Genomic DNA, 54,782 nt, shown 5'->3' with positions numbered 1-54,782 from the left:
GCCGGGCGACGGTTCAACTCGGGGGTGCGACCGGAGACCTCGTCTCGATTCAAGCGGGGGACGTCTTGATTTTACCGGCCGGGACGGGACATCGCCGTCTCGAGGCGAGTGAAGATTTCGCCATCGTCGGTGCGTATCCGGAAGGACGCGACTACGACACGTTGACGGGGAAACCGGAAGAGCGACCGGACAGTGTGCAACGGATCGAACGAGTCGACAAGCCGGCGACCGATCCCGTCTTCGGGACGACTGGACCGTTACACGAACAATGGACGAAGGAGGAAATGGCATGAACCGCATTCCACATACATTAATTTTGGCGGCATTGAAACAACACGTGGCTGAACTGCCAGACGGGCGTGAGATGAGGGCCCTCGGGCAAGGCACATGGCGCATGGGAGAAGACGAATCGAAACGGGAAGCCGAGATCGAGGCACTCCGGACGGGACTCGACTGCGGGTTGCACGTCATCGATACGGCGGAGATGTACGGGGAAGGGAAATCGGAGTCGCTCGTCGGTGAAGCGATTCGAGACCGGCGAGAAGGCGTGTTCCTCGTCTCGAAAGTGTATCCGCATAACGCCGGAGGCGACAAGCTCGTCCAAGCGTGTGACGCCACGCTCGAACGTCTTGGCACCGATTACCTCGACTTGTATCTGCTTCATTGGCGCGGGAACATCCCGCTCGAGGAGACTGTCGATGGGCTCGAACAGTTGAAGGCGGATGGCAAGATTCGGGCGTGGGGTGTCTCGAACTTTGATGTCGACGACATGAAAGAACTGCTCGCCTTGCCGAACGGGAAGCATTGTGCCGTCAACCAAGTGCTCTATCATCTCGGCAGCCGTGGTGTCGAGTACGACTTGTTGCCGTTCTTACAGGAACAGGGCATCCCGATGATGGCTTACGCCCCGCTCGCCGAAGGAAGCGACGTGAAGGCGGACATCTTCGAGAATGAAACGGTGAACCGGATCGCCGAGGCGTATAGCGCGACACCGGCCCAAATTTTGCTCGCGTGGACGGTGCGGAGCGGAAACGTCATCGCCATCCCGAAAGCAGGGCAGAAAGCGCACGTCGAAGAGAATGGCGCGGCGATGCTCCTCAACTTGACCGAGGACGACTATAACGCGCTCGACGAGGCGTTCCCGCCACCGAGTGGGAAAGAACCGTTGGATGTGATTTGACGAAAACAGGTGAGTCCCATTGAGGGGGCTCATCTGTTTTTGAGGTCAATTTCGGAGAAGATGAAATGTGTGACGGTCTGGGCGTAAGGGATAGTCGCATCGATGAACTGTTCGGCCTCAGCGAACGTCGTGAATTGCATCTTCAACATATAGCAGGCGCTCCCGGAGATGCGATAACAGAACGACACGTTCGACTGCTGACCCAAAAACTGAGTGAACGCCTCATAGTTTCCATTCTTCACGGTTGCCTCAATCAGACATTGAATCGGTTGTCCGAGCAATTCATGATCGACCTCGATCGTGTAACCATTGATGACGCCGAACGATTCGAGCCGTCGAACACGTTCGCCGACGGACGGGGCTGATAAGTTGATACGACGTCCGAGTTCGCTCATCGAGAGGCGGCTGTCCGCAGCCAGTTCGGCGAGAATGAGTCTGTCTGTATCATCGATTTTAAGCATGGAATGAAATCCTCCTCATCTCGTACGATATGGCATGTATTGTACCGTGATTCCGTTCAGAGTGAAATGGGAAATCGAAAAGACACCTTCTATACTGAAATCAGGAGGTATAACAATGACACGAATTCAACCATCGACAAAAGGAAAGACCCCATTTGAACGCTTGCTCGGCCACGATGAGGACGTGATGCGACAATGGTCCACGCTCGGAGACACATTAGCGGGCGATGGAAAGCTGTCCGCAAAGTTGAAAGAACAAGTACGACGGACGCTCGCCCAACAGAACGGCTGTGACTACTGCCAAGCGAAAGGAAAGCCTGAACCGCATATTTTCGACGAACGGACGGCACTCGCCGTCGGGTTCGCTGATGTGTTTTTACAACTGAAAGGCGACACGCCGGCCTCGTCAATCCGTGTGCTCCAAGACGTCTTCACGGATGCCGAAATCAGTGAACTTTGCGCCTTCATCGCCTTTATGACGGCCTCACAGTACGTCGGCGCCATGCTCGGGCTAGAACGCGAAAACCCACTCACGCTGACGTGAGTGGGTTCGTTTTAGTTCGCGAGTGGATGTTTCAACAAGTAGTCTTCAATCTGTCCGACCGTCTGTTTCAACACGCCGTCCTCGAACGGCGACTTGAGACCGGCCAATTCGACGAGCTCGAGGAACGAGCGGCTACCGCCGGCTTGGCAGAGCGTGAGGTAATCGCTCCACGCCGCCTCACGGTCCTCATGCATGCGCACCCAGAACTGGAAGGCACACACTTGCGCGAGCGTGTAGTCGATATAGTAGAACGGGCTCTGGAAGATGTGTCCTTGTTGGTGCCACCAAGCGCCCGACTCGAGATAGTCGTTCGTCTCATAGTCGCGGTGCGGGAGATATACCTTCTCAAGGTCGCGCCATGCCTGGCGACGTTCAGCGGCCGTCATATCCGGATTACGGTAGACGACGTGCTGGAACTCATCGACGAGGACACCGTACGGCAAGAACGTGATGCTTCCGGCCAAGTGATTGAACTTGTACTTGTCGACTTGATCGCCGAAGAACAGCTCCATCCATGGCCAGCAGAAGAACTCCATCGACATCGAGTGAATTTCACACGCCTCGTATGTCGGGAACGCATATTCCGGCGTCGTCAAATGACGGCTCTCGTACACTTGGAAGGCGTGACCGACCTCATGCGTGAGCACGTCGATATCGCCGGCCGTCCCGTTGAAGTTTGAGAAGATGAACGGGAGACCTTCAGACGGAAGGTACGTGCAATAGCCGCCTCCGGCCTTGCCCGGTTTCGCCGTCAAGTCGAGGGCGCCGCGCTGTTGCATGAATTGGAAGAACTCGTCCGTCTCTTTCGAGAGTTCACGGTACATCGTGTTCCCGCCTTCGATGATGAACGCCTCGTCGCCCTGTGGTGTCGCGTTGCCATCTGGGAAGACGAACGACTCGTCATAGTAATAGAGGGCGTCGACATCGATCCGTTTCGTCTGCTTCTCTTTTAACGTCGTTGCGAGCGGGACGATGACGTCGCGCACTTGCTTGCGGAAGTTGTCGACTTTTGATTCGTCATAGCCGACACGTTGCATCCGGGCGTAACCGAGCTCGACAAACGACGGGAAGCCGAGTGAATGAGCGATGTCGGTCCGGACGCGTACGAGTTCGCCGTAGATGCGGTCGAGTTCGTCCCCGTTGTCGGCGAGATATGTATAACGGGCCTCGGACGCCGCTTTTCGCACCGAACGGTCAGGGGATTGCAGATACGGGCCAAACTGGGACAAGTTGAGCGTCTTGCCGTCGAATTCGATTTGGGCCGCCGACATGACTTTCTGATAAGCGGTAGCCAATCGGTTCTCTTCCTGCAGTTTCGGGATGAGCGACTCTTCGAACGTCTTGAGGGCGCGCTCGGCAAGTTCGAACAACTGGCTGCCCCATTCCTGTTCGAGTTGGCTGCGAAGGTCGTGCTCGGTCAAAACGCGATAATACGCTTGCACTTCTTTCTCGTACACCGGCAAGGCATCGTCAAAGAACGTCTGCTCGCCCTCGTAGAATGCATCACGCGTGTCGATTGAGTGGCGGATCGAGACGAGCTGACTTTGCGTCTCGAATTCGTTCCGTTCCTGGTTGATTTGGCGAATCAGTTCGTTCGCTTCCTCGAGTGTGCTCGCTTGTTGCAATTCGACTGAATAGTCCGACAATCGGCTGTTTAGAGCGTCCAAGTCGGGCCGTTCATATGACAATTTTGTGAAAGTCGTCATTGTAAGCGCCTCCATCATGTGAAATTTTTATAAAGTGTAAAAAGGGCTTGCAAAAGCGATTGCACACTCGTATTCTTACGATGTGTAAACGAATTCGCACTACCTTATTACAACTATACCGTTTATAGGGTAGGGATTGAAGAGGAAGCTTTTCGGGTATAAAAGCTAAGACTTTGATTAACAGAACATGTTGGAGGGATTAAGCTATGGGATTCTTTAAAAAACTATTCGGTGGTAAAGAAGAACAACTTAACGCGGTTTCACCGCTTACAGGGAAGGTCATTGACATCACGAACGTTCCTGACCAAGTGTTCTCGCAAAAAATGATGGGTGACGGCATCGCCGTCGAACCGACAGACGGCAAAGTCGTCTCGCCGGTCAACGGTACAATCGCGACTGTCTTCCCGACAAAACACGCGATTGGGATCAACGCTGACAACGGTGCCGAGTACTTGATTCACATCGGTCTCGACACGGTCAACCTTAAAGGTGAAGGCTTCGAAACGCACGTGACAGAAGGTCAAGCAGTTAAAGCTGGCGACACGCTCGTCACATTCGACCTCGACTTCATCAAAGCGAACGCGCCGTCGACGATCACACCGGTGATCATCACGAACCATGACAGCTTCGGCGTGAACAAACTCGTTGCTGAAGGCGACACGGTCACAGCCGGTTCTACAGAAGTCGTCGAATTGACGAAAAAATAAGTTGAACATTTTACTCGGAGGCATACGCTTCCGAGTATTTTTTTATGGATTCGGGAACTATACTAAAAAGAGAGGGGGAGGAGACATATGGATGGAAAGAACGCACCGTATCGGGGTTATGGGGATCGGATTCGAATTTTACGTGAGCGGGCCGGCATCTCGGTCGAGGCGCTCGCCGATCGCATCGGCGTCGCTCCGTACTTTATTCGCCGGACCGAACTGAGTGAAGTCTACCCGACGATGCCTTACATAGAGGCGCTCGCCGAGGCGCTCAAGATTGACGCGAATTATTTGGCCCGCCATATTTGGACGGGTGAATCGCTTAAAGTGCTCATGAAAGGGACGGTCCCGGAGCTCGAACAGATGAAGCTCGCCTACGACGAGGCGATGCACGGCAAGTCGACTGAGGACATACAGCGGCAGCTCGAGGCGCGTATGCGCATCTTTGACCTGATGCATGAGGAAGAACTCCGTCGCATCTTCGCTGAAGACGAGGAACCGACGTCACATCATGCGCTCGAGGCGCTCGTCGATGCTGTGCTCGACCTGGGACGCTCGCACGAACCGACGCATCGGATTGTGCCGTTCGCTCGCTATATCGAGCAACTCGTACCGGACCAGTTCGTCGACAACTCGTTCCAATACACGGAGTTCGGGGTCGTCGACAAATCGTATAAATTGCAGTGAACAACACGGACTAAAAGTTCGTGTTTTTTTAATTTAGTTAGGGAGGAGGTACAGATATGGAGATGGTGGAAACAATGAAAAGCACTAGGGAGCAATTAGGTAAAAGTTATCGAAGTGCGGATCGTGAATTTAGAGATTTGATGTTTTATGGACAGAAATTAAGCAAACGAGAAAAAATGATGCTAACCCTTAAACTTGATGAACTACTTGATGCGTCGATGTTATATCATCAGCAAATTGGAAGGGAGCAGAGCAAAGGATGAATACAAAAGGAGCCAAGACAATGCGTCTAGGCTCCTTTTATTGATATTAACGCGCCATGCGCGCGTCGTAGCGTACTTTCGGTCGTGTCCCGGCAAGTAGGAAGCCGAGCACGATATTGAGGATCGTGAGCACCCAGCCGACGTAACCGAACGTATAGGCGAGGCTCGCGAGCATCGTCTGCCAGTCGAGTAAGGACGCGGCGTCACCACGAACGGTGAAGCGGATTGCGGTGAATCCGATGAGCGTCGTCGCTGTGATCAAGATGCCGATCCACGCGCCGCCGAACCGCGACGTCTCCGGACGTCGGCTGACCGGATACCAAAAAGCGAGCGTCCCGAGGAACGTGCTTCCTGCGTATGCGAGCAAGATTTGCCACAGCGCATCGGCGTCCAAGAAGACGGTATAACAGATGAACGTCGTGAGCGTCGTCATGAAAGTAAAGATTAAAGCTGCGAGTAATCGTGATCGCATAGTTCGTTTCCTCCTCATTTTGCACATTCTTTAGAGTATACGAAAACGAAAATGCTGTAAACGTTATTGTCGATTCTGTAATATTTGTCGCCATTGTTTAATCGCATTGTTGCCGTAGAACAAGACGCCGCCACGATAAAATTTCGAGCCGACCCACAAAATCACACCGATTGTGGCAATCATGATACCGATTGATAACGCGACTTCCCACACTGGGACATCGACGAGCATGACGCGAAGGAACATGAGCATCGGCGTGAAGAACGGCACGTACGACAGAATCGTGACAATCGGTGCCTCCGGATTGTTCAAACCGAACATGGCGGCGAGGAACCCGGCGACGAGGAGCATGATGACCGGCATCGTCATTTGTTGCGACTCCTCGACCCGGCTGACGAGCGAGCCGAGCACGGCGAACATGGCCGCATAGAGCAGATAGCCGAGCGTGAAGAACGTCAACAGATAGACGACGGCGCGGACGTTGCCGGCGTTGTCGATGACCGACTGTGCCATCTCGTTGCTGCGGGCGCTGAAGTAACCGAAGCCGAGGAAGATGGCGATTTGGAGCAGGGCGAGCGTCCCGATGGCCGAGATTTTAGCGAGCATGTGCGTCACCGGATGCGTCGTCGAGATGATGAGCTCCATGACGCGCGACGATTTCTCGGTCGTGACCTCGGTCGAAATCATCGACCCGTACGTGATAATCGAGACGTAGAGCAACATGAGCATGACGTAGACGAAGGCGAACGACGAGAACAGCTCGTCCGAGTTCTCTCCGCCGCGGCCGAGATACGATTCCTCGACCGTCACAGGCTCATTCAACGCCGCGAGGACGGTCGGATCGATGTTCGACGCCTCAATCAGTTCGGCGTTCCGGACTTCTCGTAGCGCCGTCTGTAACACCGTCGTGAAATCCGGTTCCGGCCGTTCCGATAAAACGCGTGCCGAATCCCCTTCGATGAAGGCGACAATCTCATAGTCGCCGTTATCGAGCCCGGCGCGCGCCTCGGACTCGGTGATGGCGGACGATTCGATGTCCTCATAACCGAGCGACTGCATGAGCGTCGTCAGTTCATTATTGTCGGTGACGAGGATGGCTTGCGCCTGGTCCGTGTCCTCGAAGTTCGCGAGCAATCGGTCGATGTTCGTGAAACCGAAGATGAACAGGATCGTCAACAGCGTCGAGATGAGGAACGCCTTCGAGCGCAATTTCGAGCGTAACGTGAACGAGTAGAGTGGTCCGAAGTTATGAAACATGTTGGCCGACCTCCTTGATGAAGATGTCGTTTAATGAGACGGGCTGGCGCATGAACGTCTTGATGGCGGCCCCGTTCGCCACGAGGGCACCGAGCACCGCATCGCTGTCGTCGAACGAGTCGAGCCGAACGAAGTGGCCATTCTTATGTGGTTCGACCGCCCGGACGACCGGGAGGGCTTGCAGCAGGTCCGGTCGATCGGTCTCGATGAAGAGCACCGGCTCCTCGTAACGAGTCTTGATCGTCGGGACGTCGCCGCTGACGACGGCACGGCCGCCTTTCAAGATGCCGATATGTTGGCACAGCTCTTCGACGTGTTCCATCCGGTGACTCGAGAAGACGATCGTCGTCCCGGCGTCACGGAGCGCGAGCACTTCACGTTTTAAAATCTCGACGTTGACCGGGTCGAGCCCGCTGAACGGTTCATCGAGAATAAGCAGTTCCGGGTTGTGGAGCAGGGCGGCCACGAGTTGAATCTTCTGTTGGTTTCCTTTTGACAGTTGTTCGACGCGCATCGTCTCATACTGAGGGATCTCGAGCCGTTCGAGCCACGTCTTGACGGCCCGCTTCGCCTCGGCTTGCCGCATGCCTTTCAGGCTAGCCAAGAAGACGAGCTGGTCACGGACGGGTGATTTCGGATAAAGGCCTCGTTCTTCCGGCAGATAGCCGACGATGCGATGATCGACGTTGCGGCCGTCCCACGTAATCGTCCCGGCACTCGGTTTGAGGATGTCGAGAATCATGCGGAACGTCGTCGTCTTACCGGCGCCGTTCGCCCCGAGCAGCCCGAACATCTCGCCTTTTGGGACATGAAAGCTCAAGTCGTCGACGGCCGTGAAGTCGCCGAACTGCTTCGAGACACGATCAATTTGTAACGTCATAGTATGTACCTCCTTATAGGTGTCTACTAGTAGCGTACGCCATGTTGAGCAAAAAGTTTCACATTTCTTCAAAAATGATTTATCTTGAAATCAAGATAATAAAAAGGAGGACATGACATGACGAAGCAATCAGCGGGTATCCATCACATTTCGGCGATGGTGAAAGACCCACAACGTACATTAGATTTTTATGGGAATGTCCTCGGACTTCGATTCGTCAAACAGACGGTCAACTTCGACGACCCGGGCACGTACCACCTCTATTTCGGGGACGAGCAAGGGTCACCGGGGACGGTCATCACGTTCTTCCCGATCCCTGGTATCGGCAAAGGTAGCGTCGGCAGCGGACAGGTCGGTGTCACGGCTTATCTCGTCCCGGAAGGCAGTCTGTTGTTCTGGGAGAAACGATTGAACGACCATGGCGTCGGTACGGTCGCGACCGAGCGCTTCGGCGAGCCGTCGCTCCTGTTTGAAGACCCGGACGGACTCGTCGTCGAGCTTGTCGCCCGGACCAGTACGAAACAGACAAGTTGGGTCGTGCCGGGCGTGACATCACGTGAGGCGATTGTTGGTTTTGCCGGGGCGACGTTGTTGTCGAAAGACCTGGAGGCGACGGTTCGCCTGTTGACGGGGCTGTTTGGCTTTGAGACGGTAGGGGAAGATTCAGAATGGATTCGCCTCGAGGCGACGGCCGACTACGGCAACGTCATCGACGTGAAAAAGACCATCCTACCGAACGGGGTTCCTGGTTCGGGGACGGTCCATCATATCGCCTGGCGCATCAATGATGGGGAAGACTATGCCTCATGGCAAGATGCCATCTTCGAGCTCGGGCTACGCCCGACCGAAGTGAAAGAGCGTCACTATTTCCGTTCGGTCTACTTCCATGACGGCGGCCGGATTCTTCACGAACTGGCGACCGACGCTCCTGGCTTTTTGATCGATGAGAGCTTGGAGGGCCTCGGCTCGACACTCAAACTCCCGGCTTGGTTCGAACAAGACCGGGAGGCGATCACTCGCACGTTACCGACGATTACAATCCCGAGAGGAGACATGACATGATTCATCAATTCATCAAAGGCACGACCGAGACGACACTCGTTTTATTGCACGGTACAGGAGGGACGGAACAGGACTTGATTCCGCTCGCTCGAATCCTCGCCCCCGAGGCGAACATTTTGACGCTGCGCGGGGACGTCCTCGAGAACGGCATGTCCCGCTTCTTCCGCCGTCACGCGGAAGGCGTCCTCGACCTCGAGGACTTGAAGAAACAGACGGAACGGTTCTTGACGTTTTTGGATGACGCCACGACAGAGTACGGCATCGACCGGGACAAGATGATTCCGCTCGGTTATTCGAACGGCGCCAACTTGATCGGCTCGGCGCTGTACCGACAAAACGCATTCCACGCGTCGCTCTTATTCCACCCGATGGTCCCGGACCGCTCGCTCACGTTACCGGACCTCGCTGGTGCGAACGTGTTTATCTCGGCCGGAGAACGTGACCCGATTTGCCCGAAAACAGAAACAGAAGAGCTCACGTCGACGCTACGGAGTGCCGGAGCGGACGTCGAACTCTTCTATCACGGAGGTGGGCACGAGCTGCGCATGGAAGAAGTCGAGGCAGCTCGGGCATGGCTAGAACCGTTCCTCGGTTAAGCCATCTTCTTCGGTTTCGGTGGTCTCGAATAGACGACGAGCACACCTCGATCAATCAAATAGGCGGCGAACAGACGTTTCGCCTCTTCAGAACGAACGGTTCGGTCGATTTGGATATACAATCGGCCGAGCTTTTTTTGTGACGTGCGGGTCAATAACCAGATGGAGTCAAGCGTGTACTGCCAACCGCGGAGCGTATCCGCGCCGATGTACATATACTGGTTCGATGTGCGCTCAAGCAGATAATTAAGCCACCAGACGTCCCGGGCGAGCTTCATGGCGACACCGATGAAGAACGAGATGAACACGAACGACAGGGCAGACAGAATCGGATGGATGGCGGTAAATCGTTCCCGGATGGGTTCGAAGGCGACGATGAGCAGTCCGACGGAAAAGGCGCCGGTGAACCACCAAAATCCGAAGTTAGAGAATGAACGTTTCGGGTCATGCACCATATGATGACGGTTACGGATGACGGAAGCCATTCTCCACACCTCCTTTTATTAGAATATTCTGATTATTTAGTAAGACTACTATACTATACTGTACCCACTCTCGTCTATTTGAATACGCGCGAAACGTGCTCTAGCTTGAAGATTTCTTGACGTTTCGGCTTGCGGAGGGCAAATCCGGGGAATGATGACAGTGAAGTCATCATTTTTTTGTGGAATCGTAATTTCATCAGCTCAAAAAATCGGCTATGATGGATGAGGCAAAAAAGAGAGAACATCAGAAAACTAATAAAGAACTAGAGGGAAAGACATGCGAAATCATTGGTACGATAATATTAAAGGCGTGCTCGTGTTGCTCGTCGTGTTCGGTCACTTGTTGACCGACGTACGCGGCGCGTATGACGACATCCTGCCGAAATGGGTCTATTTATTTTTATACACGTTCCACATGCCGTTGTTCATCATGTTGAGCGGTTACTTCTTCCGGGAGAACCGTTATTTGCGCGTCATCCAGTTGTTCGTCGTCTACGTCATCTGGCAAGTGATTCTCGGCTCGTGGTTCGCCTTCACCGAGGGCATCCCGCTCTTATCACTCGAGAACCCTGCACTGAACATCTTGACGCCGTATTGGGCGCTCTGGTATTTGATGGCGATTATCATCTGGTACGTCATCACCCCGTACGTGACACAATTGAAAGGATACGTGCTGTTCGCGCTCTTGTTCGCGCTCCTGTTCGGCTTCCAAGCTGAGTCGACCGGGTTCTTCGCGCTGCGAAAAGTCATCATGTTCTACCCGTTCTTCTTGATCGGGAACTGGATGAGCGAACGGAACACGTTGAACTTTTTCGAACTGCCGAAGCGGGCCGAACAGCGCAACCGTTACCGGATTGGCGGTTTTGCCGTCTTCACGACGCTCACGCTCGGGCTGCTCGCCTCGATGAGTTTCCAACAGGAGGGTACGTTCTATCATATCGGTAACTTGTTCAAATTCCGGTTCGCTTATGAGTCGGCGGTGCCGGAGGCGATTTGGAGCGGGCCGTTCGCTTTCTTGATCGTCTACACGGTGTCGATTCTTATGGCGATCAGCTTCGCCTTGACGATTCCAGGGCGTGAACTGCCGGTGTTCACCCGGGCCGGGAAGTATAGCCTCTACGTCTATTTGGTGCACGTCTTCCTCGTCGTCGCCTGGAAGGCGTTCATCCCAGCCGGTTTCATGCCGACGTCGTGGCTCCAATTGCTCGTCTTGTTCGGCGTCGCCTTCTTAATCGTCCTGGTGATTATCAGCCCGCCGGTCGTTAAGCTGTTGAAGCCGCTCGTCGAGATTGACGTTCGCCGTGCCCAAGATATGAAGGACGTGAAATCGTAAACCCTTTTCTAAATGGCGGTTTTCCGCTACACTTTAAGATGGGAAGCGAAACTAGAGTTAAGGAAGTGACACCATGCCATACGAAAATGGAATGCACAGCACTGAAGGAGACGTCAACGTCTCACGCCACGTCGTGGAAATGATCGCCGCTGTCGTGGTCAAAGAGACGAAATACGTGTCGTTCACACAAGAAGATACGAAATTGTCAGAGCGCGCGCTCATGAAGCACGTCAAAGTCGACGAGTCGTCAGAAGGCGTCACAATCAACTTGTCACTTTACATCGCGTACGGTCAATCGATCGTCAAGACGGTGACGGCCGTGCAAGAACGCATCACGCAAGACATGGACACGATGCTTGCCATGACACCGTTATCAGTGAACGTGAAAGTCGTCGGAATCCAATTATAAGTCGTGGGAGAAGCACCTGCTTCTCCTGCTTTTTTATTTTTTTGCGAAAGCGGTTGCATGATGATGGCTTTTTCATTTATAATAGAAATCGAACAAGTGCAACCGTTTGCATCAATGACCAATCGTGCAACGGGTACTTGTCAAGTTCCCTTAATGTAGTCTGACGACAGAAGCATAAGAAGGAAAGGCGGAAAGCATGTATGTCGACGATTGAAGCAGTCATTTTTGATTTGGACGGTGTCATCACTGACACCGCGGAGTACCATTACCTTGCTTGGAAACAACTTGGAGAAGAGCTCGATATTCCGTTTGACCGCGAGTTCAATGAGACGCTAAAAGGCGTGAGTCGGACGGACTCGCTGGAGCGCATCCTCGCGCTCGGTGGAAGACAGGACGATTTCACACCGGATGAAAAAGCGGAACTCGCACAGAAGAAGAACGAGCATTACGTTGAACTCATTCAACACATCTCTTCAGCCGACTTGTTGCCGGGCATCATTTCATTCCTTGATGAAATTAAAGAGGCTGGTCTCAAAATCGGAATGGCTTCGGCTTCTAAAAACGCATTCGCGGTCGTAGACGCACTTGGTGTCCGTCATTACTTCGATCACATTGTCGATGCAGCAACTGTCGCCGAATCAAAACCACATCCCGAAGTGTTTTTGAAGGCTGCCTCTGCCCTTGGCGTGAAACCCGAACATGCCATCGGCGTTGAAGACGCAGCTGCAGGCGTAACTGCAATCAAAGCGGCAAACATGTTTGCTGTCGCCGTCGGGGAAGAGTCGATGCTCGGTCATGCAGACCTCATCGTTTCTTCGACCGATGAACTCTCGCTCGCACGCATCCTCGAACGCGTCGGCGCGTAAAGACTACGATCATCTTCCGTGAGATGACGACTGCCCCGAACAGTCGTCATCTTTTTGTGTTGGTCCAAAAGACCTAAAATAGATAGAAATGCCTAAAAATAGATGACAAGTACATTACAAAACCGTTACACTTTTATATGGGAACAAGTAATAACTGGTAATAATTGATGAATTTGGGTGATGGGGAACATCAATTAGGTGTAGAGGAGGATTTGTGCATGGAATCTACAAACGTGAATGAAAATATTTATCGGGAACTGATGGAGATCGAAGAGTCGTATCGCCAGCTGCAACGCCGGGCCGAGTATTTGATTTCGGAACTGAACCGGAACAAGCGGGAAGAAGAATCGCTACTCGATCCGTCAAAACGAATGCGCCCACGTCGCGTCAATCAACGTTATCCGCTCGAGGTCTATGTCCATCAGGTAACAGACCTGTTGAAGGAACGGAAGACGATGAGCGTGCGGGACATTCAAATGGAGCTCGAGTTGCGTTATCGTCACCACATTAGCAATATTTACCAGTTAATGGTGAAAATCGAGTCCGTCAATCCTGACATCAAAAAAGTAGGACGCGGGTTATATACATACGAAGCCACGGATGACGTGACGACGCACCCGGCCCACGCCTGACCAGACCCGACGAGATTCACTCGTCGGGATTTTTTGTTGTAACATTTCTGATACGTCTCGCCTCACGGGAAATATGCTATAATTCGCCAGAGTCTATTTTTTTATGAGAGAGGAACGTTGGCCCATGCTATGGATTGCCATGTTGGTCAGTTTTGTGATGGCCATCTTGATCACGCCGCTCGTTCGCCGGTTTGCTTTTCTGATCGGAGCGGTCGATCACCCGAACGCCCGAAAAGTACATTTACGGACGATGCCACGGATCGGAGGCCTCGCCATCTTCATCGCTTTCTTTATCGGCTATGCGCTCCTATTGCCGACGAGCCGTTATAACGATGCCATCTTGATCGGGGCGGTCGTCATCTTGTTGACCGGCTTGATCGATGATCGCTTCCAACTGACGGCCCGTGTCAAACTGATGGGTCAGATGATCGCGACGGTCATTGTCTTGAATTCAGGCATGCGCATCGAATTGATTAACCTGCCGTTCGACCAACAGCTGTATCTCGGTTCGTGGAGCATCCCGGTGACGGTGCTCTGGCTGATCGGGATCACGAACGCCATCAACTTGATCGATGGTCTCGACGGTCTCGCCGCAGGGGTCTCGAGCATTGCCCTCGGAACGATCGCGCTGCTCGCAATCATCCAAGGGAACGTTTATTTGACGATGATGGCGCTGTTGCTCCTGGCGAGCACGCTCGGCTTTCTCGTCCATAACTTCTATCCAGCGAAGATATTCATGGGCGACACCGGGGCGCTCTTCCTCGGCTATATGCTCGCCGTCTTCTCCTTGATCGGATTCAAGAACGTGACGCTGTTCTCGCTCGTCGTCCCGGTCCTCTTGCTCGGTCTGCCGATCTCGGACACGATTTTTGCGATCGTCCGTCGGCTCGTGCAAGGGCGTCCGCCGATGTCGCCTGATAAGTCGCATATGCATCACCAGTTGATCGATATGGGCTTCACGACGCGGCAAGCCGTCCTGCTCATGTACGGGATGACGTTCTTTTTCGGCATCGCCTCGATTCTGTTCGCGAAGACGACGATGCTCGGAGCCATCATCACGTTCGTCATCGTCCTGATCGTCATCGAGCTGATCGTCGAGTCGACCGAGTTGATTCACCCAAACTATAAGCCGATTATCCAGACGTCCAGGCGTCTGCTCGGACGGCCGAAGACGTGAGTCATCAACAAAAGCCCAAGGACATCGTGTCCTTGGGCTTTTGTTGTGGTCAGTAGGTCGTCGTCTCGCTGAAACCGTCTTCCGTTTCATTCAAGCCGTCGCCCGTCCCGTTGTCACTGTCTTCCGCCGTGAGCGGGAGGCCGAGCTCGGTCTTTAAGAGTGAACGCTTCTCACTCAAGTCGGCCGGGTCGAGCTCGTAATAGTAGACGCCTCCGATCGTCAAATCGCCGCCTGCGAGCGTCTCTTGATTGAACGAGCGGAGCGACTTTGTGTACGGCTGTAGCTGTGACGCCTCGGAGAGGGACATGTTCGTTCGGATGTTATCGCCGACCGCATTCATGATCCGGTTTAGCTTCGTGAACGAATTGATCGTCGTCGCCTCGTTGATGATCGCCTCGAGCACTTGCTGTTGACGCTTCGCCCGTCCGACGTCGCCTTCAGGGTCATCTTTGCGCATGCGCGCATAGGCGAGCGCTTCCTTGCCGTCTAGCGTCTGGACGCCTGGTTCGAGTTCGACGTTGCCGGTCGCCCGTCCGGAGATCGGGACGAGCACATCGACCTCGACGCCGCCGACCGCATCGACGAGATCCTCGATGCCATCAAAGTTGATCGTCGCGTAATAGTCGATTGGGATGTCGAACAGCTTCTCGACCGTCGCGATCGTCGTGTCGATGCCGCCGTAGGCGTAGGCGTGATTGATTTTGTCCTTGAACTCCCCGTCGGTCGTGACGATATCGACGTACGAGTCGCGCGGGATGCTGACGAGCGTCACTTGGCGCGATTCCTTGTTGAACGTCGCCACCATGAGCGAGTCGGTCCGTCCTTCTTCCTCGAGCGAGGCACCGCCATCGACGCCGGCGAGTAAGACGGAGAAGTGATCTTTCGTCAAATCGACCGTCTCTTCACGGCGATCCGATTTGTCCCCGCGTGTCAGTTCGCTGTTCGCGTTCTCCGCCGTCTCGTTCGCCTTATAGACGAAGTAGCCGAAGGCCGACCCGCCGATCAGCAAGACGAGGCCGAACACGAGCAGTACGATTTTCCACACGGGACGTTTCTTGCGGGAGTCTTGTTCCATGTCGTCTCCTCATTTCATTCGTTTCCTTTAGTATACGTGACCTACCGCACAAAATCACGTTCGATGATACGTTGGTCCTGGGTCTCGAGTCCTCCTTGGCCGTTCGTCAAATCGACGAGCCAGGCGAGGGCGGCCTCGGTCTCTTCCACCGGCACCGAGATGTGGAACGTGACGGTGTCCGCGTAGACGATGTCGTCGAGGAGGTATGACGATTGGCGTAGCTCGTTCTCGACTTTGCCGATCCAGCCGTAATCGACCGTGAGCGTCAAGCGTTGCATCGGGATACGTTCGACGATGCCGACCGCGTCGAGCCCTTCGCTCACCGTGCCGCCGTAGGCACGGATGAGACCGCCGCCACCGAGTTTGATGCCGCCGAAGTAGCGGGTGACGACGACGACCGTGTCCTTCAAGTCGCGTTTGCGCAACACCTCGAGCATCGGCAACCCGGCCGTCCCGCTCGGCTCGCCGTCATCGTTCGCTTTTTGGAACTCGTTCCGTTCGCCGATGATATAGGCGGAACAATTATGGTTGGCGTTCCAGTGCGCCTTCTTGATGGCTTGGATGAACGCCTGCGCCTCGTCCTCGGACGTGACCCGTTTGAAGTGGGCGATAAATTTCGACTTTTGAATGACGACCTCGTATTCTCCGTCTTGTTTTATAGTATAATTCGGTTCAGTAGACATTTCTGAAAATTCTCCTTTCTATTTTTGAATATTTTTTTTAAAATTCAAGTAGGCGTCAACGCCAGTTGCGGCGAAATGGAAGGAGAGCCTCCAAGTTTTACTGGAAACGAACGTTCCGCAGACGATAATAGGAATAGATGAGGACTTACTACCGAATTATTAGGGGATGGCATCGTGAATCATATTACTGATCGTACAGCTTTAGAACATATCATAACAAATATGATTGATACGGTGACGGAAAGTAAAGAGGAGATCGTCCGGATTACCGAGAGTTCGGCCAACGAGTATTCGTTGATTCAGAACGAACTGAAAGAGTTGACGCAAAAGATTGAGTTTTATATCGAGGAGTCGGAACGGCTCGACCTGCTCGTGAAAGCGGCGAAGAACAAACTCGTCCAAGTGAGCAAGAAGTTTCATATACATAGCGAGCAAGAGATTCGGGAGGCGTACGAACGCGCCAACCAAATGCAGCTCGAGCGTTTTCTCATCCAAAAAGAAGAGATGGCCGGCCAACAGCGTCGCAACGACCTTGAACGCCGCCTGCTCATCCTCGAGGACACGATTGAGCGGGCCGACAGACTCGTCAGCCGCGTCTCTGTCGTATTGAACTTCCTGCGGGATGACCTACAGCAAGAGTACTCGGACATGATGAAGAAGCAAGAGATGGCAATCAGCGTCTTTGAGGCGGCCGAACGTGAACGGCGCCACCTCGCCCGTGAGATGCACGATGGACCAGCGCAATCGCTTGCTCACATCTTGATTCGGGCCGATTTGATTGAGAAGACGTTCGACAAGCGGGGGAAAGACGAGGCGTTCGCCGAACTGCACGAGCTGAAACGCCTCATCCGCGGCGCGCTCGTCGACGTCCGGCGTCTCATCTACGACCTTCGTCCGATGTCGCTTGACGACCTCGGTTTCTTGCCGACGCTCGAACGCTATCTCCATCAGACCGAGGAATATACGGCCATCAAGACCCGGCTCAACTACCGGGGATCACGGGCCCGCCTTCCCGAAAAATTGGAGATTAACGTGTTCCGACTCGTCCAAGAGGCCGTCCAAAACGCGATCAAACATTCGAAGACGGCGGAGATTATCGTCAACGTCGAGCAAGCGCATGATGCGATACATATTCATGTACGCGACCATGGGGTTGGATTCGTGCCGAGTTCGATTGGCGAAGAGTCATTCGGGATCGTTGGGATGCGAGAACGGATCGAGTTGGTGAACGGAAGCATGACCATTGATTCGGAAGTCGGCAAAGGGACGGTCGTCCGCATGTCGATTCCGATCACGTAAGACAAGAACAAGGGGGAGTATCCAGATGGAACAATTACAAACACGCATCGCGATTGTGGATGACCATGAGCTGTTTCGAGAAGGCTTGAAACGGATTTTTGATTTAGAGGACGAGTTCACGGTCGTCGCCGAAGGGCGCACCGGGATCGAGGCGATTCGCATCGCCGCGGACCACAAGCCGGAAATCTTGATTCTCGACATCAACATGCCTGAATTGAACGGGATTGAGGCGACGAAGCAGTTGTCCGTGCTCTCACCAGAGACGCGCGTCCTCATCTTGTCGATCCACGACGATGAGTCGTACATCACGCATGCACTCGAAGCCGGGGCATCTGGGTTCTTGCTCAAAGAAGTCGCATCGACCGAGCTGATCTCGGCCGTGCGCTCGGTTGCGAAGGACGGGGCGTACTTGCACCCGAAAGTGACGACGAACGTCTTGAAAGAGTACCGTCGCTTGCTCCAATTCAAAGGCGAACAGGCCGGCCGCAACGTCGAGAGCCGTACCGACGATCCCGTCTACCAATTGCTCTCACGCCGTGAAGTCGAAGTGCTCCACTTGCTCGCTGAGGGCCGCTCGAACCGCGACATCAGCGACATGTTGTTCATCAGCGAGAAGACGGTCAAGAACCACGTCTCGTCAGTGCTCCGCAAGATGGAAGTGAACGACCGGACCCAAGCCGTTGTCGATGCCATCCGTCGCGGATGGGTTGAGATTTGACCTCGACCGATGCAATACATCGTTTTTATGCTACAATATGGAATGGAATCCACATTCAATTGGAAAATGAAACGATGTAAAGTGAGGATATAGCATGGGAAACATAGCCATTTTGACCGACAGTACCGCCTATTTGCCGGCCGAATTTTGTGAGCGCCACGACGTCCACGTCGCACCGCTCAGCGTGATTTTTGACGGGAAGTCGTTCCGCGAAGCCGTCGATATCACGACCGAGGCTTTTTATGACCGGATCGAGGCAGGGAACTTGCCGACGACGTCCCAGCCGAGCATCGGTGAAACGATTGAACTGATTGAGCGCCTCCCGAACGAGGTGACGGACGTGATCGCGATCACGCTCTCGAGCGGCATCAGTGGGACGTATCAATCGATGATCGCCTTGAACGACATGGTCGACGTCAACGTTCACGCATTCGATTCGGAGATCTCATGTATGCCTCAAGCGTTCCTCGTCGAGGAAGCGATTCATTTGCGCGATGCAGGCGCGTCGGCGCAAGAAATCATGGCCCACCTTGAAAAGATGCGCGAGTTGATTCGGGCGTACTTCGTCGTCGATGACCTCGACCACCTCCAACGGGGCGGTCGACTCAGCGCGGCGCAAGCGCTCGTCGGGTCGTTCCTTCAAATCAAACCGGTGCTCCATTTCCAAGACCGCATGATTGTACCGTTCGAGAAGATTCGGACGTACAAGAAGGCGGTCCGTCGCATCGAAGAGATGATGGAACAGTCGATTCAAGGCGACGGGACAGGCTACTGTATCGGCATCATCCACGCCAACTGCCCGGAACGTCAGGCCGAGGAAATCGCCTCGATGAAACAGAAGTTTCCGCAGGCGCATGTCACGGGCGGTCATTTCGGACCGGTCATCGGGACACACCTCGGACCAGGCGCGATCGGCATCACGTGGTATCGCCGCGAATGGTAAACAAAAGACGGCCATCCGGTCGTCTTTTTCGATAGAGAGGAGTGAGCCTGTGGCCAAATATCGTCAAATCTATGAGCGCCTCGCCGAGCGGATGAAGACGGGCGAATATGCAGCGGAGTCGAAACTGCCGTCCGAGACCGAGCTCATGCACGAGTATGACGCGAGCCGAGGAACGGTCCGAAAGGCGCTCGATTTGCTCCAAGAGCACGGCTATGTCCGGAAGCATCACGGGAAAGGCGTGTTCGTGCTGCGGCGCGATCAGATCGAGTTCCAGTTCAACGGCATCGTCAGTTTCTCGGAAGTGTATGCCAGCATGCTCGGTCGCTCGATTCAGACATCGGTCGCCTCATTCGAGGACATCGAGGCGCCGGCGTGGCTCGCCGACCGGATGAACTTGGCGCCGGGGACACGGATGTATCGGATTGAGCGGGTCCGCAACTTCGATGGCGAGAACGTCATCTTGGATGTGAACTATTTCGTCAAAGACCTCGTACCCGGCCTGACGGAAGAAATCGCTGCGCAATCGATTTACGCCTATGTCGAGCACGAGCTCGGGATGCAAATCAGTTACGCCAAACGGAAGATCGCGGCCGAGGACGTGACCGAGCTCGACCGGTTGCGGCTCGATCTGCACGATTATGAATATGTCATCGTCATCACGAACGACACGTTCCTCTATGAGGGCAGACAGTTCGAATATACCGAGTCCCGCCACCGACTCGACAAGTTTCAGTTCAGCGATGTGGCGCGTCGTTAAGGCTCCTTTTTCGAAAGGAGTCTTTTTTTCGTTTTGAATCAAGGCAAGAGGGAACAAAAATACTGAACGCCTGTCACACAGTTGTCACACCTAACTTATATAGATAAGTTGTTGACATGACTTATCTATATAAGTTAAACTTTGTTTGTACTCATAAGTAACCGTTTTCAACAAACGCTTTCAAACAAAGGAGGCCTACAATATGAAGGCAGATTATCGTCAAATCGCCGCGGATATCCTTGAAGCCATCGGGGGCAAGGATAACGTCGACAAAGCGGCACACTGTGTCACGCGTCTCCGTCTTTCGTTGAAAGACCAGTCGCTCGTCAATGAAGCGAAAGTGAAAGAAGCCGATCTCGTCAAAGGGGCATTCGAAAACTCGGGTGTGTACCAGGTCGTCATCGGAGCCGGTGACGTCGAGCGCGTCTACGCCGAGTTCATCAAACTCGCCGGGCTTGAAGCAGCGACGGTCGCCGAGGTCAAATCGTCCGGCGGCAAGAAGATGAACCCGCTCCAGAAACTCGTCAAAGTGTTCTCGGACGTGTTCATGCCGATCATCCCGGCCATCATCGTCGCCGGTCTCTTGATGGGGATTAACAACTTGCTCGCCTCAGAAGGACTGTTCGTCGAAGGCGCGACGCTGATTGAGGAGTATCCGAACCTGCAAGGGCTATGGGACCTCGTCAACATGATGGCGAACACGGCGTTCGTCTTCCTCCCGGCCCTTGTCGGTTGGTCGGCGACGAAACGGTTCGGCGGCAGCGAAGTGCTCGGGATTGTCATGGGTCTCTTGCTCGTCCACCCGGACCTCTTGAACGCATGGGGCTACGGACAAGCGGCGCTTGAAGGCGAAGTTCCGACGTTCAACATCCTCGGCCTGTTCGAAATCGAGAAAGTCGGCTACCAAGGTCAGATTCTTCCGATTTTGGCCGCGGCTTTCATTTTGAGCCACATTGAAATCTTCTTGAAGAAACATGTACCGAACGCAATTCAATTGCTCGTTGTGCCGATCACGACAATCGTCATCACCGGTTTCCTCGCCCTCTCAATCGTCGGACCGCTCACACGCGGCCTCGGTAACGTGATTGCGACGGGAATTGTCAACGTGTTCGAAGCGGTACCGGTCGTCGGGGCACTCCTGTTCGGTTTGCTCTACGCACCGCTCGTCGTCACCGGGATGCACCACTTGTTCCTCGCCATCGACTTGCAGCTCATCGCGGAGACGAACGGGACGTTCCTCTGGCCGATGCTCGCTTTGTCGAACATTGCCCAAGGTGCAGCCGCACTCGCGATGTTCCTCGTGTTCAAACATGACGCCAAACAAAAGAGCATGGCGTCGACGTCATCGATCTCGGCCTTCTTCGGAATTACCGAGCCGGCCATGTTCGGGGTGAACTTGCCGAACAAGTTCCCATTCTACTCGGCGATGATCGGGTCGGCCGTCGCGGCGGTGTTTATCACGTTGAACGACGTCCAGGCGTTCGCTGTCGGGGTCGGGGGTCTTCCTGGATTCCTGTCAATCTTCACCGATAAGATTCTCATCTTCATCGTCGGAATGGTCATCGCCCTCGTCATTCCGTTCGTGTTGACGCTCGCGCTGTCGAAACGTTACATGAAGAAGGGTGAAATCGAACAAAACAAAGTTGCATAAGAAGATCACTGACAAGGGGAGGGACGGAGGTTCTTCCCCTTTTCCTGTACAAATGAAAACTCTTACAAAAGGAGACTACATCTATGACACAACCAAACTGGCGCAAATCTGTCGTCTATCAAATTTATCCGAAAAGCTTCTATAGCCCGGAAGGCAATGCCACCGGCTCCATCAAAGGGGTGACGGCGAAGCTCGATTACTTGGCCGAGCTTGGCATCGAATACATTTGGATGACCCCGGTGTACAAGTCGCCGCAAAATGACAACGGCTATGACGTCAGCGATTATTACGCGATTGACTCGTCATACGGGACGATGGACGACCTCGACGAGCTTGTCCGCGAGGCCGAGGCACGCGGCATCGGGCTCATGATGGACATCGTCGTCAATCACTCCTCGACCGAGCATGAATGGTTCCAGAAGTCGCTCGCCGGTGACGAACGGTATCGCGACTACTACATCTGGCGCGACGAACCGACGAACTGGGAGTCGAAGTTCGGCGGCAACGCCTGGAAATATGACGAGGCGAGCGGCCAGTATTACCTCCACTTGTTCGATGTGACCCAAGCCGATTTGAACTGGGAGAACGAGCAGATGCGTGAGGACGTCTATGAGATGATGCGCTTCTGGCGCGACAAAGGCATCAAAGGGTTCCGCCTCGACGTCATCAACTTGATCTCGAAGCAGCAGGACTTCCCAGAAGACGATTCGGACGGCCGCAAGTTCTATACGGACGGGCCGCGCATCCACGAATATTTGAAAGAGATGAACCGCGAAGTATTCGACGGGCACGACGTCATCACGGTCGGCGAGATGTCGTCGACGACGCTCGAGCATTGCGTCCGTTACTCGAGTCCGGACGAGCGCGAGCTCAGTATGACGTTCAGCTTCCATCATTTGAAAGTCGATTATCCGAACGGCGAGAAGTTCGTCGCCGCACCGTTCGACTTCGTGCAACTGAAAGACATCATGTCGACGTGGCAGGAAGGAATGCACGGAAAGGGCTGGAACGCCATCTTCTGGTGCAACCACGACCAGCCGCGCGTCGTCAGCCGCTTTGGCAACGACACCGACCACCGCGTCGAGAGCGCGAAGATGCTCGCGACGGTGCTCCACGGCCTGCAAGGGACGCCGTACATCTATCAAGGCGAGGAGATCGGGATGACGAACCCGGGCTTCGACTCGCTCGACGAGTATCGCGACATCGAGACGCTCAACGTGTATAAGTTGAAGCGCGAACAGGGCGTGTCGCACGAGGACATGATGGCCGCCATCAAACAAAAGTCGCGTGACAACTCGCGGACGCCGATGCAGTGGGACGCGACGCCGCACGCCGGATTCACGAGCGGGACACCGTGGATTAACGTGGCGCCGAACTATGCGGATGTGAACGTCGAGACGGCACTCGATGACCCGAACTCGGTGTTCTACCACTACAAGAACTTGATCTCGCTCCGCAAAGAGCTCGATGTCTTGACGGACGGGGACTATACGATTCTGACGCCGGACGCGCTCGACGTCTGGGCATACACGCGCAAGACGGAACACGAGGAAGTGCTCGTCGTCGCGAACTTCTATGGACCGGAGACGACATATGAGATTCCGGCCGGTTTCACGCATGCCGACGTCGTCAGTCATAACTATGATGTGCCGCAACTCGACGGGACGACGCTGTCGCTCCGGGCGTATGAGGCGATCATGTTCTATAAACAAAACTGAGTGTTCGGAGGCGTTCCATGTGAGCGCCTCCTTTTAGTTGCCGAGAGGCGGGCTCTCATGGTAGGTTATTCATTAGGCAAGGACACAGTCGTGTGACCTTGTAAATTATTTATATGGAGGTGACCCTCGAGTCTCTCGAGGAACATGTGGACAGGATCTACTCTACACACGTAATGGCTGCCGGTGGCGGTGGCGGAGAAGTGGAAGGCCCGATTTGGGTATTGTTGTTGTTGGTGGCGTTATTGATCGCGCTCACTGCATTTTTTGTCGGATCGGAGTTCGCGGTCGTCAAAGTGCGGATGTCACGACTCGATCAATTGGTGGCGGAAGGGAACAAGTCGGCGATTCTCGCGAAAAAGGTCGCATCTGACCTCGACTATTACTTGTCGGCGTGTCAGCTCGGTATCACGGTGACGGCGCTCGGACTCGGTTTCCTCGGGGAACCGTCGGTCGTGCGATTGCTTACCCCGCTCTTTAACGAGTTCGACATCCCGGCGTCGCTCGCATCGATTATCTCGTTCGCCGTCGCGTTCGCGATCGTGACGTTCTTGCACGTCGTCATCGGGGAACTCGCACCGAAGACGCTCGCGATTCAATATGCGGAACGGATGACGCTCATCTTCGCCCGACCGTTGTTCTGGTTCGGACGGATCATGTTCCCGTTCATCTGGTTATTGAACGGATCGGCACGGATGTTGCTCGGATTGTTCGGCGTCAAACCGGCCGGACATGAGCAAGCGCACTCGGAAGAAGAGTTGAAGATCATCATGGCGCAAAGTTTCCAAAGCGGTGAAATCAACCAGACGGAACTCGCGATGATGCAAAACATCTTCTCGTTCGACCAGCACGTCACGAAAGACGTGATGGTGCCCCGGACGAAAGTCGAGGCGATTGATATTGAAGCGACGCGGGCCGAAGTGCTCGAGACGTTCGCGGACAGTCAATATACCCGTTATCCGATCACTGAGGACGGCGACAAGGATAACTTGATCGGCTACATCAACGTCAAAGAGGTATTGATGGGACTCGCGGTCAGCCCGTCCATCAATCTCTCCACTTATGTGAAAGAGCTTCCGGTCGTGCATGAAATGACGCCTTTGGAAGATACATTGAAACAGATGCGTGAGGCTCGGACCCACATCGCCATCGTCTTGGACGAATACGGCGGGACGGCCGGTCTCATCACGCTCGAAGACTTGCTTGAAGAAATCGTCGGAGAAATCCGTGACGAGTTCGACGAGGACGAGGTCGACCCGATTCATACGGTTGACGACACGACGTATGAAATCGATACGCGCGTCTTGCTTGAAGAACTCGAGGAACGGTTCGGCATCACGTTCGAACGTTCAGAAGGCATCGATACGCTCGGCGGTTGGCTCCAGGTCCACCGCGAGACGCACGAGGTCGGTGACACGCTCGAGTTCGACCGTTACGTCTTGACCGTCATCGAGATGACGGAGAATCACGTGGAGCGGGTGCGACTCGCCTTGCGTGAGACGGCGTCGGAAGACACGGACGAATCATAAACACAGGTGCGCCAGAAATGGCGTGCCTGTTTTTTTTGTCTGCTCATGATGGACGACGAAAAGGTTCAACCGATGGCCGTCGGTTGAACCTTTTGTCAGTCAGTGGATGTGCGGTCCCGGATAATCTCTGCAAGACGCGGTGACGAGATCTCCTCGTACAGGATGCTGCGGACGAAGTAGACCGTCTCGTAGTCGAGGAGGCTGAGGCTGATGGAATGAAACGGGACGTCTTCGGTGTCGAAGAAGCGCTTCGTCGCCGTCAACGAGTCGGCCATCGCCTCAGGCGAGAACGGCCCGTCCGGCAAATCGAGGTGGATGTGGCCATACTCGGCCGCATAGCGGGACACGTCGAGCGTCTCATCGAGCTGAAGGTCTGCGAGCCGGACACCTGGGGGGCTCGTCTGATCGTCTTCCTGAGGGATGTGGCCATGCCCATATGTGACCGCGAACGGGAAACGCCCCGACGTGAACAGACGGTCCGTCAGTTCGAAGTAGGCGTCGTTCAATCGTTGATACGTCTGTTCGCCACTGATGACGTCCTCATACTCATCATGGATGACGTCGCCGGATTTCGTGACGAGGACCGCAAACGTCGTGTCGACGCTCGTGGGCGATGTGAACGTGACGGCATAGCTCGAACCGTACGGGAACATGTATTGCGTGTCCGACACGTCGAGCGTGAGCGCGGGATACGTCGTCGCGACGTAAGCCTCCGCCGCGGTGATGGCCCGCTGTTTCGCTTTGTCGCTCCCGAGCACCTCGTAGGAAAGCCAGAGACCAGCCAGCAGGACGCCGAGCATGCCTAAACCGGTCAAGATATTGTGGATGGGTCGTTTGAACATGACTGTTTCCTCATTTCCAGTAATTGGTCTACTTGGAGTATAGTCGATTGTCTGCTCGTTCACCTCCGTCTACAGCCTGAAATGAGAGGGTGTCTTGCCGTTAACCGTCCACGTTCCATCGACGAACGTGACGTGTGGACGTGATGTTCGTCTGCTAGCGTGTATAGAAAAAGGATTGATGTTATGGGTCAACTCATCGTGACACCCGAAGGAACTCCCGCCATCCGCTTCGGCGTCTGCCAGCGCTGTCTGAGCACGGACACGCGTGCTTATATGTGCCATCACGGACCGTGCCGCTATTGCCGCAACTGCCTCCACCTCGGTCGCGTCTGTCAGTGCGATCGTCTTGCCGAAGCGGAGGTGACGACGTCGGTCGAGCCGACTGACCTCGTCATGCCGTTCCAATTGGGTGCGGACCAACAGCGCGTGAGCGCACAGCTTCTCACTTGGTGGGAGACGAAGACGAGCGGGCTCGTCCATGCCGTCTGCGGGGCGGGGAAGACAGAGATGACGTTCCCTGTCATCGCGCGTGCCGTCAATGACGGGAAGCGCGTCCTCATCGTCTCACCGCGCCGTGACGTCGCCATCGAGTGGGCCGACCGGCTTGAGGCCGCCTTCACCGTCCCGATCACCCGGCGCTACGGCGGTGGGGACAAGGACACAATCGGCATGATCACCGTCGCGACGGCGCCGCTGCTCGTGAACCTCCGACATGTGTTCGATTTTGTGCTCGTCGACGAGTCCGACGCCTTCCCGTTCGCCTTCGACCTCGCGCTCTGGTGGACGCTCCGCCGGGCCGGGAAAGGATTGTTTTTATTCGTGACGGCGACGCCGACCGTCTGGCAGCGTCAGTTCCCGACGGTGCATCTGTCCCGGCGCTATCACGGCCATGACTTGCCCGTGCCCCGGCTCATCCGTGAGAAGGAATCCGCCATCCTCGACTTCTGTCGCCGGTACGAGGCGGCACCGCGTCTGTTGTTCGTCCCGACGAAACCGGACCTCGTCCGTTACGGGGAACTGCTCGCGGCGAACGGGTTCGCCTACCAGGCCGTCTCGGCCGATACGGATGAGCGGACCGACGTGCTCGAGTGGCTCGAATCGACGAACGGAATCGTGCTCGCGACATCGATTTGGGAGCGGGGCATGACCGTCACCGGGGTTCACGTCGCCGTCCTCGACAGCAGTCACGCCTTGTTCTCGTCGCGCGCCCTCATTCAGATGGCTGGCCGGGCCGGGCGCAAACCGACCGCACCGACCGGCGACGTCGTCTTTTTTTACGACGAGCGCACGTTTCGCCAAGACAAAGCCATCCGTGAGATTGAGGAGGCGAACCGGCGATGAACTGCCTCGTCTGCCGAAAACCGTTCACCGTCCCGTGGAGCCCGGCGACGCTGTTGAAGCGGGATTGGGCCTGTCCAGACTGTGAGAAGATGTTGACACCGCTCGTCGCGGGTTGTCCGCGCTGCGGGCATCCGACCGAGGACGGAGCGACGTGCGGCGATTGCGTCCGTTGGCTCGCCCTTGACCTCGACTTGACCGTCCGTTCGCTCTACGCCTATGACGAGGCGGGCGCGAATTGGCTCCATCGTTATAAGTTCGGCGGCGACGTCGTCTTGGCGCACCAACTGCGCGACGTATTACGCGCGGTGCGGGAACCGGGTGTCGTCTACGTCCCGATCCCGCTCAGTGAGGAGCGGTTACGGACGCGGCGTTTCAATCAGGCGGAGCTGCTCGCAAGGATGATCGGACCGACGGAGCAGGTGCTCGTCAAATCCGAGGTTTCGAGTCAGCGTGAACTTGGGAAAGAAGAAAGGCGGCACCGTACGAATCCGTTCGCTGTACAGCAGTTGCCGCGCCGTGGCAAAATTGTCCTCGTCGACGACGTCTATACGACGGGGACGACGCTCCATCAGGCGGCGCTCACCTTGCGCCGGGCCGGGGCGGAACAAGTTTCTGCCGTTTGCCTGTTCCGGACGCTAAACAAATCAAAAATGCGTCCGATATAAAGGGCAGAGGTGAATGACTGTGGAAGCAACAACTTGTCAAACGTGCGGACGGCTGTTCATGAAACAAAGCCGCTCGCCATACTGCCCATCCTGCGCGGAAGTCGATTTCCAAAACTTCTTGAAAGTCCGGGACTTCATCCGCGAACCCGCCAACAAACAGACGACAATCGGAGCCCTCGTCGAAGCGACAGGCGTCTCCGAACTTGATATCACGCGATATATCCATGAAGGACGCCTGATCATCAAGGACAACCCGTCACTGAACATCGCCTGCGTGCGTTGCGGCAATCCGACGAACCAAGGAAAGGTATGCGCGGGCTGTCAGAGCGACATGCAGCAAGAACTGAAAGGGCTACAAACCAGCGTCACGAAACAGAGCGTTCGCGCTTATCGTTTGGATTAACAACTGAGAAGAGGGGGGACACGCATGCGCATCGATTCTGCAAAGTGGGTACACTTACCGAACACTTATGAGAAGAAAACGCAACCTGAGACGAAGCCCGAGCTGACACGCCAAACGGACCAGCTATCGATATCGGCCGAAGCCCGCGCCCGGTTTGAAGAACCGGTGAAACACCCGGAGCGCCTGGAGAAAATCAACGCCTTGAAGGCAGAGATTAACGCCGGGACGTATTCACGGGACGCGCGCGACATCGCCAAACGCTTTCTACAAGGATGAATGAAAGCGGGGTCCGAGGGAGACCTTCGCATAAATAAGATGGCACGGAAGCTGACTAAACAAGGGACACCCTTTCTTTAGTCGGCTCTTTTTTTGGACAAAGGAGAGACTTATGCTCACATTACATACACGCTTGCTCGAACTGGCTTATGACAAAGAACGGCTGCTCGTCAACGGCGACATGCCTGCTTTCAGCGCGCTCGTCAAGGAAGAGGCGACGCTCGTCCGACAAATCAAACAAAAAGAAGCGGAACGACTTCAAGGAACGCTCGTTTTGGACGATGAAGAGAAGGAAGCGTTACGACCGGTTCTCTTCGAGCTGAAACGGCAGAATGAATTGAACGCCGTCCTGCTCGAACAGTCGCTCCGGTATATCGAATGGCATTTGGACATGCTCATGCCAGAGGCAGATGATTTCACGTACGGTCAACAGGCGCTCGAGACGCGCTCGTTCAGCCGGGATGTATAAGGAGGAAGTTTGATGGGCTCAACATTTATGGGATTAGAAACGGCGCGCCGCAGTTTAACGACGCACCAATGGGCGCTCCAGGCGACAGGGAACAACGTCGCTAACGCCTCGAACCCGGGCTACTCGCGCCAACGCTTGTCGCTCGGCATGACCGAACAACTCAGCGTCAACTTCGGGGGCACGAAGGCCGGGCAGTTCGGGACGGGTGTCCGCGGTGAGACGCTCGCCCGAATCCGCGATTTGATGATCGACCAGCAGTACCGCGACGAGTCGGTGAAGAACGCCTATTACGCGACGAAAGAGGCGGCGTTCGGTCGGATGGAGGACATCGTCAACGAGCCGTCCGAGACCGGCCTCGCCAAATCGCTCGACTTGTTCTGGGCCTCGCTCCAAGATTTGTCGGTCAACCCGGATGACGCCGGCGCGCGCAGCGTCGTCCGCCAACGGGCGATTACGCTCGCGGAGACGTTCAACTACATGTCGTCCTCACTCCAAAAAGTGCAGGCCGACCTCGCCTCAGAAGGCGACGTCGTCGTCAAGAAAGTGAACGACTTGATGACGAAAATCAGTCAGGTCAACCGTCAAATTGGGGACGCGGAGCCGCTCGGCGTACTCCCGAACGAACTGTATGACGAGCGTGACCGCTATATGGACGAGCTCGCCCAGTACATGGACTTCACACGTGTCCCGGTCGACTACACGAACGGCGAGTCGCGCGGGAACTCCCAGAAGGTCGCCGAGGGCCGCATCGACATCGTCGTCTCAATCAATGGTGTCGACCATAAGCTCGTCGACGGCATCAACGGTACGGTCGGCTCGTTCGACGGTCTCGACATGACCGATGCGAGCGGGACCGACGTGGCCCTCACGCACGCCACGATGCCGAACGGCAAATGGAAAGCGCTCGTCGAGATGTACGGCACGGATACGCCAGAGTCAGGTAGCGTGAACGGCGTCTACGCGACGATGCTGAAAGACTTGGACGAGATGGCCGGCAAGTTCGCCTCGGCGTTCAACACGGCCCACAGCAACAATAGGGACGCCAAAGGTAACGCCGGGACGGCGAACTTCTTCGAAGGGACGGCGAGCGCCGCGACGATCAAAGTGAGCGACGCCGTCATGAACAACCTCGACTTGATCGCCGCGTCTCAAGACGGCAATATCGGGGACGGCAGCGGGGCCCTCGCCTTGGCGAACTTGAAGTCGGCCACGCTCAGCTTCGACGGGTCGGTCCAGACGGACACGTCGATCGGCAAATACTATCAGAACGTCATCGGCAACATGGCCGTCGCCGCCGACCAGAGCGGACGCCTCGCCAAGAGCACGTTCGCGCTCATGGCGAGCTCGGACCAGCGCCGCCAAGCGGTGAGCGCCGTGTCGCTCGACGAGGAGATGACGATGATGATTCAATATCAACACGCCTATAACGCGGCGGCCCGCAACATCACGGCCGTCGACGAGATGCTCGACAAAATCATCAACGGCATGGGTGTCGTAGGGAGGTAATGCTTGATGCGAGTCACACAGACGATGCTCACACAGACGAACTTGAAACATTTATCGAGCAGTTATAACAAGCTCGCTCAAGTCCAGGAACAGCTCATCAGCGGGAAACGGATTCAGAAGGCGTCCGAGGACCCGGTCGTCGCTATGCAGGGCATGCGCTATCGGACCGAGGTGCGCGAGGTCGACCAGTTCCGCCGCAACGTCAGCGAGGCGACGAGCTGGATGGACTTGACCGATTCGACGTTGAACGAAGTGACGGAAGCCGTCAAACGAATCCGCGAATTGACGACGCAGGCGGCCAACGACACGTACGAGTCGTCGCAGCGTCAAATCATCCAGAGCGAGGTCAATCAGTTGATCGAACATCTCGGCTCGCTCGCGAACGCGAAGTCGGGCGAGAAATATATTTACAACGGCACGAAGACGGACCAGCCGCTCGTCGATATGGACGCCTTGAAGGCGTTCCTTGCCGACCCGAACGGGGACGTCAACAGCATCTACCCGGGCGGGGCACCGGCCGCGAGCGGGAAAGTCGCCTTCGAAGTATCGAAAGGCATCACCGTTCAAGTGAACATGCAGCCGGAGACGGTGTTCGGGAGCGATGTGTTCGCTGGACTCCACGACCTCGTCTCGAAATTGGCCGACCCGAACACATCTGGGGAAGTGCTCTCGAACGAGCTCGCTGACCTCGATGTCATTGCCCAAAACTTGATTACGGAGCGGGCTGAGCTCGGGGCGCGTGCCAACCGGTTAGAACTCGTCGATAACCGTCTGCAAGAACATGAGATTATCGCCAAGACGATCATGTCCGATAACGAGGACATCGACATCGAAAAAGTCATCATGGAGCTCAAGTCTCACGAGACGGTGCACCGGGCCGCGCTATCGGCCGGAGCCCGGATCATCCAACCGACGCTCCTCGACTTCCTCCGGTAAGCGATGGATATCGCCCGGCTTGAGATGCGGCAGACGCAGGCTGCCATCCAAATCACGTCGAACCGGCCCCACCTCGAGATGCGGCAAGGGAGGGCCGATGTGTCGATGACGCAAGGCAAGGTCGAGATGACCCAACAGACGACAGGTGGCACGCTCGAGATCGACTCGTCGGTCGCGCGCAGTGAAAGCAACTTGAAGGCAGCACTCGAGCTCGGCCGCCACTTCGGTCAGCTCGGGGAGCAGGCAGCCCGAGAAGCGACATCGAGCACGGCCCGGGACGGGGACCGGCTCATGCGCATCGAGAACGGCAACCCGATTGCCGCGATGGCCGCCGAGAAGACGAGCACCCCGTACCCGGTCGTCGACATGGACTTCATGCCGAAGTCGCTCGACCGTGTGAAGTTGACGTATACGCCGGCGGATGTCAAAATCGAGTGGAACCTGACGCCGGCACAGATTGATGTATCACTCACCCCGGCCGATATCTCGTTCACGCCATGGACGACGGACATCTCGCTCCGTCAACAGGCATCGCTCGAAATGTGGCCGGTCGGTGGCATGTATGATGAGACGCGTTGAAAGTGAGGATGACCCATGTTCATTGAGACAGACTATTTTGGCAAGATCGAAGTAAATGAAGACGAGACGATCTCGTTCGTCAGCGAGATTCCCGGGTTCCCGGAGTCGAAGACGTTCGCCCTCATCCCGTACGGCGACGAGCTCCCGTTCTGGTCGCTCCAGTCGCTCGAGGACCCGGCCTGCGCCTTCGTCGTGACGAACCCGTTCTGGCACAAGTCGGACTATGCGTTCGAGTTGACCGACGGCGCGAAAGAGCAGCTCGGCATCGATGAGGCGGAACACGTCTCGGTGTATGCCATCGTGACGCTCCGCGAACCGTTCGACGCCTCGACGCTCAACTTGAAGGCCCCAATCGTCATCGAGACGAAAGAGCGCCGCGGGAAGCAAGTCATCTTGGATGACGTCTACCCGGCCCGGTTCCCGCTCGGCGGTCAGAAAGAAGAGGTGCGCTGATGCTCGTATTGAAACGAAAACAAGGCGAGGCCATCCATATCGGGGACGATGTGACGCTCACCGTGCTCGCCATCGAAGGCGACCAGGTCAAGCTCGGCATCGACGCCCCGCGCCATATCGACATCCATCGTCATGAGGTGTACGTCCAGATGCAGGCCGAGAACGAATCGGCCCGCGACAGCGCCAACTTGATGAAACAGATGATGCAAAACAAGTCGGAAGCGTGAGCTTCCGGCTTTTTAGCTGTCCTAAAATTTGGATAGGGTGACATGCGTCACTTTTGTACGATAGGATAGGAGGAAAGAAATGGCGGGAGAGGACAAGGCTTGGGTCAAGTCATCAACATCTTTTTCATCAATGTCAGTATCATCTATCTCGTTTTATCACTGGCCCTGTATCTCATGCGCCAGCTGTTGCCGATTCAGGCAGGTTCTCCTTATGCGGTCCGTATCTGGTTTGGTCTCGCCATGGGGCTCGCGGCCGTACTGTTGACGGTCAACTCGTTTCAAGTCGGAGAGGCAAGAGTCGACCTCCGGATTATCCCGCTCGCGCTCTCAGGCGCCTATGCCGGACCGGTCGGAGTCGCAGTCACGATGGGGTTGACTCTTCTCAGTCGCTTCGGTCTCGACGGCATGACCGACCAATTCATCCGCTCGTTCGGCACGCTCGGCTTGTTCTTCGTGTTGTCGCTCGTGTTAAATCGACTGGTGATGCGACGCGGTCACTTGTATTCGGCCTATCTCGTGTTCGGGGCCGTGCTCGTCTTGTTTCGAATTGCTGGCAACGTCCCGATTCAGGCGTTCACGACCGTGTTCTTGCCGTATTTCGTCATGACGTTCCTCGGTGGCTGGATGTGTTACTGGGTCGCGAAACAGATTGAGACGCACCTGCGCATGTTCCGGCTGCACGCGCAGCGGGCGACGATTGACGAGCTGACGGGTCTCCCGAACCGCTATATGACGCTCGAACGTTTGAACGAGGTCGAGATGTCGGGTCTCCCTTGGGCGCTGTTCGTCATCGATGTCGACCGGTTCAAGCAGTTGAACGATACATATGGTCATCGGGCCGGTGACGCAGCGCTTCACCACATCGGTCAAACGTTACAGGCGAACTGTCCGCCGGACGGCTTCGTTGGGCGCTATGGCGGGGAAGAGTTTCTGATGGTGCTCGAGGATGCCGGTGACGTCCGGTTGATTGCGGACGATATCGTCAAGGTCATCCGCGACACCCCATTCTCGTTCGAAGGGATGCACATCCCGATGACGGTTTCGCTCGGGGCATCGCTCGCCGGGGCCGAGCCGGGCACTGTCGTGTTCGAAAGGGCCGACGCCGCCCTTTACGCGGCGAAGACGAGCGGGCGCAATCAAGCGAAAATCGGATAAACAAAAAATCGGTCCCGCGGGGCCGATTTTTTTAGTGGATATTTTTCTTTTTGAACTGGCCGCCCCGGACGTCATGGATATTGCCGATGGCGAGGAACGCCTTCTCGTCATAGTCGTCGAGGATGTCTTTCAGTTTCGTCTCTTCAAGTCGGCTGATGACGGTGAAGACGACCTTCTTGCCGTCGCCGGTGTAGGCGCCTTCCCCGTGCAAATACGTCACACCCCGGCCGAGTCGGTCCATGATGGCTTGACCGACGTCATCGGGTGAGGTGGTGATGATCCACGCGGCCTTCGACTGATCGATTCCTTCGAGCACGATATCGATCGTCTTGAAGGCGATGAAATACGTGAGGAGCGAGTACATGGCCCGGTCCCAGCTGAAGATGAACCCGGCCATTCCGAGGATGAAGATGTTGAAGAACATGACGATCTCACCGACGGAGAACGGCAACCGGTCCGTGAACGATACGGCCAAAATCTCGGTCCCGTCGAGCGACCCACCGGCCCGGATGACGAGCCCGACCCCGGCGCCGAGCAAGAAGCCGCCGAACACGGTCGACAACAGCAAATCGTCAGTGAACGGCTCGACCGAATGGAGCAAGATCGTGAAGCCGGACATGAGCGTAATCGCCAACAACGTGACGACGGCGAACGTCTTCCCGATTTGGCGATAGCCGAAGAAGATGAACGGGATGTTGAACAAGACGAGCCAGATGGCGAGCTTCGTGTCGGTCAAATATGACGTGATGATCGAGACGCCGACGATGCCGCCGTCGATGATCTGGTTCGGGACGAGGAATGCCTCGAGCCCGACCGCGAAGATGAAGGCGCCGAGCAACAGGAGCAGCCCCTTGGCGAGAAGCTCGGTCGGTTTGATCGGGTTATGGACACGTTTCAAGCGGAGCACTTCCTCCGGAGTCGGGGAAGGCATCGGTGGACGCTGCATCGGGGGTCACTCCCTTTTTCTTTTTAGTATAGCAAACCTCACACGGGATGAAGCAGAAGCGGCAGAGAATCTGACACAAGTTTTTCATCGACACCGAAGATGTTATTCTACTATTTTTTTATGTTAGACTAGGAAAGTTAAAACAAAAAGGAGGACGTTACTCATGAAACGTGACAATCGAGCCTGGCTCATGGGCTTTCAAATCATCATGAACATCATCGGCGGGATGATCGCGGCGTACGGCCTCGAGTCGGTCTTGATCCCGAACAGCGTATCGGACGGGGGCATCACCGGGATCAGCATCGTCGTCTCCCAACTCACGGGTCTCCCGCTCGGCGTGTTCCTCGGGATTCTCAATATCCCGTTCGTCTATCTCGGCTATAAGCAGATCGGGAAGAGCTTCGCCATCCTGTCGGTCACCGGCATAGCCTCGCTATCGGTCGGGACGCTCATCATGCACCACGTCCCGACGATTATCGATGGGGACACGCTGCTCGTCACCGTCGTCGGGGGGATCATCCTCGGGCTCGGGATGGGGCTATCGCTCCGGAACGGGGGCGCCCTCGACGGCATCGACATGCTGGCCGTCCTGTTATCACGGAAGTTGCCGTTCGGGACGAGCGACTTGATTCTCTTCTTGAACGTGTTCGTCTTCATCGTCGTCTCGACGGTGTTCGGCCTGCAAGGAGCGGTCCTGTCGGCCATCGCCTACTTCATCGCCTCGAAAGTGATTCATATCGTTGAGGAGGGACTGAGCGGTGCGAAGACGTTCAAGATCATCACGGGCGCGCCTGAGGTCATGGTCGAGACGATTCGCGACCGGCTCGGTCGGAGCGCGACGCTCAACCAGATTCAAGGTGCGTACTCAAAAGAGTGCTATTACGAGATCACGTGCGTCATCAACCGGCTTGAGGAGCGGAAGATGAAAGAAATCATCAACCAGGTCGACCCCGAGGCGTTCGTCGTCGTGTACGAGGTGTCCGAGGTCAAAGGCGGGAATTTCCGCAAACGCGATATCCATTGAGACGAATCAAGCAGCGGACGCTGCTTGATTTTTTTGTGGAGGCAGGGAAATGCGGGACGGATAGGGAACAAGTGGGGATTCAGAAAGGAGAGACCGTATGCGTCCGCTGTTATTAGGTGTACTCGCCGCCTTGTTTTTCGCGAGCACGTTCGTCTTGAATGAATCGATGCAGGTCGGCGGGGGGAGTTGGGCGTATAGCGCCTCGCTCCGCTTCCTGTTCATGATTCCGTTGCTCATGCTCGTCGTGGCCGTCCGGGGTGGCATGCATCGGGTGCGTCTTGCCCTTACCGAGACCCCGCTCCCGTGGCTCGTCTGGGGGACGGTCGGCTTCGGTCTGTTTTACGTCCCGATCTGTCTCGCCGCCGAGGTTGCCCCGCCTTGGCTCATCGCCGGCACGTGGCAAGTGACGATCATCGCCGGGGCTTTGTTGTCACCACTGTTCCGCCGGAGCGACGGGACGCGGGAGCGGATTCCGTGGACGGCGCTCCGCTTCTCAGGACTCATTCTGTTCGGCGTCGTCTTGATGCAAGTCGAGTTCCTCGCCGACTTCGAGCCGCGCTTCCTGTGGATCGGGGTGGTGCCGGTATTGATTGCCGCGTTCGCCTATCCGCTCGGCAACCGGAAGATGATGGCCCACACCGACCATGACGTGTTCGAACGCATCCTCGGCATGTGCATCGGCTCACTCCCGGTCTGGCTCCTTTTGTTCGGCTACGGGCTGACGACGGGGGCACCTACGAACTCTCAACTGACGCAGACGCTTCTCGTCGCCCTGTTATCGGGCGTCGTCGCGACGGTGCTCTTCTTCAAGGCGACCGACCTCGTCAAGCACGATATGGGGAGACTGGCCACGGTCGAGGCGACCCAGGCGCTCGAGGTGCTGTTCGCGCTCATCGGCGAGTTGATTTTCCTGCAGGCTCATCTGCCGTCCGGACTGTCGCTCGTCGGCATCTCGCTCGTCATGGTCGGGGTCGTGCTGCATAGTCGTAGCCAATTCAACGTAAAGGAGACTGTCGTACCAGTGACGAATCGATATGACAAGGAGGGATGAACATGTCCTATGGATTGATCGGAAAACTGACCGCCGTATCAGGTGAGCGCGAGACGCTGCTCGCGATTTTGCTCGAGGCGGCGACGGCGATGGAACGAGAGCCGACGTGCGAAACATACCGGGTGAACGTCTCGCTCGACGATGAGTCGATCGTCGTCTATGAGGTATGGGCAAGTATCGAGGCGCATCAGCAGTCGCTGTCGCTCGAGACGACGCAGACGTTGATTGGGAAGGCACGGCCGATTCTGGCCAATATCGAGCGCTTGGCGGTGTTCGAGCCGCGGGACGGTCATTAAAAAAATCCACGTCCGTGAACGTGGATGAAAGGTCATGCTTTCGTCAAGCTGCCTTTGACTTGCTCATAAAACTCGTCCATCATCCCAGTCCGGCTACCGAGCTGGCAGATGAGTTCGAGCGTCTCTTTATAGAACTTTTTGACGAGTCCCTTGTTTTTGATGTTGTCCATCGACGCCATCGTCTTGTCGAGGTTTTGGAGAATCTCTTCAATCTGGTCGTCCGAGTCCGGTTTCACGACCGTCATATTGTCCGGAATTTTGACGACTTTGTCTTGCTCCTGATGACGGAACGACGCGCCGAAGCCAAGGTTCTCGATGAACAAGTGCGGCATCACTTTCTGACCGAAGAACTGCTTATGCCATTCTGTCGCTTTCATCGTATCCATGTCCTGTTTGAACGTGGACGCTGTCGAGACGTACTTTCTGAACAAGTCGGTCATGAACTTCTCGATGACCGGGATTTGAAGGGCGAAGACGTTTTTTAAGAGCGCGTCGAGCTGTGCGCGTGACAATTGTTGTTCGTTTGACATATCAGTTCCTCTTTTCTATAATACGATATCTTCATCGTATGGGATTGACGGACGTGCGTCAACGCATCCTAAAACATTTTTTCAGAATATTTAATGATTTACGGTCATTTTGTGCGATAATCGTCTCATGGCTAGACCAAAGAGGAGTGAATCCATATGAACAAAACAATGAAGTGGGCGGTCGCGCTCGGCGTGACGGGTGCCCTTGTCGCAACGGTCGGTGTCGTTTCGTCCCGGGGACGGACGGATGATACGACGCAGACGATCCGTGACCGTGAGCTCGGTTACGAGATCATTCTCCCATCGAAAATCGTCGAGGCGATTGAGCGTGGGGACGTCTATATCGAGAAGGCGCAGGACGTCGTCGATGTCGGCGACAAGAACAGCTATGGCACGTTCGACCTCTACTATAACGTCGAGGACGGCGACGACCAGTTGTTGTTCCATTTGGACTTGATTGACCGTGAACTATCGGAAGAGGCGTTCGCCCAGGAAGTCGGCTACGGCAACTACCTCGGTGCGAGCGACAAGACGTTCTTCTGGGTCGAACCGACCGAGGCCGTCCCGGGTGCCGAGGCGCACACGGATGAGATTGCCGAACTGCTCGAGACATTACCGGAGCTTGAATTCCGGACGTTATGAGTCCGCCCGCTACGGCGGGCTTTTTCGATTATGCTACAATATGACGTGAGGTGATTTCATGAATTGGACAGTAGAAGAAGTGAGACAGGCAGAACTGGTGGCGGCGCTCGAGGTAGCGGTCAACGCATATGACAAGATTGACGTGAAACTCGGACACGTGGCAGTCGGTCAGAACGACTACGCCGTCTATGATGACGAAACGCTCGTCGGCTATATGGTGCTCTTCCCGTATCTTCCGAACGAGTATGAAGTGAATGCGCTCGTGCATCCGGACTATCGGAAACAAGGCGTTTTCAAGGCGCTCTTTGAAACGGCGAAGCAGGACGCGAAACAGAATGGCTGTGAAGCGTTCACGTTCGTCATCGATCGCAAATCGAAGGACGGCAAGGCGGTCATCGACCATCTCGGCGCGGCGTACCAATTCTCAGAATACAACTTGGTGCTCAAAAAAGCCGAGCTATTCTTGAAGCCGAACGAAGTATCGCTCCGGGAGGCGACGGAAGCGGACCGCCCGCTCATCATCGAGACGCTCAGTGAGGCGTTCGGCGACCCGCTCGACGTGACGGAGAACATCTATCAACAGATTGACACGCCGGACCGAGTGACGTACATCGGTGAGGTCGATGGTCGTCCGGTGGGGGTCATTCGCGCGCTCCTTTCGGGCGAAGATGCCGGCAGCATCCACGCGTTCGGCGTCAAGGCGGACGAGCAAGGCAAGGGCTACGGCACGAAGATGTTGAAGCAGATGGTACAGCAGCTGTTCCGCATGGGCCGGACGAAGCTTGAGCTTGACGTCGAGACGGAGAACAAGGCCGCGCTCGAGATTTACAAGCGGGCCGGGTTCGCAGAGAACGGCGGCTATGAGTTCTATCTATTAGAACTGTGAGGTGAGATAAATGGTTCGGAATTTGAAATGGCTCGGGGCCGCCTTTGAGGCGTTTCTCGGCATCCCAGCACTCGGTGGGCTGTTCATCATCAGCATGGGCTACACACCGCTCGGGTTCATGCTCGTGTTCCACATCGTCTTGCTCGTCGTGTCGCTGTCGCGGCTGAAACGGATTTCGGTCGGGGCACTCGTAGGGATCACAGCATCGGTGCTCGGGTTCATCCCGTTCCTTGGCATGATGCTACATTGGGCAGCCGCGATTGCACTCGCAATCGACGCGTTGATGACCCCACGCGAACAGGTGCACATGACAAAAGAAGATGACCGTTTTTAATCAAGACGCTCTCGGTGACGAGGGCGTTTTTTCATTGACCAAAACTTCAACTGAAAACGCTATACAAAAGCTGGAATTCGGACGATATAGTAGGTGATGAATTACACAGAGGAGGAACTCATAGTGAAGCTATTCAAAAACTTTACGACCCAACTGCTCGCATGGATTTTGGTCACATCCTTTATCACGGGCGGAGCGGTCGGCTGGATCACGCTCTTGCTGCTCACAGAGCTTGAGATGGCGAAAGGTCAGGTCATGCTCGTCGGGACGGCCGTGGCGTTGCTCATTTCAGGGATTGGCGGCGCCGTCATCTACTTGATCGCCCGTCGTCCGCTCAAGGCCATCGAATTGGCGTCCGACAAGGCGGTCGAGGTCGGCAACGGCGATTTGACGGTCGTGTTCGCGGACGAGACGACGACAGACCGTTCGGAGATGGGACGTCTGCTCCTCTCGATGGACAACATGGTCGGGCACTTACGGGAGCAAGGGACGAATATGCGTTACACGGCGGACCAGCTCACCGGTTCGGCGCAAGAGATTGCGGCAGCGGTCCAAGAAGGCAATGTCGCCGGCGAGAACATCCGTCAAGCGATGGACGCCTTGAACAAGATGCTCGAGGACAACGTCAGCGCGACGTATAGCTCGATGGACCTACTCGGGGCCGTCGCCCGGACGATGGAGAATATCCGTAACGAGATGGGCTCGGCTCTAAATTCAGCAAGTGAGATGCAACAAGAGGCCGAGAGCGGCAAAGGCCTTGCCTCGTCGTCGGTCGATGCGATGCATGCGATTGCGGGCAAAGTCGAACAGTCATCGACGCTCAACAGCAAGTTGACAGAGATGACAGGCGAAATCTCGCGCATCACGGACGTCATCAGCGACATCTCGGCTCAGACGAACTTGCTCGCCTTGAACGCGTCTATTGAAGCGGCACGCGCCGGGGAACATGGACGCGGCTTCGCGGTCGTTGCGGCCGAGGTTAAGAAGCTCGCTGAACAGACGGCGAACTCGACGCAAGAAATCACGGATTTAATCGTTGACGTGAAACGTTTAGTTGGCGACACGTCGTCTTCGATGGCGAACGTGAAAGCAGAAGTCGAGACGGGCGTCGGTCTCGTCGAGAAGGCGGGAGGCGCCTTCGCGTCGATCCACAACTCGGCGAACGAAGTGTACAGCCACGTCCATTCGGTCGATGCGCTCTTAGATGAGTCGCGCGGTCAAATCGACTCGGTCGTCACGAACTCGGCCGGCATCGTCGGCATGGTCGAAGAGGCGTCACGCTACGCGACGGAAGTCACGTCAGCAGCGAGCCAACAGGCGGCCAGTCTCGGTGAAGTGAACGGCGCGATGACGGAGCTTGTCCGTGTCGCGGAGAGTTTGCAGAATGAGACGGAGCAAGTGAAGGTGTCGAACGTATAACGTGAAATGAGGAGGATTATCTGATTCGAGATAATTCTCCTTATTTTTTATTTGTCGGGTTAGAGTTAGAACAAAAAAGAAGGAGACCGTTATGGCTCCTTCTAGCGTCTGAATGAAATTAATAAATAAAGCGTGGAATATCGAATTCGACAGTGTATTCTTCAAGCAACTTGTAAATCTCATGGATTTTGAACGTTTGCTTGTATGCCCACTCGATATCGGTCGCATATTGATACGTTCCAGGTTTATCTGGATTGAAGCGCATTTTGTACAACGTGTTTTGTTTACGTGTGTTGTTGACGTAACGGTTGCTGATCCATTGACCGCCACCTTTGATGGCTTCGGCAGGTGTGAACCACCCGTTGTCGAAGGCGTATTTTGCACCCCCTGCTGTCGGGTTGGCATCTGTTGCGCCGATTCCATACATGTTATAGACACGTTTGTAACGTGTGCTCGTCGATGTGCTTAACTTCCCGGTCTGATCTACCCAAACTCCTGAAGCGAGGGTAGAAGTTCCGTTCCCCGTCTCAAGGAAAGCATGTGACATGAGATAAATCTCGTTGATGTTATATGACTTGCCCGCATCGATAAAGGCTTGCGCCTGACCAGACAAAATTCCTTTTCCTTGAAGCGTTTTGTTTAAAATCGTAGCTGAAACGTTGGCAGACTTCGAGAGGTCCAAGTATTGGAACGATTCACGTGGTGAATCAAGGGCAGCTTCGAACTTCACGAGACGTGGATCGACTTGGTTCAAAATATCAGACTCCGTCGCTAACCGCCATGTGTTATCGAAGACACGTTCCGATTCGCCGGTTTTCCGCTTGTACGAGATCAAATAGAAGTTGTCTTTCTCACCGAGGACGTTGACGACACTGTTCATGTTAAGGATGCCATATACGTGCGAGTTCGTCGTCGCATCCGCCCGGACATTCAAGGCGTTTGTCGAGACTTTGCCAGTTTGAGTTCCTTCAATCAATTGGATAAACTCTTTTGATACAAAAGCGGCAGTCCCGCGGTATTTATCGGTTTGAGCATTGACGTTCTTTTGGATTTGAACCATGTCGGTCAACTTCAAATCATAGTCGCTGTAGTTCAAAACAACGTTTTTTGTACCAGGTACGGTCTCTGGTACAGTCGGACCAGTATATGGTTTGATATACGAACTATGCACGTATGCTGGTACCAATTTCCCATTCAGTTCAAATTCGATTTGAACCCACGAATCGTTGATTTTCTTGATTACTCCGATGATTTGATTGTGAAGTACCGTACCAATTTGAGTTGAACTTGCATCTGGCGCAGTCCGAACGTTCAAGCTTGGCATTGCAGTGACGACAGCCTCATACGCAATCGTATAGTCTTGCTCGGTTTCAACCGGTTTGCTCGGTGCGACAGGAGCTTTCTCGGTCAAATATTTCTTTGAGACGAAACCGACTTTATTCTCGTACTTGATTTTGTACCAATCACCGTGTGCCGATACGAACTCGACTTTTTTATTGGGCAATAAAGTCACAATGACTTTTCCGCTTAATGAGTTCGAGGCACGCAAATTCAAGTTCGCAGTCGTGTAATAATACTTTTTCGCAGCTGGCGTGACCGGCTTTGCCGGAGCTGGTTTGACTGCTGTCAAATAGCTGCTTGCAACATAGCCGGTTTTTCCGTTGTAAGTGACACGCATCCAATCACCAGACTTCGAGACATAAGTCACTTCTTTGTTTTTTGGAATCGTGAGAAGGATTTTACCAGACCATGATGCCGCACTGCGCAAGTTGAGGTTTTCTTTTGTATTATAAGTGACCTTATTCGAAGGAGCGGCAACTGGTGGCTTAGGCGCTGGTTTCGCAGGGGTCACCGTTTTCGTAGTCACTGAAATGTACGTGGCAGACACGAAACCGGTTTTCGATCCGTACTTGACTTTGTACCTATTTCCAGACTTCGAAATGTATTGAACTTCTTTGTTTTTTGGAATGGTGACGAGCACTTTGCCTTTCGTTGAGGCCGTGCTACGTAAGTTCAAATTTTCTTTGGTCTTATACACTTTTGTCTGCGCCGATGTAGCAGCAGGAGGTTTCGGTGCAGGCGGTTTTGGCGCAGCAGGCTTGATAGGAGCTGGACTGACGGTTTTGTTCGTCACTTTGATATAGCTAGCAGACACAAAACCGGTTTTGGAGCCGTATTTCACCTTAAACCAATTGCCAGACTTCGCGATGTATTGGACTTCTTTGTTTTTCGGGATGGTGACGAGAACTTTTGCTTTCGTCGAGGCCGTGCTACGTAAATTCAAGTTCGCAGTCGTTGCATATACTTGTTTCGTCGTGCTAGATGAAGCGTTGTTTTTTGTGACTGTAGTAGGCTTCGGTGCAGCCGTGGTAGCATTTTTGACGACAGTGTTTTGTACCTTAACGTACTTGGCCGCAACATATCCAGTTTTTGATCCATATTTTACGCGATACCAAGTTCCTGTTTTTGAAAGGTATTGCACCTCTTTATTCTTAGGGATGGTGACAAGGACTCGCGCTTTCAAGTTGGCCGATTGGCGCAAATTCAAGTTATCGGTGACGGTGTACGTCTGCTTGACTTTACTTGCCGATACCGGTGTTGCTGTTGTCATTTTTAAATAGGCGGAAGAAACGTAGCGTTTCGCCCCTTTATAGTTAATCTCAGCCCAAGACCCTTTGACGTTCAATACAGAGACTTTGTTTCCTTTTGTCAACTTTCCAACGATTGGAGATGATGTAGAGGAAGATTGTCGAACATTTAAGATAGATGTATCGACAGTAGCTGTTTTCGATGCGGCATTTACGTCTTGAGTATACATCGTGGCAAACAGCACACCGGATAAAAAGATGGCTGTACTCAAGCGTTTACTTCGTTTGTTCAATGGTTTCCCTCCTTGATTTGAAAACGATAAATAATGAATGTTCGAACCAAGTATAGAGAAAATCGGGAAAGGATTGAAAGGAACAATTTCTAAAATAGGTAAACGATTGTATGATAATTGGGATTTTTATGGTGTTTCAAATATATTTTTTTGAGAGAGATAATTAAAGAACAAATCGCATGATGAAGCGATTTAGTAGAGTAAAAAATGCACCGGAGGTTAGTGGTTAAATGTAGATGAATTAAATAAGAAGTGAAAAGTTCTTGAGAGGCAGAGTTGAAGTGATAGTTAAGCACTCACGATTTTTTTACGAATTCAAGGGGGGAAAAATCAAGTCGATCAAAATGCATCCCACAAAAAGTTTTTTCAAAAAACACTAAACAGAATCTCTGAACTTCCGATATAGAGTATGGAAACGCAAAAACGTTACCAACTAATACAAGGTGAGGGGCCGGCCTAAACCTTGTATGCTCGGACAAATGGATTTGGAAGAGCGGAAAAAACTTAAACCTATGGAGGGAAATTACAATGATTATTAACCACAACCTTAACTCGATGAACGCACACCGTAACATGTCATTCAACACAGCACAAACTGGTAAAGCGATGGAGAAATTGTCTTCAGGTCTTCGCATCAACCGTGCTGGCGACGATGCTGCTGGTCTTGCAATCTCTGAAAAAATGCGCGGACAGATTCGTGGTCTTGATATGGCTTCGAAAAACGCACAAGATGGTATCTCGATGATTCAAACTGCAGAGGGCGGGTTGAATGAAACTCACTCAATCCTTCAACGTATGCGTGAACTCGCTGTGCAGGCAGCTAACGATACAAACGTAGCTGTTGATCGTGGAGCAATCGGAGATGAATTAGCTCAGCTTGGAAAAGAAATTACACGAATTAAAGATAATACGGAGTTTAACGAACAGAAATTGCTTAACGGAACTGCTGGTGTATCTGGAAGTGTCACTTTCCAAGTCGGGGCAAACAATGCTCAAACAATGGCAGTTGATTTTACTACAGCAGGAGTTAACCTCGATACTGTTAACACAGCAGTAGGTTCTCTATCATCAACGAGTGTTGCAACATCAGCTCTTTCTACAGCGTTAGTTAACACAATCTCGACACAAATTGAGACAGTCTCAAAAGGACGTTCCCTTTTAGGTGCAACACAAAACCGTCTCGAGCATACTATCAATAACTTGAGCACTTCTGCTGAAAACCTTCAAGCTGCAGAATCACGTATTCGTGATGTTGATATGGCTAAAGAAATGATGAACTTCACAAAGAACAACATCTTAAATCAAGCTGCTCAAGCAATGATGAGCCAATCTAATCAGCAGCCTCAAGCAGTTCTTCAACTTTTGCGTTAATCTTTTCTATCTTTTCATTAATATTTTCTATCTTATAAAGGTCATGGAGAAACTTCTCCATGACCTTTATTTAAAGGAGTAATTAACTATGAAGAAAATACTAATATGTAGTGGAGTTCCATATCAAAATAAAACAAGGCAAAGGCCACAACATTTAGTAAATATTTTTGAAAGTAAAGGATACTTTATAGACTATATAGGGTTAAATGAAAAAACTGAAATACAGTCTGAAAATTACAAAGTATGGAATACGAAAAAAAATATTCAGCAACTATTCCATGAAATAGATTTATCAATTTATGAATTTATTTGGGTGATGCATCCGTATTTTGGCTTGTTGCTCTCGGACGAAGAATTAGAAAATTATAATGTAATATATGATTCTATAGATTTATGGAATGAATTTAGAAGAACTATTTCAGAAATCAATTTTCCTGAAATTTTACTTAATGCCGAAAGAAGATTAATGAAAAAATGTAAATTTGTATCTGTTAGTGCAATCAAACTAGGTTACATTGCACAACGATACAACAAAAACATAATGTATTTGCCGAATGGAAGTTTTGAACTTGATTATGCAACTGACGAAACGGTTATAAAATCAAATCAGGTAGTGTTTTTCGGATCTATTTCCTCGTGGATTGATGTAGAAAGTATTGAAAAAATGGCTAGTATGAATCCTAATTTAAATTTTAATATCATCGGACCCAAGGATATTAAATATAGTTTTAAAAATTCTAATATTAAAGAACTTGGAATCATTGATTATTATGAACTCAGTAAATATCTAAAAGTTAGTAAATATGCAATTATTCCTTTTCAAGATACATCTTTATCATCCTCAGTCACACCATTAAAGTATTACGAGTATATTGCCGACAGAAACGTTTTTGTTATTTCGACAGGATTTCCAGATTTACTATATCGTGAACCATCAAGAACTTATTTTTATAAAACCTCCCAAGATGCCGCAATGTTTTTATATTCTCATAATATACAAAATCAACTTGAAAGCATTGACAATGAAGATTTTACTTGGACTAATTGGAATTACATTTTTAAAGATGTTGAAAGAATAGTTGCAAATAAAGCTTCGAATACTAAAAGGTTACCGAATATAAATTGGAATAATTTTAAAGAGTATAAAATGGTGGAGAAATATATTCTTCCTGAAAGTCTTTTTATTGCAAATGAAGCCAAAAGCTTATATGACTACTATCTAAGTCTAACTGAAAAAGAAGATTATAATTTAAAGGATTTTGGTCATGAAATTTTATTATTTGCTTTTTCATCTATAGAGATAAATGACTTCCACACTCTGGTTCAGTTAGTTAACGATTATTTAAAATTACATCAGATAGACCATCTGATTTCATTAAGTAACACTGATGACTACATTCACTTTGTAAAAGTTATATTAAATAAAGAGGTATCAATACAATCATCTATTTACATATCAAGCATTCAATTTGCTATGTATTGTGAACTTGGTGAATTAATACAACTTATTAACTTACATGGTCTGTCTTCCGTAGCATCGTATGCAATAAAAATTCTGATTGAATATTACGAATTTGCTGAAATATTCGAAGAAGCGTTATATCTAGCTGAATATTTATACGTATCTAATCCAACTGAAGAAAATTTAAAAATTTATGGGGACATAAAATTTAAAGAGACGTATACATCAATTTCGTAAAGGAGGACTTAAATAAATATAATACATGTTTATGATCATTTGAAATGTGGAGGAGCAGAAACTAGCATTATCACTTTGCTAGAAGACTTATATAAGGTATAAGGGCGGTTATAATTTATTTCTTGTTACTTTAAGAAAGAGTAACTAAAATAAGAAAACATTTTCATCGGAAACGAATCTTAATTTCGATTTTGTTAATCGACCTTTGATTGAGAGTTTTTAGTGAGGAAAGTGTTGATTGACGGTTTTTTAACTCTAGTATATCTAAGGATCTTATTTATAAAAGACAGTTTTCATTTAGATGAAATAGTTCTAGAAATTAAACAAGTTTTTCAAAATCATTATATCGATATTTTCGATTTGAATATTGAATTGGGGAGAATTAGAAATCGAGAATGAATTATTTAAAATTGTTAATGAAACAAAATATAGAATTACTTCATTCCAATATATAAAAATAAAAACATTAGCCGATGAATAGAGTAGAGAACTATAGCATTTAAATAACTGAGAAAGAAGAGGAACTTACAAATGGTAAACGATATTAAAGAAGTTAGGGTATATTTTCCTTCTTCGGTCTTACCATATGAACCAACAAAAAATATTTTCTTAGACGTTAATCAAAAGTCATTATCCGAAGAAGGTCTAGTTGTTCTTCCAACTCCTCAGCACGTTACTAAACTTGAGGTGGCAATCGAAAAAGCTAATCAGTCATTAGAGTTGCAAAGGACTGGCCTGAAATTTATTAAGCACGAAAAATTAAACGATTACTACATTCAAATTGTAGATACAAATAACGAAGTGATCAGAGAAATTCCTAGTAAGAAATCGCTCGATTTTTTTGCTGCTTTTATGGAATTTAATCGATTATTTGATGAACGTGTATAAGGGGGAGATTGTTTGACAACACCTATTCGTTTTGGTGGACTAGCTAGTGGTATTGATACAGACACTATTATTAAGCAGTTAATGCAAGTTGAACGAGCGCCAGTTGATAAGCTTGAACAAAAAAAGCAGTCGACTGAATGGAAACGTGACGCATATCGTGAAATTAATCGTTCACTTATGACGCTTCGAAATAGTGCGGTGGATCTTATGTTTAGCCGTAATTTTTATGCGAAAACTGCTAGCTCATCTGATGAGTCTCGCGTTTCTGTTGTGGCGGGACCGTCTAGTGGAAATACGGCGATTCGTATCGACTCAGTTAACAACCTAGCAACTGCTGCTACACAAATTGTTGAACCAAAAGATAAAGACGGAAATGCAGTAACAAAAGTGACAAAAGTTGCTGACATGAACTTACAGTCAGCTACTCAAGTGGTTACTTTATCAACTTTAACAAAGGAATGGACTTTGTCACCTAAACCACGTGCAGGTGAAATAGTCGCTCTCAAAGATGCGTCGAACAATCCAATTGATGCGTCTTATGATGAGGCAACAGGTAAAGTAACGATGAATGATGGATCAGACGTTCCAACAGGTACAACGGCTACTTACACATCTGGTTATCAAATTCAAATCCGTTCTGTAGAAGGCGAAGAGTTCAAAACAATTAAAGTGGCGGAAGATGCGACTATGGAAAATCTAGTCACGGCGTTGAATGGAAAAGATTCTGGGATCTCTGCTTTCTTCGAACCGATTTCTGGAAAGCTCTCACTTACACAAAAACAGACAGGAAATAATGCGATTATAGAATTAGATGCAACAACTAAGACTGCTTTTGGAATAGATCCTTTAGCTATACCTGTAAATGGTACTAATGCTAATTTTACAGTGAATGGCATAACTATGTCGCAAAGTTCAAATACAGTTACGATAGACAATATGACGGTTACTTTAAAATCATCCTTTGCGGCAGGGAATCCTGTTACTTTGTCGGCTGCTACAGACACACAAAAAGTTTTTGATAACATCAAAAAATTTGTAGATCAATATAATGAAACAATAGATTTAATGAACAAAAAAGTAAAAGAAGAAAGATATAGATCTTTTAATCCTTTGACGAACGCTCAGAAAGATGAACTTTCTGAAGATGAAATCAAAAAGTGGGAAGATAAAGCAATGAGCGGTTTGCTCAAGAATGACACAATCGTTCGTGGGGCTATGGACGCATTAAGAGGAAAGTGGTCAAGTACGTCCTCTGCTACAAATGACGCAGAAATGAAGCAATTGTTTCAAATTGGACTCTCGACAGGAGCAGACTTTACAAATGGCGGGAAAATTGAGCTGAATGAAGAAAAGCTTAAAGCTGCCATAGAGAAAGACCCAGAACAAGTGTATCAACTCTTCACAAATACTGAGAGCGGGTTACTGTTGCAAATTCGTGATGCTGCAACAAGCTCGCGTACATCTATTACCCGAATTGCAGGAACCGATGGATCCGGAGCTCCAACGTATTCCATGGGCCGAGAGATGGCTCAAATCGACACCCGGATCCAACGTTTAAATGCACTACTTGTTGATAAAGAAAACGCCTATTACCGTCGCTTCGCAGCGATGGAGACGGCGATGAACCAGGCGAACTCGCAAGCCGCCTCACTGCAACAGTTCTTAGGCGGAGGCATGTAAGAGGAGGAATTTAAATGGTAGCCAACCCATATGCAGCATATCAAAACAACGCGGTCACGACCGCGAACCCACAAGAACTGACGCTCATGCTGTACGACGGGGCGCTCAAGTTTATGCGCCTCGCCAAACTCGCCATCGAGCAAGGGAATCCAGATTTGAAGAATAAGAACATCCAAAAGACGCAAGCCATCTTTCAAGAGATGCGCTTGACGTTAAATAAAGATGTTGCCATCTCGGCGAACTTGGACTCGTTGTATGAGTACATGTGGCGTCGTCTCGTCGATGCGAACATCCAAAACGACACAACCATCCTCGACGAAGTGCTCGATTTCACGACCGAGCTCCGCGATACGTGGAAGGAAGCGATGAAACTCGCGAAGCAAGCATGAGACCCATCGATGAAATCATCTTCAAAACACAGCGGTTAAAAGATTTACTGGCGAAAGTGCCTGAGGAACCGACTTATGACACATGGATGGACCAAATCCATGAACTGCTCGACGACCGCGAGCAATTGCTCGCAGCGCACGGACCGGACCTGAAGGATGCTGACCAGACGGTAATCCGTCAACTCGTCGATGACAGTCAACAGATTGCCCGTTTAATCGAAGCCGAGCACCAACGACTCGGGATGACGCTCGGGACGGCACGGCAAGAACGGAAAACCGTCAAGTCATACGTCGATCCATACGAGGACGTCGATTCGAACTTCTCAGGATTGTTCGATCAACAGACATGAAGCAGCTCGAAGGTGCGCCCTCGAGCTGCTTTTATTTATGAGGTTTTGATTTGTTGTCGCACTTTCAAAAGCATTCTGGATAGCGTGAACAAAACCAGCCCGCTCACATTAAACTTCAAGTAAACCATCAGGACATCTCGAAGCGACGACACCGGCAGAAACCCACTGAATATGACGAGCGGTAGAATTGTCACATGCATCGTGGCCCAATGAATCAGAATCTGTTTCGGGAATGACCACCGTCTCACTTCATAGATAACACTCGTCAGACCGAGGAAGAACGCCATCCCGCTATAGACGAGCATCCTATGTACACCTTCCACATTTTCATTCCACCATTGATACATCGCAAGCAACCCAAATAGCATGAACCACTTCACGCCACGAACCAGTCCTGTTTTCAATAAACTCATCTATCTCGTCCTCTCATTCATGTGTTGTCTTTGTATACGATTTGATTTGGAAAAAGTTTCAATAGGGATGTAAGGATGCAAAGACGCCTGTTTTCGTATAAAATCGGGTAAATACCACTGTAACCGTTGCTTCTGTTCTGGAAAGGGGAGGGAAACGAGATGAGTGATAAAAAGGTAAAGCCCAAGTCATCGAAAGATCGTCGTTACTTCGTCTACGGTCCAGAAGGGGCGTACGATGAGTATGTGGAACGTGACCCGAAACTTGAAGCGTACATCGAAGACGATGCGCCAATCGAGGACGGACCCGATCCGTATGAAGAAGAAGACCTCAAATCACGAGGATAAAACATGCGAAGTCAAGGTCCAATTGTGGACCTTGGCTTTTATTTATTCAGGGTGACGACCCTATACGTTTTCTTACACCGGTCAGGCTAAACAATCCAGTATGCTCATCTTATCAACCACCACTCACACGAAAAAAGGAGAGAGTTAAGATGAACATGAAACGATACGGATTGATCCTCGCTTTACCCCTTGCATTGCTTGCAGGCTGCGGAGAAGCCGATGAACTGAAGACGACAGCGACCGAAACGGAGGAAGTCGTAGAGGCAGAGAAGAAGGAGGCACCAGCGGCAGACACAACAGAAGAAGCAGAAGTGCAGGAGAGTGAACTTGGTTCGAACCAAATCTTCATGAAGAACAAGGTGCTCGACATTAAAGAGACGATCGGTTCTGTCAACTTCGCCATCAATAAAGTACAGACGTCCCGACTCACGGTCAACGAGGCTTACCGCGACTCGTTTAACGGGCAAGAAGAAGTGACGGTCGTCGCGATGAATGTCATCGTCGAAAATAAGATTGACGACACTGTCAGTTTCCACCCGAACCAAGCGACGCTCGTGACGAACACAGGGGAACAGGTGTCAGCCGACTTGTGGTTCTCAGATGATGTCGGCGGCGAGTTCCTCGGGAAAGTGAAGAAGGAAGGGAACGTCCTCTTCTTCGTCAAAGCGATGCCGGAAGAGTTAGCGGACGTGAAAGTCGTCATCGATGGACCGTCGGACGCGAACTATGAGTCGATCGGGGAATCGCGCTACGAATATACAATCAACGTCGAGAAATAAACAATGGCCGCTCCAGGGAACTGGTGCGGCCGTTTTATGTCCAGAGTAATACCCAAAAAATTTAACGTTTACCTCGAATGCCCTTTTAAAAATGGGGAATAAGATTTATATAAGTTGGAAAAGTCTTGAGGTAAAGGAGAGGATTGGATTGAAGTCGTACGGATTCATCTTAGCCATTCCCTTGCTTGTGTTAGTCGGATGTGGAGACACGGAGCCATCATCGACTACTACCGAACCTACCAACCAAAGTGAAAGCGTTCCGTCGACAGACAGCCAAAAAGAGACGACAGAAACAGAAACCGTACAACGTGAAAAGTTTGAAGTACAGGAAGATGAGATTGGGCGCAGTCAAATTTACATGAAGAATCGTGATTTAGGCATTGAAGAAACGATTGGGCCAATCATCTTTCAAATCGATAAGGTGCAAACGCTGCGTCTAGAAGTCGCTTCTGATTATCGTTTCTTCTTCGATGATCAAAAAGAAGTGACCATCGTTTCGTTCAATGTCATCGTCGAAAATACGAGTGATGAGACGGTCAGCTTTCATCCAAACCAAGCCAGGCTCGTTACGAACACAGGCGAACAGGTTGATGCTGACCTCGTCATTTCAGAGGATGTAGGCGGAGAATTTTTAGGAAAAGTGAAGAAAGAGGGAGGCGTGCTGTTCCATGTCGAGTCGATGCCTGAAGAACTGACCGAAGTCCGCTTTGTTGTGGAAGGACCATATGATGATCAGTTCCGTAAAATTGCCGAAGAGCGCTATGAATACACGATTGACGTCACCAAATAAGAGAACGTGCATCTTCGCGATGCGCGTTCTCTTATTTACGTTGATGTGGCAACGGGATCGTCAACACGTTCCAGTTCTCACCGGCGAACAGCTTCGCGAGATAGACAATCTGTCCGACGTGATAACTGTAGTGCGACACTTGCTTCTCGATTGCCAAGATGACGGTCTTCTCTTCACCGCGGATGAAGACGGTCTTGCCGAGGTCTTCCGGCGTGAGACCCGAGAGCACGTCGTCCAACAGTTGCCAACGTTCATCCCACGTCGCCATCAGTTCTGCGCGTGACTGGTGCTGGTCCTCGAACTCGGCGTCGCGGTTCCGGTCCGGCTTCTCGCCGTCCGTCGTCAAAAAGTCGGTCCAGCGGGACTTCATATTGTTCGAGATGTGCTGGACGATGACCGCGAGCGAGAGCGTGTCTTTCGCGAGCACGCGATGCATGTCCTCGTCGTTCACTTGCTTCAACGCGTCCTCGGCGAGCTGTTTCTGTTCCTGAAAAATCGAGCGTACCGTTTCGAAATAGCGGGTTTCAAACATGGAATGACCTCCTTTGGATTCCTACTAACCATACCCCAATCTGACCGTGATAAAAATCATTGAGACTGAACCGTGCAAGACGCCACCGCGCAATCGGTTCTTGGATGCCCTGTTTAGGTTTTGACGTGAGTCATGTCGCGTCTATCTCTTTTCGGTTTAAGGATTCACCCATGAAGAGATCCGACCGCGTTTGTCCGTGAGTGGAAGAGCGCGTTTTTTTGTATGCGAAAAGGGAGAGCCGCGGCTCTCCCTTTTAGGCATGTTCGATTCTAAAGTCTTCCCAGTGTGCCCGGGCCTGGGTACGGATCCGCTCCGACACTTCTTTACTTCCTAGCAAGATGCCGTACCAACGCCTCGCGTCCTCATATAGACCGAGTGCGGCCGACAAGTCGGCGATCCGCAACATGAGCTGGTCGTACGGTAGGCCGGTCCGGACTTGGTCCGTGTATGCCTCCTGTACCTCGTTGTACTTATCGAGCGTCCGTTTCATCCATTCCTTCTCGGACGCCTCGTCGCCTGTCAGGCGATACATCCAGACGAGCCGCATGCCGAGCATGGCGACGACGGAGGGTTTCTGGCCGCTCAATTGGGCCGTCACGACGGCGAACTTGTACAGCCGGATGACGTGCTCTGCCGAACGGTCACCGTTGAGCGCCTCGGCGTTGACGCGGTCGAAGTAGCCCGTCTCGAGCGCATCACGATTATTTTTCCGTACCTTGTCGAACGAATCGTGAAAGACGAGGTGACAGTGACTACAGACGGTCGGCTCATAGAAGTATGGGTTGGCGCCATCATACGTCGTATAGCCGTCTTTCGCGACTTCCTGCGGCCGGATATGGCGCGACAGGACGCGCGGCGTCTCGCTCTGTTTCAAACAATACGGACATTTCACTTTTTTCGAAAAGATATGTTCTGCCATCGTCTCACCTCACACGTATACGTTGACGAGCAGGCCGCGAATCTCACCGACTTGGTCGAGGAGCGACAGACGGGACGCCTCGCCCGAGATGACTTGGTCGGTCAAGGCAAGCAGCTTCTGGTCGACCTGTTCGACAATCTTATAAATCTTGGCGCGGCCGCGGCGATTGAAGCCGCGTTTGTCCTCGAGGCGGAGCGCCGCGTCGACGGCGTCCTTCATAAAGTCTTTGATGAGTTGCTTATATTCGGCGAGCGACTCGACCGTCTGGCTCTCGGCGAGGAGCTCGCCTTTCTCGTGGATGGCCGCGATTTGGCGTTGGAAGCGCTCATGCTCGCGGTCCTCCCGTTTCTGGCCGATGACGTTCTGGAACGAGACGCTGGGCTCGGTGTCAGGGCGTTTCGCTTTTCCGGTGCCGTGAAGCGACTGTGTCTCCATGATGCGACGAATGTCCATAGGATCCGTCCTTCCTTAAGTTAGTTCAACAATTGTAGCACGCCTTGCGGCAATGCGTTCGATTGGGCGATCATCGCCATGCCGGACTGGTTCAAGATGTTGAGGCGGGCGAAGTCCATCATCTCGCGTGCCATGTCGGCGTCGCGGATGCGGGACTCGGATGCCGTCAAGTTCTCAGATCCGATCGTGACGACGCTCACGTTCGCCTCGAGTCGGTTTTGGATGG

The 54,782-nt window shown here is 52.5% G+C and carries 64 protein-coding genes (2 of these 64 cut by a window edge); 47 read left to right on the top strand and 17 right to left on the bottom strand.

Annotated features, from left to right (window positions below; genetic code table 11):
• A protein-coding gene (locus tag KNP80_RS07705; protein WP_214801147.1) for a cupin domain-containing protein crosses the window boundary here: on the top strand, positions 1-293 show its 3' portion. It extends 211 nt beyond the left edge of the window; only the last 293 of its 504 coding nucleotides appear in the window; its start codon lies beyond the left edge, outside the window; the stop codon is at positions 291-293.
• Positions 290-1,180, top strand: a complete 891-nt coding sequence (locus tag KNP80_RS07700) for an aldo/keto reductase (RefSeq protein WP_214832075.1) — start codon at positions 290-292, stop codon at positions 1,178-1,180. Before KNP80_RS07705 ends, KNP80_RS07700 begins: the two co-directional genes overlap by 4 nt.
• Before the next feature lie 29 nt (positions 1,181-1,209).
• Here KNP80_RS07700 and KNP80_RS07695 read toward each other — a convergent pair whose 3' ends face one another.
• Positions 1,210-1,641 (bottom strand): Lrp/AsnC family transcriptional regulator, encoded by a 432-nt coding sequence (locus tag KNP80_RS07695; protein WP_214832073.1) that lies wholly within the window; start codon positions 1,639-1,641, stop codon positions 1,210-1,212.
• A 115-nt stretch (positions 1,642-1,756) separates the two neighbouring features.
• Between KNP80_RS07695 and KNP80_RS07690 the strand changes: the two genes are divergently transcribed.
• Entirely contained in the window at positions 1,757-2,185 is a 429-nt protein-coding gene (locus KNP80_RS07690) for a carboxymuconolactone decarboxylase family protein (protein ID WP_214832072.1), read from the top strand.
• 11 nt (positions 2,186-2,196) lie between these two features.
• Here the strand turns inward: KNP80_RS07690 and KNP80_RS07685 are convergent, their stop codons facing one another.
• Entirely contained in the window at positions 2,197-3,891 is a 1,695-nt protein-coding gene (locus tag KNP80_RS07685) for a M3 family oligoendopeptidase (protein ID WP_214832071.1), read from the bottom strand.
• 206 nt (positions 3,892-4,097) lie between these two features.
• On the opposite strand from KNP80_RS07685, the gene KNP80_RS07680 reads away from it, so the two are divergent.
• The 3 genes from KNP80_RS07680 to KNP80_RS07670 all read left to right on the top strand — a co-directional run bounded on the left by KNP80_RS07680 (position 4,098) and on the right by KNP80_RS07670 (position 5,548).
• Positions 4,098-4,598, top strand: coding sequence for a PTS sugar transporter subunit IIA (locus KNP80_RS07680; RefSeq protein WP_021066526.1), 501 nt, complete (start codon positions 4,098-4,100; stop codon positions 4,596-4,598).
• Positions 4,599-4,685: 87 nt separating this feature from the next.
• On the top strand, positions 4,686-5,285 hold the full coding sequence (locus tag KNP80_RS07675) for a helix-turn-helix domain-containing protein (RefSeq protein WP_214832070.1): 600 nt from the start codon (positions 4,686-4,688) through the stop codon (positions 5,283-5,285).
• 56 nt (positions 5,286-5,341) lie between these two features.
• Positions 5,342-5,548 (top strand): hypothetical protein, encoded by a 207-nt coding sequence (locus KNP80_RS07670; RefSeq protein WP_214717916.1) that lies wholly within the window; start codon positions 5,342-5,344, stop codon positions 5,546-5,548.
• A 46-nt stretch (positions 5,549-5,594) separates the two neighbouring features.
• Here the strand turns inward: KNP80_RS07670 and KNP80_RS07665 are convergent, their stop codons facing one another.
• From KNP80_RS07665 to KNP80_RS07655, 3 genes are all read right to left on the bottom strand, one after another.
• Complete coding sequence (locus KNP80_RS07665) at positions 5,595-6,020, bottom strand: hypothetical protein (RefSeq protein ID WP_021066529.1); 426 nt, start codon at positions 6,018-6,020, stop codon at positions 5,595-5,597.
• Positions 6,021-6,083: 63 nt separating this feature from the next.
• The gene (locus KNP80_RS07660; protein ID WP_214717910.1) at positions 6,084-7,277 is read right to left on the bottom strand and encodes an ABC transporter permease; all 1,194 of its coding nucleotides are present in this window, start codon (positions 7,275-7,277) and stop codon (positions 6,084-6,086) included.
• Complete coding sequence (locus KNP80_RS07655; protein ID WP_214717907.1) at positions 7,267-8,157, bottom strand: ABC transporter ATP-binding protein; 891 nt, start codon at positions 8,155-8,157, stop codon at positions 7,267-7,269. The genes KNP80_RS07660 and KNP80_RS07655 overlap by 11 nt, the downstream gene beginning before the upstream one ends.
• 117 nt (positions 8,158-8,274) lie before the next feature.
• On the opposite strand from KNP80_RS07655, the gene KNP80_RS07650 reads away from it, so the two are divergent.
• Complete coding sequence (locus KNP80_RS07650; RefSeq protein ID WP_214832069.1) at positions 8,275-9,219, top strand: VOC family protein; 945 nt, start codon at positions 8,275-8,277, stop codon at positions 9,217-9,219.
• Positions 9,216-9,815: an alpha/beta hydrolase gene (locus KNP80_RS07645; protein WP_214832068.1), complete on the top strand. Its 600-nt coding sequence runs from the start codon at positions 9,216-9,218 to the stop codon at positions 9,813-9,815. The genes KNP80_RS07650 and KNP80_RS07645 overlap by 4 nt, the downstream gene beginning before the upstream one ends.
• Here the strand turns inward: KNP80_RS07645 and KNP80_RS07640 are convergent.
• Positions 9,812-10,300 carry a hypothetical protein gene (locus KNP80_RS07640; RefSeq protein WP_058764232.1) on the bottom strand — a complete coding sequence of 163 codons (489 nt, stop codon included), beginning with the start codon at positions 10,298-10,300 and terminating at the stop codon, positions 9,812-9,814. The genes KNP80_RS07645 and KNP80_RS07640 overlap by 4 nt on opposite strands.
• Before the next feature lie 277 nt (positions 10,301-10,577).
• Here KNP80_RS07640 and KNP80_RS07635 point away from each other — a divergent pair, with 277 nt between their 5' ends.
• The 5 genes from KNP80_RS07635 to KNP80_RS07615 all read left to right on the top strand — a co-directional run bounded on the left by KNP80_RS07635 (position 10,578) and on the right by KNP80_RS07615 (position 14,717).
• On the top strand, positions 10,578-11,633 hold the full coding sequence (locus KNP80_RS07635) for an acyltransferase family protein (protein WP_214832067.1): 1,056 nt from the start codon (positions 10,578-10,580) through the stop codon (positions 11,631-11,633).
• A gap of 73 nt (positions 11,634-11,706) precedes the next feature.
• The gene (locus tag KNP80_RS07630; protein ID WP_029594988.1) at positions 11,707-12,042 is read left to right on the top strand and encodes an Asp23/Gls24 family envelope stress response protein; all 336 of its coding nucleotides are present in this window, start codon (positions 11,707-11,709) and stop codon (positions 12,040-12,042) included.
• Positions 12,043-12,242: 200 nt separating this feature from the next.
• Positions 12,243-12,908, top strand: a complete 666-nt coding sequence (pgmB, locus tag KNP80_RS07625; protein ID WP_021066537.1) for a beta-phosphoglucomutase — start codon at positions 12,243-12,245, stop codon at positions 12,906-12,908.
• 218 nt (positions 12,909-13,126) lie between these two features.
• Complete coding sequence (locus KNP80_RS07620; RefSeq protein ID WP_021066538.1) at positions 13,127-13,540, top strand: Rok-like winged helix domain-containing protein; 414 nt, start codon at positions 13,127-13,129, stop codon at positions 13,538-13,540.
• Positions 13,541-13,664: 124 nt separating this feature from the next.
• Positions 13,665-14,717, top strand: a complete 1,053-nt coding sequence (locus KNP80_RS07615) for a glycosyltransferase family 4 protein (protein ID WP_021066539.1) — start codon at positions 13,665-13,667, stop codon at positions 14,715-14,717.
• A gap of 49 nt (positions 14,718-14,766) precedes the next feature.
• Here KNP80_RS07615 and KNP80_RS07610 read toward each other — a convergent pair whose 3' ends face one another.
• Entirely contained in the window at positions 14,767-15,792 is a 1,026-nt protein-coding gene (locus KNP80_RS07610; RefSeq protein ID WP_214832065.1) for an LCP family protein, read from the bottom strand.
• A gap of 41 nt (positions 15,793-15,833) precedes the next feature.
• Entirely contained in the window at positions 15,834-16,475 is a 642-nt protein-coding gene (locus KNP80_RS07605; RefSeq protein WP_214832064.1) for a YigZ family protein, read from the bottom strand.
• Positions 16,476-16,649: 174 nt separating this feature from the next.
• Here KNP80_RS07605 and KNP80_RS15970 point away from each other — a divergent pair, with 174 nt between their 5' ends.
• The 7 genes from KNP80_RS15970 (at position 16,650) to KNP80_RS07570 (ending at position 25,087) form a co-directional block, all read left to right on the top strand.
• Positions 16,650-17,774 (top strand): sensor histidine kinase, encoded by a 1,125-nt coding sequence (locus KNP80_RS15970; RefSeq protein WP_214717886.1) that lies wholly within the window; start codon positions 16,650-16,652, stop codon positions 17,772-17,774.
• A gap of 25 nt (positions 17,775-17,799) precedes the next feature.
• Positions 17,800-18,492, top strand: coding sequence for a response regulator transcription factor (locus KNP80_RS07595; RefSeq protein WP_021066543.1), 693 nt, complete (start codon positions 17,800-17,802; stop codon positions 18,490-18,492).
• Between the two features lie 94 nt (positions 18,493-18,586).
• Positions 18,587-19,435 carry a DegV family protein gene (locus tag KNP80_RS07590; RefSeq protein WP_214832063.1) on the top strand — a complete coding sequence of 283 codons (849 nt, stop codon included), beginning with the start codon at positions 18,587-18,589 and terminating at the stop codon, positions 19,433-19,435.
• Between the two features lie 91 nt (positions 19,436-19,526).
• Entirely contained in the window at positions 19,527-20,192 is a 666-nt protein-coding gene (treR, locus tag KNP80_RS07585) for a trehalose operon repressor (RefSeq protein WP_251128862.1), read from the top strand.
• Positions 20,193-20,394: 202 nt separating this feature from the next.
• Positions 20,395-21,843: a PTS system trehalose-specific EIIBC component gene (treP, locus tag KNP80_RS07580; RefSeq protein ID WP_214832061.1), complete on the top strand. Its 1,449-nt coding sequence runs from the start codon at positions 20,395-20,397 to the stop codon at positions 21,841-21,843.
• A gap of 83 nt (positions 21,844-21,926) precedes the next feature.
• Positions 21,927-23,561: an alpha,alpha-phosphotrehalase gene (gene treC, locus KNP80_RS07575; RefSeq protein WP_214832060.1), complete on the top strand. Its 1,635-nt coding sequence runs from the start codon at positions 21,927-21,929 to the stop codon at positions 23,559-23,561.
• A gap of 173 nt (positions 23,562-23,734) precedes the next feature.
• Positions 23,735-25,087: a hemolysin family protein gene (locus tag KNP80_RS07570; protein WP_251128823.1), complete on the top strand. Its 1,353-nt coding sequence runs from the start codon at positions 23,735-23,737 to the stop codon at positions 25,085-25,087.
• Positions 25,088-25,182: 95 nt separating this feature from the next.
• Here the strand turns inward: KNP80_RS07570 and KNP80_RS07565 are convergent, their stop codons facing one another.
• On the bottom strand, positions 25,183-25,929 hold the full coding sequence (locus KNP80_RS07565; RefSeq protein WP_214717868.1) for a hypothetical protein: 747 nt from the start codon (positions 25,927-25,929) through the stop codon (positions 25,183-25,185).
• A gap of 183 nt (positions 25,930-26,112) precedes the next feature.
• Between KNP80_RS07565 and KNP80_RS07560 the strand changes: the two genes are divergently transcribed.
• From KNP80_RS07560 to KNP80_RS07510, 11 genes are all read left to right on the top strand, one after another.
• The gene (locus tag KNP80_RS07560; protein ID WP_214717866.1) at positions 26,113-27,270 is read left to right on the top strand and encodes a helicase-related protein; all 1,158 of its coding nucleotides are present in this window, start codon (positions 26,113-26,115) and stop codon (positions 27,268-27,270) included.
• Positions 27,267-27,935, top strand: a complete 669-nt coding sequence (locus KNP80_RS07555) for a ComFC family protein (protein ID WP_214717864.1) — start codon at positions 27,267-27,269, stop codon at positions 27,933-27,935. The genes KNP80_RS07560 and KNP80_RS07555 overlap by 4 nt, the downstream gene beginning before the upstream one ends.
• A gap of 58 nt (positions 27,936-27,993) precedes the next feature.
• Positions 27,994-28,338, top strand: a complete 345-nt coding sequence (locus KNP80_RS07550; RefSeq protein WP_214718347.1) for a flagellar protein — start codon at positions 27,994-27,996, stop codon at positions 28,336-28,338.
• Positions 28,339-28,362: 24 nt separating this feature from the next.
• The gene (locus tag KNP80_RS07545) at positions 28,363-28,614 is read left to right on the top strand and encodes a flagellar biosynthesis anti-sigma factor FlgM (protein WP_021066556.1); all 252 of its coding nucleotides are present in this window, start codon (positions 28,363-28,365) and stop codon (positions 28,612-28,614) included.
• A 112-nt stretch (positions 28,615-28,726) separates the two neighbouring features.
• Positions 28,727-29,083: a flagellar export chaperone FlgN gene (gene flgN / locus KNP80_RS07540; protein WP_214717862.1), complete on the top strand. Its 357-nt coding sequence runs from the start codon at positions 28,727-28,729 to the stop codon at positions 29,081-29,083.
• Between the two features lie 12 nt (positions 29,084-29,095).
• Positions 29,096-30,589, top strand: a complete 1,494-nt coding sequence (gene flgK / locus KNP80_RS07535) for a flagellar hook-associated protein FlgK (protein WP_214832059.1) — start codon at positions 29,096-29,098, stop codon at positions 30,587-30,589.
• A gap of 6 nt (positions 30,590-30,595) precedes the next feature.
• Positions 30,596-31,525 (top strand): flagellar hook-associated protein FlgL, encoded by a 930-nt coding sequence (gene flgL / locus KNP80_RS07530; protein ID WP_214717857.1) that lies wholly within the window; start codon positions 30,596-30,598, stop codon positions 31,523-31,525.
• Between the two features lie 3 nt (positions 31,526-31,528).
• Entirely contained in the window at positions 31,529-32,104 is a 576-nt protein-coding gene (locus KNP80_RS07525; protein WP_214832057.1) for a DUF6470 family protein, read from the top strand.
• Between the two features lie 15 nt (positions 32,105-32,119).
• A complete protein-coding gene (fliW, locus tag KNP80_RS07520; RefSeq protein WP_214717854.1) occupies positions 32,120-32,557 on the top strand; it encodes a flagellar assembly protein FliW in 438 nt (145 codons plus the stop codon).
• Positions 32,557-32,784 (top strand): carbon storage regulator CsrA, encoded by a 228-nt coding sequence (gene csrA, locus KNP80_RS07515; RefSeq protein ID WP_021066562.1) that lies wholly within the window; start codon positions 32,557-32,559, stop codon positions 32,782-32,784. The genes fliW and csrA overlap by 1 nt, the downstream gene beginning before the upstream one ends.
• Before the next feature lie 99 nt (positions 32,785-32,883).
• Positions 32,884-33,939: a GGDEF domain-containing protein gene (locus tag KNP80_RS07510; protein ID WP_251128822.1), complete on the top strand. Its 1,056-nt coding sequence runs from the start codon at positions 32,884-32,886 to the stop codon at positions 33,937-33,939.
• Positions 33,940-33,970: 31 nt separating this feature from the next.
• On the opposite strand, the gene KNP80_RS07505 is transcribed toward KNP80_RS07510, so the two are convergent.
• Positions 33,971-34,885 carry a YitT family protein gene (locus tag KNP80_RS07505; protein WP_214707187.1) on the bottom strand — a complete coding sequence of 305 codons (915 nt, stop codon included), beginning with the start codon at positions 34,883-34,885 and terminating at the stop codon, positions 33,971-33,973.
• Positions 34,886-35,048: 163 nt separating this feature from the next.
• Here KNP80_RS07505 and KNP80_RS07500 point away from each other — a divergent pair, with 163 nt between their 5' ends.
• The 3 genes from KNP80_RS07500 to KNP80_RS07490 all read left to right on the top strand — a co-directional run bounded on the left by KNP80_RS07500 (position 35,049) and on the right by KNP80_RS07490 (position 37,256).
• Positions 35,049-35,909 (top strand): YitT family protein, encoded by an 861-nt coding sequence (locus KNP80_RS07500; protein ID WP_214832056.1) that lies wholly within the window; start codon positions 35,049-35,051, stop codon positions 35,907-35,909.
• 97 nt (positions 35,910-36,006) lie between these two features.
• On the top strand, positions 36,007-36,960 hold the full coding sequence (locus tag KNP80_RS07495) for a DMT family transporter (protein WP_214832055.1): 954 nt from the start codon (positions 36,007-36,009) through the stop codon (positions 36,958-36,960).
• A 2-nt stretch (positions 36,961-36,962) separates the two neighbouring features.
• Complete coding sequence (locus tag KNP80_RS07490) at positions 36,963-37,256, top strand: putative quinol monooxygenase (RefSeq protein WP_214832054.1); 294 nt, start codon at positions 36,963-36,965, stop codon at positions 37,254-37,256.
• Positions 37,257-37,288: 32 nt separating this feature from the next.
• Here KNP80_RS07490 and KNP80_RS07485 read toward each other — a convergent pair whose 3' ends face one another.
• Positions 37,289-37,786 carry a hypothetical protein gene (locus KNP80_RS07485; RefSeq protein WP_021066568.1) on the bottom strand — a complete coding sequence of 166 codons (498 nt, stop codon included), beginning with the start codon at positions 37,784-37,786 and terminating at the stop codon, positions 37,289-37,291.
• Positions 37,787-37,942: 156 nt separating this feature from the next.
• Here KNP80_RS07485 and KNP80_RS07480 point away from each other — a divergent pair, with 156 nt between their 5' ends.
• From KNP80_RS07480 to KNP80_RS07465, 4 genes are all read left to right on the top strand, one after another.
• Complete coding sequence (locus KNP80_RS07480) at positions 37,943-38,428, top strand: hypothetical protein (RefSeq protein WP_021066569.1); 486 nt, start codon at positions 37,943-37,945, stop codon at positions 38,426-38,428.
• A gap of 58 nt (positions 38,429-38,486) precedes the next feature.
• The gene (locus KNP80_RS07475) at positions 38,487-39,314 is read left to right on the top strand and encodes a GNAT family N-acetyltransferase (protein WP_214832053.1); all 828 of its coding nucleotides are present in this window, start codon (positions 38,487-38,489) and stop codon (positions 39,312-39,314) included.
• A gap of 10 nt (positions 39,315-39,324) precedes the next feature.
• Complete coding sequence (locus KNP80_RS07470) at positions 39,325-39,648, top strand: hypothetical protein (protein ID WP_138859049.1); 324 nt, start codon at positions 39,325-39,327, stop codon at positions 39,646-39,648.
• Positions 39,649-39,771: 123 nt separating this feature from the next.
• Positions 39,772-41,067, top strand: coding sequence for a methyl-accepting chemotaxis protein (locus KNP80_RS07465; protein ID WP_214832052.1), 1,296 nt, complete (start codon positions 39,772-39,774; stop codon positions 41,065-41,067).
• Positions 41,068-41,185: 118 nt separating this feature from the next.
• On the opposite strand, the gene KNP80_RS07460 is transcribed toward KNP80_RS07465, so the two are convergent.
• On the bottom strand, positions 41,186-43,948 hold the full coding sequence (locus KNP80_RS07460) for an SH3 domain-containing protein (RefSeq protein ID WP_214834438.1): 2,763 nt from the start codon (positions 43,946-43,948) through the stop codon (positions 41,186-41,188).
• A gap of 528 nt (positions 43,949-44,476) precedes the next feature.
• On the opposite strand from KNP80_RS07460, the gene KNP80_RS07455 reads away from it, so the two are divergent.
• The 6 genes from KNP80_RS07455 (at position 44,477) to KNP80_RS07430 (ending at position 50,325) form a co-directional block, all read left to right on the top strand.
• Positions 44,477-45,319, top strand: a complete 843-nt coding sequence (locus KNP80_RS07455) for a flagellin N-terminal helical domain-containing protein (RefSeq protein WP_214832050.1) — start codon at positions 44,477-44,479, stop codon at positions 45,317-45,319.
• 88 nt (positions 45,320-45,407) lie between these two features.
• Positions 45,408-47,018 (top strand): glycosyltransferase family protein, encoded by a 1,611-nt coding sequence (locus tag KNP80_RS07450; protein WP_214834436.1) that lies wholly within the window; start codon positions 45,408-45,410, stop codon positions 47,016-47,018.
• 531 nt (positions 47,019-47,549) lie between these two features.
• Positions 47,550-47,906, top strand: a complete 357-nt coding sequence (locus KNP80_RS07445) for a flagellar protein FlaG (protein ID WP_214832047.1) — start codon at positions 47,550-47,552, stop codon at positions 47,904-47,906.
• A gap of 12 nt (positions 47,907-47,918) precedes the next feature.
• Positions 47,919-49,586: a flagellar filament capping protein FliD gene (fliD, locus tag KNP80_RS07440; protein WP_214832046.1), complete on the top strand. Its 1,668-nt coding sequence runs from the start codon at positions 47,919-47,921 to the stop codon at positions 49,584-49,586.
• A 14-nt stretch (positions 49,587-49,600) separates the two neighbouring features.
• Entirely contained in the window at positions 49,601-49,975 is a 375-nt protein-coding gene (gene fliS, locus KNP80_RS07435; protein WP_034803946.1) for a flagellar export chaperone FliS, read from the top strand.
• On the top strand, positions 49,972-50,325 hold the full coding sequence (locus KNP80_RS07430; protein WP_029595022.1) for a flagellar protein FliT: 354 nt from the start codon (positions 49,972-49,974) through the stop codon (positions 50,323-50,325). The genes fliS and KNP80_RS07430 overlap by 4 nt, the downstream gene beginning before the upstream one ends.
• A gap of 35 nt (positions 50,326-50,360) precedes the next feature.
• Here the strand turns inward: KNP80_RS07430 and KNP80_RS07425 are convergent, their stop codons facing one another.
• Positions 50,361-50,738 (bottom strand): DUF3021 family protein, encoded by a 378-nt coding sequence (locus tag KNP80_RS07425; protein WP_214832045.1) that lies wholly within the window; start codon positions 50,736-50,738, stop codon positions 50,361-50,363.
• Positions 50,739-50,897: 159 nt separating this feature from the next.
• Between KNP80_RS07425 and KNP80_RS07420 the strand changes: the two genes are divergently transcribed.
• The 3 genes from KNP80_RS07420 to KNP80_RS07410 all read left to right on the top strand — a co-directional run bounded on the left by KNP80_RS07420 (position 50,898) and on the right by KNP80_RS07410 (position 52,652).
• The gene (locus KNP80_RS07420; protein ID WP_214832044.1) at positions 50,898-51,083 is read left to right on the top strand and encodes a hypothetical protein; all 186 of its coding nucleotides are present in this window, start codon (positions 50,898-50,900) and stop codon (positions 51,081-51,083) included.
• Between the two features lie 149 nt (positions 51,084-51,232).
• The gene (locus KNP80_RS07415) at positions 51,233-51,862 is read left to right on the top strand and encodes a DUF4352 domain-containing protein (RefSeq protein ID WP_214832043.1); all 630 of its coding nucleotides are present in this window, start codon (positions 51,233-51,235) and stop codon (positions 51,860-51,862) included.
• A 91-nt stretch (positions 51,863-51,953) separates the two neighbouring features.
• Positions 51,954-52,652, top strand: coding sequence for a DUF4352 domain-containing protein (locus KNP80_RS07410; RefSeq protein ID WP_251132357.1), 699 nt, complete (start codon positions 51,954-51,956; stop codon positions 52,650-52,652).
• A 31-nt stretch (positions 52,653-52,683) separates the two neighbouring features.
• Here KNP80_RS07410 and KNP80_RS07405 read toward each other — a convergent pair whose 3' ends face one another.
• The 4 genes from KNP80_RS07405 to KNP80_RS07390 all read right to left on the bottom strand — a co-directional run.
• Positions 52,684-53,184: a DUF1572 family protein gene (locus KNP80_RS07405; protein WP_214832042.1), complete on the bottom strand. Its 501-nt coding sequence runs from the start codon at positions 53,182-53,184 to the stop codon at positions 52,684-52,686.
• A 253-nt stretch (positions 53,185-53,437) separates the two neighbouring features.
• On the bottom strand, positions 53,438-54,103 hold the full coding sequence (locus KNP80_RS07400) for a DUF2225 domain-containing protein (RefSeq protein WP_214832041.1): 666 nt from the start codon (positions 54,101-54,103) through the stop codon (positions 53,438-53,440).
• A 9-nt stretch (positions 54,104-54,112) separates the two neighbouring features.
• Positions 54,113-54,556: a YaaR family protein gene (locus KNP80_RS07395; protein WP_214832039.1), complete on the bottom strand. Its 444-nt coding sequence runs from the start codon at positions 54,554-54,556 to the stop codon at positions 54,113-54,115.
• Between the two features lie 20 nt (positions 54,557-54,576).
• Positions 54,577-54,782, bottom strand: partial view of a flagellin N-terminal helical domain-containing protein gene (locus tag KNP80_RS07390; protein WP_214832037.1) — the end only. The gene runs 619 nt beyond the window's last position; 206 of the gene's 825 nt are visible here — the last part of the coding sequence; the start codon falls outside the window, past its right edge; it ends in the stop codon at positions 54,577-54,579.

Source organism: Exiguobacterium sp. E4787 (assembly GCF_018618375.1).
Classification (GTDB): domain Bacteria; phylum Bacillota; class Bacilli; order Exiguobacteriales; family Exiguobacteriaceae; genus Exiguobacterium; species Exiguobacterium chiriqhucha.
Note: the sequence above shows the minus strand (reverse complement) of the source record. Positions and strands in the feature narration are given on the sequence as shown.

What these genes read in the sequence shown, in the direction of transcription:
- KNP80_RS07545 (WP_021066556.1), top strand. Translation starts at nt 28,363, where the DNA reads ATGCGCATCGATTCTGCAAAGTGGGTACACTTACCGAACACTTATGAG.
- KNP80_RS07410 (WP_251132357.1), top strand. Translation starts at nt 51,954, where the DNA reads ATGGGGAATAAGATTTATATAAGTTGGAAAAGTCTTGAGGTAAAGGAG.
- treC (WP_214832060.1), top strand. Translation starts at nt 21,927, where the DNA reads ATGACACAACCAAACTGGCGCAAATCTGTCGTCTATCAAATTTATCCG.
- KNP80_RS07590 (WP_214832063.1), top strand. Translation starts at nt 18,587, where the DNA reads ATGGGAAACATAGCCATTTTGACCGACAGTACCGCCTATTTGCCGGCC.
- KNP80_RS07550 (WP_214718347.1), top strand. Translation starts at nt 27,994, where the DNA reads ATGAAACAAAGCCGCTCGCCATACTGCCCATCCTGCGCGGAAGTCGAT.
- KNP80_RS07650 (WP_214832069.1), top strand. Translation starts at nt 8,275, where the DNA reads ATGACGAAGCAATCAGCGGGTATCCATCACATTTCGGCGATGGTGAAA.
- KNP80_RS07500 (WP_214832056.1), top strand. Translation starts at nt 35,049, where the DNA reads ATGAAACGTGACAATCGAGCCTGGCTCATGGGCTTTCAAATCATCATG.
- csrA (WP_021066562.1), top strand. Translation starts at nt 32,557, where the DNA reads ATGCTCGTATTGAAACGAAAACAAGGCGAGGCCATCCATATCGGGGAC.
- KNP80_RS07690 (WP_214832072.1), top strand. Translation starts at nt 1,757, where the DNA reads ATGACACGAATTCAACCATCGACAAAAGGAAAGACCCCATTTGAACGC.
- KNP80_RS07455 (WP_214832050.1), top strand. Translation starts at nt 44,477, where the DNA reads ATGATTATTAACCACAACCTTAACTCGATGAACGCACACCGTAACATG.
- KNP80_RS07595 (WP_021066543.1), top strand. Translation starts at nt 17,800, where the DNA reads ATGGAACAATTACAAACACGCATCGCGATTGTGGATGACCATGAGCTG.
- KNP80_RS07665 (WP_021066529.1), bottom strand. Translation starts at nt 6,020, where the DNA reads ATGCGATCACGATTACTCGCAGCTTTAATCTTTACTTTCATGACGACG.
- KNP80_RS07560 (WP_214717866.1), top strand. Translation starts at nt 26,113, where the DNA reads ATGGGTCAACTCATCGTGACACCCGAAGGAACTCCCGCCATCCGCTTC.
- KNP80_RS07445 (WP_214832047.1), top strand. Translation starts at nt 47,550, where the DNA reads ATGGTAAACGATATTAAAGAAGTTAGGGTATATTTTCCTTCTTCGGTC.
- fliS (WP_034803946.1), top strand. Translation starts at nt 49,601, where the DNA reads ATGGTAGCCAACCCATATGCAGCATATCAAAACAACGCGGTCACGACC.
- KNP80_RS07570 (WP_251128823.1), top strand. Translation starts at nt 23,735, where the DNA reads ATGGCTGCCGGTGGCGGTGGCGGAGAAGTGGAAGGCCCGATTTGGGTA.
- KNP80_RS07395 (WP_214832039.1), bottom strand. Translation starts at nt 54,556, where the DNA reads ATGGACATTCGTCGCATCATGGAGACACAGTCGCTTCACGGCACCGGA.
- KNP80_RS07610 (WP_214832065.1), bottom strand. Translation starts at nt 15,792, where the DNA reads ATGGAACAAGACTCCCGCAAGAAACGTCCCGTGTGGAAAATCGTACTG.
- KNP80_RS07675 (WP_214832070.1), top strand. Translation starts at nt 4,686, where the DNA reads ATGGATGGAAAGAACGCACCGTATCGGGGTTATGGGGATCGGATTCGA.
- KNP80_RS07635 (WP_214832067.1), top strand. Translation starts at nt 10,578, where the DNA reads ATGCGAAATCATTGGTACGATAATATTAAAGGCGTGCTCGTGTTGCTC.
- KNP80_RS07655 (WP_214717907.1), bottom strand. Translation starts at nt 8,157, where the DNA reads ATGACGTTACAAATTGATCGTGTCTCGAAGCAGTTCGGCGACTTCACG.
- KNP80_RS07490 (WP_214832054.1), top strand. Translation starts at nt 36,963, where the DNA reads ATGTCCTATGGATTGATCGGAAAACTGACCGCCGTATCAGGTGAGCGC.
- pgmB (WP_021066537.1), top strand. Translation starts at nt 12,243, where the DNA reads ATGTCGACGATTGAAGCAGTCATTTTTGATTTGGACGGTGTCATCACT.
- flgN (WP_214717862.1), top strand. Translation starts at nt 28,727, where the DNA reads ATGCTCACATTACATACACGCTTGCTCGAACTGGCTTATGACAAAGAA.
- KNP80_RS07470 (WP_138859049.1), top strand. Translation starts at nt 39,325, where the DNA reads ATGGTTCGGAATTTGAAATGGCTCGGGGCCGCCTTTGAGGCGTTTCTC.
- flgK (WP_214832059.1), top strand. Translation starts at nt 29,096, where the DNA reads ATGGGCTCAACATTTATGGGATTAGAAACGGCGCGCCGCAGTTTAACG.
- KNP80_RS07475 (WP_214832053.1), top strand. Translation starts at nt 38,487, where the DNA reads ATGAATTGGACAGTAGAAGAAGTGAGACAGGCAGAACTGGTGGCGGCG.
- fliW (WP_214717854.1), top strand. Translation starts at nt 32,120, where the DNA reads ATGTTCATTGAGACAGACTATTTTGGCAAGATCGAAGTAAATGAAGAC.
- KNP80_RS07405 (WP_214832042.1), bottom strand. Translation starts at nt 53,184, where the DNA reads ATGTTTGAAACCCGCTATTTCGAAACGGTACGCTCGATTTTTCAGGAA.
- KNP80_RS07645 (WP_214832068.1), top strand. Translation starts at nt 9,216, where the DNA reads ATGATTCATCAATTCATCAAAGGCACGACCGAGACGACACTCGTTTTA.
- KNP80_RS07620 (WP_021066538.1), top strand. Translation starts at nt 13,127, where the DNA reads ATGGAATCTACAAACGTGAATGAAAATATTTATCGGGAACTGATGGAG.
- KNP80_RS07615 (WP_021066539.1), top strand. Translation starts at nt 13,665, where the DNA reads ATGCTATGGATTGCCATGTTGGTCAGTTTTGTGATGGCCATCTTGATC.
- KNP80_RS07565 (WP_214717868.1), bottom strand. Translation starts at nt 25,929, where the DNA reads ATGTTCAAACGACCCATCCACAATATCTTGACCGGTTTAGGCATGCTC.
- KNP80_RS07415 (WP_214832043.1), top strand. Translation starts at nt 51,233, where the DNA reads ATGAACATGAAACGATACGGATTGATCCTCGCTTTACCCCTTGCATTG.
- KNP80_RS07450 (WP_214834436.1), top strand. Translation starts at nt 45,408, where the DNA reads ATGAAGAAAATACTAATATGTAGTGGAGTTCCATATCAAAATAAAACA.
- KNP80_RS07420 (WP_214832044.1), top strand. Translation starts at nt 50,898, where the DNA reads ATGAGTGATAAAAAGGTAAAGCCCAAGTCATCGAAAGATCGTCGTTAC.
- KNP80_RS07700 (WP_214832075.1), top strand. Translation starts at nt 290, where the DNA reads ATGAACCGCATTCCACATACATTAATTTTGGCGGCATTGAAACAACAC.
- KNP80_RS07400 (WP_214832041.1), bottom strand. Translation starts at nt 54,103, where the DNA reads ATGGCAGAACATATCTTTTCGAAAAAAGTGAAATGTCCGTATTGTTTG.
- KNP80_RS07630 (WP_029594988.1), top strand. Translation starts at nt 11,707, where the DNA reads ATGCCATACGAAAATGGAATGCACAGCACTGAAGGAGACGTCAACGTC.
- KNP80_RS07680 (WP_021066526.1), top strand. Translation starts at nt 4,098, where the DNA reads ATGGGATTCTTTAAAAAACTATTCGGTGGTAAAGAAGAACAACTTAAC.
- KNP80_RS07495 (WP_214832055.1), top strand. Translation starts at nt 36,007, where the DNA reads ATGCGTCCGCTGTTATTAGGTGTACTCGCCGCCTTGTTTTTCGCGAGC.
- treR (WP_251128862.1), top strand. Translation starts at nt 19,527, where the DNA reads ATGAAGACGGGCGAATATGCAGCGGAGTCGAAACTGCCGTCCGAGACC.
- KNP80_RS07670 (WP_214717916.1), top strand. Translation starts at nt 5,342, where the DNA reads ATGGAGATGGTGGAAACAATGAAAAGCACTAGGGAGCAATTAGGTAAA.
- KNP80_RS07695 (WP_214832073.1), bottom strand. Translation starts at nt 1,641, where the DNA reads ATGCTTAAAATCGATGATACAGACAGACTCATTCTCGCCGAACTGGCT.
- KNP80_RS07485 (WP_021066568.1), bottom strand. Translation starts at nt 37,786, where the DNA reads ATGTCAAACGAACAACAATTGTCACGCGCACAGCTCGACGCGCTCTTA.
- KNP80_RS07640 (WP_058764232.1), bottom strand. Translation starts at nt 10,300, where the DNA reads ATGGCTTCCGTCATCCGTAACCGTCATCATATGGTGCATGACCCGAAA.
- KNP80_RS07605 (WP_214832064.1), bottom strand. Translation starts at nt 16,475, where the DNA reads ATGTCTACTGAACCGAATTATACTATAAAACAAGACGGAGAATACGAG.
- KNP80_RS07555 (WP_214717864.1), top strand. Translation starts at nt 27,267, where the DNA reads ATGAACTGCCTCGTCTGCCGAAAACCGTTCACCGTCCCGTGGAGCCCG.
- KNP80_RS07685 (WP_214832071.1), bottom strand. Translation starts at nt 3,891, where the DNA reads ATGACGACTTTCACAAAATTGTCATATGAACGGCCCGACTTGGACGCT.
- treP (WP_214832061.1), top strand. Translation starts at nt 20,395, where the DNA reads ATGAAGGCAGATTATCGTCAAATCGCCGCGGATATCCTTGAAGCCATC.
- KNP80_RS07480 (WP_021066569.1), top strand. Translation starts at nt 37,943, where the DNA reads ATGAACAAAACAATGAAGTGGGCGGTCGCGCTCGGCGTGACGGGTGCC.
- flgL (WP_214717857.1), top strand. Translation starts at nt 30,596, where the DNA reads ATGCGAGTCACACAGACGATGCTCACACAGACGAACTTGAAACATTTA.
- KNP80_RS07525 (WP_214832057.1), top strand. Translation starts at nt 31,529, where the DNA reads ATGGATATCGCCCGGCTTGAGATGCGGCAGACGCAGGCTGCCATCCAA.
- KNP80_RS07430 (WP_029595022.1), top strand. Translation starts at nt 49,972, where the DNA reads ATGAGACCCATCGATGAAATCATCTTCAAAACACAGCGGTTAAAAGAT.
- KNP80_RS07425 (WP_214832045.1), bottom strand. Translation starts at nt 50,738, where the DNA reads ATGAGTTTATTGAAAACAGGACTGGTTCGTGGCGTGAAGTGGTTCATG.
- KNP80_RS07505 (WP_214707187.1), bottom strand. Translation starts at nt 34,885, where the DNA reads ATGCAGCGTCCACCGATGCCTTCCCCGACTCCGGAGGAAGTGCTCCGC.
- KNP80_RS07660 (WP_214717910.1), bottom strand. Translation starts at nt 7,277, where the DNA reads ATGTTTCATAACTTCGGACCACTCTACTCGTTCACGTTACGCTCGAAA.